The sequence below is a fragment of the Streptomyces sp. RFCAC02 genome, assembly GCF_004193175.1.
Classification (GTDB): domain Bacteria; phylum Actinomycetota; class Actinomycetes; order Streptomycetales; family Streptomycetaceae; genus Streptomyces.
Genome location: NZ_SAUH01000001.1, coordinates 3,660,527 through 3,716,264, shown reverse-complemented (window position 1 = coordinate 3,716,264; position 55,738 = coordinate 3,660,527). Strand labels below are relative to the sequence as shown.

The following is a 55,738-nucleotide window of genomic DNA, read 5'->3' as shown; positions in this document are numbered from 1 at the left end:
CCGTATCTCCGCGACCGCCGACCGGAACTCGTCCATGTCGCGCACGCCGAACGCCAGCTCCGACGAATACCCCGTGACCGGTTTCAGCCACATCGGGAACCGCACGCCCTCCGGCGGCCGGGGATCGTCCGCCGCCAGGTCCACCAGGCCGAACGCCGGGACCGCGTCCGTCACCGCCGCCTGTTCGAGCCGGCTCCAGTATTTGTGCTCGCACTTGAGGACGGACTCCAGGCTGGTGCTGCGCAGCCCGTAGCGGCCGCACAGGATCGGCACCAGCGTGGAGACCGGGAAGTCCCAGTAGCCGACGATCGCGTCGACCGTGCCGTCGAAGGCGTCGAGACGCCGCTCGGCCTTGCGCACGAGCGCCGCGAAGTCCACCTCGCCGTGCTGCAGCTCGTCGATGCCGAGCAGCGGGTGCAGCCGGTAGTCGGCGGCGTGCGGGACCTGGCCGAGCATGTCCTCGTTCGCCTCGTCCATGCCGATCACGAACACGTCCGCCACCTGACCCACCGGGACCTCCTCCGCCGCCCGGCCCTCCTCGGTGCCGGGCTCTCCGGCGGGCCGGACTGTCCGGGGTACCCGTGCGCGGCCCGTTCATGCCCGGGGCGGGCCGTTCAGGCGCGCTGGTCGGGGACGGCGGTCACGCGGCGGGAGGCGACGACCCCGGTCGGTGACACCGGGCAGGGGCCGTCGAAGGGCCAGCTGAGCTGCAGTATCGCGATGTCGTCGGTGTGCCGGCCGCCGTCCATCCGCCGCACGGTCGCCAGCAGCTCGTCGAGGCGCGCGTCGGGGTCGGCACCGGCGGTGGCGTCGATGAGGCCGATCAGGCCGTCCGTGCCGAGCCGCTCGCCGCCAGGCCCCCGGTGCCCCTCGATGAGCCCGTCGGTGTACAGCATCAGCGTCCCGGCCGGCGGCAGGTCGAACGTCGTGGCGTACCAGCGGCGCATGCCCGGCACGATGCCGAGGGCCAGACCGTGGCGCGCCTCGATCTCGGTGGTGCCGGCGTCCGAGGTGAGCAGCGGCTCGTGGTGTCCGGCCAGGTGCAGCGTCGCCGTGCGGGCGGCCGGGTCGATGCTGAGGAGCGAGCAGGTCGCGAAGAGGTCGCCGCCGGTGCGCTCGGCGACGAGGATGCGCTCCAGCAGGTCGAGCAGCTCGGCGCCGCCGTGGCCGGCGAGCGTGAGGGCGCGCCAGGTGATGCGCAGGCACACGCCGAGGGCCGCCTGGTCGGGGCCGTGGCCGCTCACGTCGCCGATGACGGCGTGGATCATGCCGTCGGCGGTCTGGACGACGTCGAGGAAGTCGCCGCTCAGCAGGGCGCGCTCGCGGCCCGGCACGTAGCGGCTGAGGACGCCGACGGACGGCGACTCCAGGAGCGGCGTGGGCAGCAGGCTGTGTTCGAGGCGGGCGTTCTCGGCGGCGCGCAGGCGGTTCTCGCGCAGTTCGGCGTTGGCGGCCTCGGCCTGCTTGCGGTGGATGGCGTACCGCAGGGCACGGCGCAGCAGCTCCGCCTCGACCTTGCCCTTGACCAGGTAGTCCTGGGCGCCGGCGGCGACGGCCTCGGCGCCCGCGTCGGACTCGGCCAGGCCGGTCAGCACGATGACGGCGGTCTCCGGGCTGGTGCGGCGCAGCTCGATGACGCCGCCCACGCCCGACGCGTCGGGCAGGTGCAGGTCGAGCAGGACGCAGTCGGGGCCGCCGCGGGCCTTGCCCAGCTCGGCCAGGGCCTCGGCGAGGGTCTGGCGGCGCTGCAGCTCGTAGTGCAGGCCCGTGTCGTACAGCATCTCCTCGACGAGGAGCGCGTCGCCGTCGTCGTCCTCGACGAGGAGGAGACGCAGCGGCGTGGAGTCGGCGGTGCCCGAGGGGCCGCTGACGGCGGTCCGCTCAGCGCTCACAGGGCCGCCGCCCCGTCGGTGACGGACGTGTCCGCCGCTTCCTCGCCCGTGTCCTCCGCGGCGTCCTTCTCGTCGGGCAGCGCGGGCAGGGTGAACTCGACGCGCGTCCCACCGGTGTGCCCGGGATCCACGCGGATCGTGCCGCCCAGGTACTCGACGATCTTCTTGCACATGGCCAGTCCGATGCCGCTGCCCGGGTAGGCGTCGCGGGTGTGCAGACGCTGGAAGATCACGAAGACGCGCTCGGCGTACTCCGCGTCGATCCCTATGCCGTTGTCGGTGACGGCGAGGCGCCACACGCCGCCGTCGCGCTCGGCCCCGACGTGGATGCGGGGCGCGCGGTCGGGCGCGCGGAACTTCACCGCGTTCGATACGAGGTTCTGGAAGAGCATGCCGAGCTGGGTCGGGTCGCCCGTGACGCGCGGCAGCGGGTCGTGCGTGATCTCCGCCCCGGTCTCCTCGATGCTGACGCTCAGCGCGTCGAGGGTGCCGGTGAGGACCTCCTCCAGGTCGATCACGCGGGATTCCGTGTTCATGCGGCCGACGCGGGAGAACAGGAGCAGGTCGTTGATGAGGACCTGCATGCGGTTCGCGCCGTCCACGGCGAACCCGATGTACTGGTCGGCCCGTTCGTCGAGCTGCCCGCCGTAGCGCCGCTGGAGGAGCTGGCAGAAGCTCGCCACCTTGCGCAGCGGCTCCTGGAGGTCGTGCGAGGCGACGTAGGCGAACTGCTCCAGCTCGTCGTTGGAGCGGCGCAGTTCCATGGCCTGCTCGTCCAGGCGCCGCCTGGCGTCCTCGGCGAGGAGCAGCTCCTCCGCGAGGCGGCGGCGCATGTCGTCCACGTCACGCCCGAGCTGGCGCAGGTCGGCGGGTCCTGTGGGGACGATGGGGTGGTCGAAATCACCCTGCGCGACCCGCCGGGCGTCGGCGGAGAGCTGTCCGAGGGGCTGGGTGACGCCGCGGCGCAGCCCTTCGAAGATGAGGATGATCACGACGACGACCAGCGCGGCGCCGGCGCCGAACACGCCGTTGCGCAGCGTCTCGGCGTCGTGGAGTTCGGTGCGGGCTTCGTTCCGCACGTCGGTGAGGTGGGCCTGCTGCTGCGCCGTGGCGTCGCGGACGGCGTCGAAGGCGGACTTGCCGCTGCGCGAGTACTCGGCGGCCAGACCCGCGCGGTCCGCCTCGGCGGCCTCGGCGATGGGGTCGGCGAGCTGTTCACGCCATTCCTCCGCCCGGGCGAGGACGGCCGCGAGGTCGTCCTCGGCCTCGGTGTCGCCGGCGACCAGCTCGCGCACCCGCTCCGCGGCGGTCTCGGCGTCGGAGCGGCCCTGCTCGTAGGGGTCGAGGAAGTCGGGCTCCCCGGAGAGGGCGTAGCCGCGGATGCCGGTCTCCTGGTCGATGAGGGCGCGTTCCAGGCGGACGGCGTTGATGAGGGCCGGCGACGACACCTCGGCGAGCTTGTGCGTGGAGTCGCTGGTGCGGGTGAGCGCCCAGGCGCCGAGGGAGCCGAGGAGCGCCAGGACCACGCAGGTCACGCTCACTCCGATGATCAGCCCACGGCGCGTGGTCAAACGCGTCCGCCGGGCCTCGACTGCGGCCGGCATCGTGTCCTCCTGTCCGCCCCCCACCGCACGGGCGTCGACCGGGCCTGGTCGGCCCTTCCCTTCCGACGTGCCCGGCCACGATACAGGGCGAACGATGGACAGTAGTTGTCAGCGCGTGACCGTCAACCGTACGCTCGTACCCATGTCCGGCGTCCGTAATACCTCATCCACCGGCCGGTTCGGCGGGTTCGCGGGCGGGGCCCGCTCCCGTACGGGCGGCGCTGGTGCGATGATGGACGGACCGGCCCGCCCTACGCAGCCCCCGCGCTCGGTGGTGCGGACGGGATCCCGGGCGGGCGCGCACGCCGCCCGGTCCGCAGTTCACCACCACGAGCCGGTGCGTGCGACCCCGGCCGCCGGTGTGCTCACCGCCGCCGGTCCGCACCACTTCGCCCCGTGAGCGTTCGGAGTTGATTCGGATGACCGTGTCAATGACCACACCCGCCCCGCCGTACGACATCCTCCTGGTCGAGGACGACCCGGCAGACGCCATGCTCATCGAGGACGCGCTGCGCGAGCGGGGGCCGGAGCGCGCGCTGATGCAGGTGGACGACGGTGTGGCCGCGCTCGACTACCTCCAGAACCCGGACAATCCGCGCCCCGACCTGATCGTTCTCGATCTCAACATGCCCCGGATGAACGGGCGCGAGCTGCTGAACGTCCTCAAGCAGGAGGACCGCCTGAAGATGATCCCGGTCGTGGTCCTCACCACGTCCGCGGCGCCGGACGACGTGTCCGCCGCGTACGCGCGCCACGCCAACGCGTACGTCACCAAGCCGGTCAACCTCGACGACTTCACGCACGCGGTGCGCAGCATCGACGCGTTCTACCTCGACATGGCGGCCAAGATCCCGCGCGACTGACGCGCGGGCGGGCCGGTAGCGTCCGGCCCCATGACGAGCACAGCCGCCGAGCGCGGCCACGAAGCGCTGCCCCGGGAGGGCGCACCCGTGATCGACGCGCGGGCCGTGGCCCGCGCGTTCGGGCTGGGTGAACCGGACGGCCCGCCCGTACCGGTCCCGGGCGGACGGTCGCACCCGCTGTGGCGGCTGCGCACGGACTCGGGCACGTGGGCCGTGAAGCGCCTGAACCGCTCCCGCGAAGCATGGTGGATGGCCGGCCACGTGGTGGCCGCCGCGGTGGAGGAGCAGGCGTTCCGGCACGGTGTGGCCATGCCCCGGCCGGTGGCGCCGCTGCGGCCCGCCGCTCCCCTGCTGGCCGACCTGCCCGGCGCGGAGGGCGCTCCCGAGAGTTTCCTGGTGCACGCGTGGTGCGACGGGACCGCCGTGCCCCGGCACGGCGAGGCCGCCCGAGCCGTACGGGAGTGGGCGGGCCGGACCCTGGCCCTGCTGCACGCGCTGCCGCTCCCGCCCGGCATCCCCGCCGTCCCCGCGCTGCACCGCCCGCACACGCCCGCCGAGTGGCGGGAGGGACTGGACAGTGCGCCGGCCGACGTGCCCGACGGCTTCGTCGAGCGGGTGCGCGCGTACCTCCCGGACGTCGAGCGGGCCGTCGGCCTGGTGGGGCGCTGCATCGACGGGCCGTCCGTGCCCCTCACACCGGTCCTCACCCACGGCGACGTGAAGCCGGACAACGTACTGGTGTGCCCGGACGGGCCGGTGCTGCTCGACTGGGACGGCGCGGGACCCGACCGGGCGGAGTGGGAGGTCGTCCGGGCGGGCCTGGCGTTCGGGGGGACGCGGGAGACGTTCCGGGAGGTGCTCCTGGCGTACCGGGCGGCGGGCGGGGCGGCCGTCCCGCCGGTGGCCGAGGTGTTCGCGGGCGAGGTGGACCGGCGGGTCGGGGGCGCGGCCTGGCTGCTGTGGCGCGCGCTGGGCCACCGCCCGGTGTCACCGCCCGAGCGGGCGGCGGCTTTCGGTCATGTCCTGGAGTACCTGGCGGCGCTGCGCACCGTGCTGCGGCAGGCGGACACCTGGACGGCATGGCTGTCCGACGCCTGAGCGCGGCCCCGTCCCTTTCCGGTGAACTTCCCGCCCCCATGGGAGAATCGCGCACATGAGCGAACTGGTGGGGCGTGATCTGCGGGCATCCGACGCGGAGCGCGAGCGCGCGGTCGAGCGGATCAGGGAGGCCGTCGCCCAGGGCTGCCTGCAACTGTCCGAGCTGGAGGAGCGCCTGGACGCCGCCTACCGGGCGACCACGCGCGGCGACCTGGAACGCGTCACCCGCGACCTGCCCGAACCGGACGGCAGGGGCGCCCTCGTGGTGGACGAGAAACCCACCTCGCGCAGCGCGATCGCCGTGTTCGGCGGCTTCGACCGGGCCGGCGAGTGGGTGGTGCCCGAACGCTTCGTCACCGTCTCGGTGTTCGGCGGCGGCCGGGTGGACCTGAGCAGGGCGCGCTTCACCGCGCGCGAGACCCGCGTGTACGCCTGCGCGCTGTGGGGCGGCGGCGAGATCGTCGTCCCGGAGGACGTCGAGGTGGAGGTGCGGGGCTTCGGCTTCTTCGGCATGTTCGGCAAGGGCGCACGCCGCCGCGCCGCACCGGGCGCCCCCCGCATCGTCATCCGGGGCTTCGCGATCTTCGGCGGCATCGACACCCGCGTCCGCAGACCGAAGAAGAAGCCGCGAGAGCGCTGACCGGACCGCGGCGTCCTCCTTCTCCACGGGGCCGCGACGGATTCATGCCGACTTCTTCGGCAGGCCACACACGCAGCGCACCTCCCGGGCTTGAATGCCCGCCGCTCAACCGTCACCACTGCCACGTCCCCCTGTTGTTCCGGACCCAGGCGCGAGGAGCGCGGACAGCGAGAACCCGGGGAAGGACACATGCACACCCGAGCACGGAACCGCGCAGCAGAGGAACCGGAACCGCCGCAGGAATCGGGGTCACGCGAGCAGGCCCGCCGCCGTGATCGGGTGCCGACGTCCCAGCCCGCGCAGCGGCCGCGTGCGGCAGACGCCCATGCTCTCGACCCTGTCGATGCACAGGAACAGCAAAGGCGGAGAGGCCGGGGCAATGGCGTTCGAGGTGCGGCTCCCCCGCTGCCGTGGGGGCTCCGGCTGCGCCGGCGGACGTCCGTGGGGCGTGTGGTCAGTGGCGTGTGAGGCGGTCCGGTGTCGTCGGGACGTCGAGTGTCCAGGTCGGTGCCGGTCTGGTGGTCGGAGCCCCGCGGTCGACGCCGACCAGGCGGAGGCGGTCGGGGCCGGCCTCGACGATCTGGACGGTCACCGGCTCGGCGCGGCCCGGCAGGGTGAGCAGCCAGCTCTCGGTGAGATACGCGAGCCCGCCGCGGTCGAGGCACGCCCGCGCACCCTCCTCGTCCGCCGGATCGCCGAGCGGGCTGCCGAACACGGTGACCGGCTGGAAGCGGCCCGGCGCGTCCCGGGTCGGACGCAGGTACCCGATGAGGTCACCGTCCGCGCGGTGATGGCGTATCCAGTCGGCGGGTATCACGACGCACACTCCAGTCGATCGCCATACGGTCGGAAAAGCTCAACGGTAGGCGCGGGGAACGCATGTCGGGGCGGCTTCGGCGGAACGGGACGGGCGCGGACGACGTGAGCCCCGCACGCGCGGGACCGTCGCGTACGGGGCGGGGTGGACCGGGGTGGGGACGTGGTGGTGCGGGGAGGGGTACGGCGAGCGGGGGGCGGGGGTCAGGTCCAGACGGTGGCGATGAAGATGTTCACGACGGTCAGGCCGCCGATCGCGCCGAGGATGCCGGGCGAGACCTTCTCGTCGTCCCGCTTCACGTAGACGAGCGCGAGGATCACCACGAGGACGGCCAGCTTGATGCCGATCTTCAGGTTGTTGACCGAGCGGTCGTCCGCCTCACTGAGGCCGACCAGGGCGATACCCGTGACGAGCATGGTGAGCGCGCCGTGCAGCATGGCGGGGACCACACGGCCCCGCCCGTCGCCCATCGCCTTCATCTGCGTGAGGAATCCGCCGAGCAGCGCGGCGATGCCGATGATGTGGAGGGCGACGACGATGTTGATGACCACGTCCATGGCGCCGAGTTTAGTGTTGCGCGGTTTTGGCCTTATCTCTGGGGCGCCGCCCACTTGACGGGTCCCTGCCACGCCCACAGGATGCTTTGGGAGCGCTCCCACAACCCCCCAGACCATTCCGTCGAAGGATCGAGCCGTGACCCTACGTCCTTCCCACCCCCCTCACAGACGCCTGTTGGGAGCCGCGCTCGCCGCCGGGCTCGCCGCCGGGGCGCTCGCCGCGTCGGCCGCCGTCACCCCGGCCACCGCCGCGGGACCCGAGCTGATCGACAACGGCGGCTTCAGCAGCGGCACCACCCCCTGGTGGTGGACCGAGAACATCCCCTCGACCGTCGTGGACGGACGGCTGTGCGCGGATGTCCCGGCCGGCACCACCAACCCGTGGGACGCGATCATCGGCCAGGACGGCATTCCCCTGGCCGCTGGCGAGAGCTACGCCCTGTCGTTCACCGCCTCCGCCACCACGCCCATCACCATCCGCACGAACGTCCAGCTCGCCGTCGATCCGTGGACCACGGAGCTGGCCTCCCCCGACGCGATCGGCGCGACGCCCACCACGGTCAGCCACGTGTTCACGGCCGGGGCCGACAACGACGCGGCGCAGCTCGCGTTCCAGATCGGCGGCAGCGACGCGGCGTACACGTTCTGCCTCGACGACGTGTCGCTGACCGGCGGCGCCGAACCGCCCGTCTACGAGCCCGACACCGGCTCCCCCGTCCGCGTCAACCAGGTCGGCTACCTCACCGAGGGGCCGAAGAGCGGCACCGTCGTCACCGACGCGACGACCGCCAGGACCTGGACCCTGCACGACGCGGACGGCACCGAGGTCGCCACCGGCAGCACCGTGCCGCAGGGCGTGGACCCCACGTCCGAACAGAACGTGCACACCTTCGACTTCTCGTCCGTGACGGAGCCGGGTGACGGCTACACGGTCACCGTCGACGGCGAGACGAGCGAGCCGTTCACCATCGGCGACGGCATCTACGACGGCCTGCGCGACGACGCCCTGGCGTTCTTCTACCACCAGCGCAGCGGCATCGAGATCGACGCCGACCTCGTGGGCGAGGAGTACGCCCGCCCCGCCGGCCACGCGAACGCCGCACCGAACCAGGGTGACGACAACGTGCCGTGCTGGCAGGACCGCTGCGACTACACGCTCGACGCCGCCGGCGGCTGGTACGACGCGGGCGACCACGGCAAGTACGTCGTGAACGGCGGCATCTCCGTGGCGCAGCTCCTGTCCGCCTACGAGCGCGACTCCGCCGAGCTGGGCGACAGCACCCTCGCCGTGCCGGAGCGCGGCAACGGCGTGCCCGACCTCCTCGACGAGGCCAGGTGGGAGCTGGACTTCCTCACCTCGATGCAGGTCCCGGCCGGCGAGGAGCTGGCGGGCATGGCGCACCACAAGCTGCACGACGCGCAGTGGACGGGCCTGCCGACGATGCCCTGGGAGGACCCGCAGCCGCGTGAGCTGCACCCGCCGTCGACGGCGGCCACGCTGAACCTGGCGGCGGCGGCCGCGCAGGGCGCCCGGCTGTTCGAGGAGTACGACGCGGCCTACGCGGCCGAGCTGCTCACGGCGGCCGAGACGGCGTGGGACGCGGCCATCGCGCACCCGGCGGTCCTCGCCGACCCGACCGACGGCACGGGCGGCGGCGCGTACAGCGACGGCAACGTGTCCGACGAGTTCTTCTGGGCGGCGTCCGAGCTGTTCATCACGACCGGGGCCGCGGAGTACCGGCAGGCCGTGACGGGCTCGGAGCTGTGGAACGACACGGCGGCGCTGTTCCCGAACGGCGGCTTCTCGTGGGGTTCGACGGCCGCCCTCGGCGCCCTCGACCTCGCCACCGTGGACAACGGCCTGACCGCCGGCGAGCTGGCGACGGTCCGGGCGAACGTCACGGACGCGGCCGACGGCTTCGCCGCGCAGGCGGAGCAGCAGGCGTACGGGCTGCCGTACCTGCCGGACGACTACGCGTACGTGTGGGGCTCGAACAGCCAGGTGCTGAACAACATGGTCGTCCTGGCGGCCGCGCACGACCTGACCGGGGACACGGAGTACCGCGACGCGGTGCTCACCGGCCTCGACTACATCCTCGGCCGGAACCCGCTGAACCTCAGCTACGTCACGGGCTACGGCGAGCGCGACGTCGAGAACCAGCACCACCGCTTCTGGGCGAACCAGCTCGACGCGAGCCTGCCGCACCCGCCCGCCGGCTCGCTGGCCGGCGGTCCGGACAGCTCGCTGGAGGACCCGGTCGCCCAGGACACGCTGGGCGGCTGCGCGCCGGCGATGTGCTACATGGACCACATCGAGTCGTACTCGACCAACGAGGTGACGATCAACTGGAACGCGCCGCTGGCCTGGATCGCCGCCTACGCGGACGGTCTCGGCGGTGACGACGGCGGCGAGGACCCGGACGACCCGGATGACCCCGACGACCCGGACGACCCGGACGACCCGGACGACCCGGCGGCCTGTGAGGTGTCGTACGTCTCCAACCGCTGGTCCGGCGGCTTCAGCACCCAGGTCACCGTCCGCAACACCGGTGACACCGCGATCAGCGCGTGGGAGCTGGCCTGGTCGTTCGACGACGCCCAGCGCATCACCAACCACTGGAACTCGGTGATCACCCAGAGCGGGCGTGACGTCACGGCGCGCCCGGCGGCCTGGAACGGCACGATCCAGCCGGGAAGTTCGGTGAACTTCGGGTTCAACGGGACGGTGAGCGGCGCCGCCGCCGATCCCGACGCGTTCACGCTGAACGGCGGGGCGTGCGACACGGCCTGACGCACTCCGCCGCGTGACGCGGCACACCCCCACCGCGCGCCCCGCGCGTCCGGTCCCGGCACCGCCGGTCCGGATGCGCGGGGCGCCGCTTAGGGTTGCGGCATGCCTGTCTCGCGCACCAGGAAGACGAAGAAGAGCGGCCGCCCGGCGCGCCCGCCGGCGCGGGGGCGCGCGGGCGGCGGCGTGCCGCGGCCGCTGGCCGTCGGGCTGGTGATCATCCTCGTGTGCGCGCTCGGCCTCGGGGTGCTGGCCACGCTGAGCGGCATCGGCGGGGACGGCGACACGGCGGGCGGTACGGACGCGGCGGGGCAGGCGACGCCCACGGAGGAGGCGACCGTTCCGCCGGTGAATTCCGAGCGGCGCATCGCCGACGACCCGCTGGCGGTCGGCGACGCGGAAGCGCCGGTCGTGCTGGTGGAGTACATGGACTTCCAGTCCCCTGCCTGCGGCACGCATGTGAGGGACATGTATCCCCTCCTGCTGGAGCAGTACGTGGACACCGGTGCGCTGCGCATCGAGTTCCGCAACTTCCCGATCTTCGGCCCCGAGTCGGACGCGGCGGCGCGCGCGGCGTGGGCGGCGGGGCAGCAGGGGCGGTTCTGGGAGTTCTACGAGGTGGCGTACGGGGAGCAGTTCGAGATGGACAGCGGACGGTTCGCCGACGAGGAGCTGCCGGGGCTGGCGGAGCAGGCCGGGGTGCCGGACCTCGACCGGTTCGCCGAGGACCTGGAGTCCGAGGCGGCGGGCGAGGCGGTCGGCACCGACTCCGACGAGGCGCTGATGATCGGCATCCCGGGCACACCGGCGTTCTTCGTGAACGGGACCTTCGTGGCGGACCCGCAGGACGCGGACGCGTTCACCGCGCTCATCGACCAGGAGTACGAAGCCGCCACGGCCTGACCGAACCGTCAGCAACGCGTCACAAACCGAGCACAAGGCGTCACCGGTCCGATCAGTTCATCGACCGTCGCGGAGGATTGCCGTCAATCCCCGTCGGACGGCGGGGTCCCGGCCCCGGCACGGTCTAGCGTTCCGGGCCATGGCTCAACATCGCAGGAGACGGTGGGGCGTCACCGGGCGCGGCGGGAAGCCGCTGTGCACGGCGGCGGCCACCCTCACACTCGCCGGGGCGCCCTTCGGCGCGGCGGGCACCGCCGCGGCCGCCCCGGAGCCGACCGCGGCCGAGGTCCGTGAGCAGGTCGGCGACCTGCACCACGAGGCGGAGCTGGCCACCGAGGCGTACAACGAGGCGACCGAGCGCGCCGGGGCGGCCGAGGCGGAGCTCGACCGGCTGCGCGACCAGGCCGCCCGCCGCACCGAGGCGCTCAACGACGCGCGCGACGAGCTGGGGTCCCAGGCCAGGGCCGACTACCGGGCCGCCGGGCTGCCCGCCTCGGTGCAGCTCGCGCTCGCCTCCGACCCCGACGAGTACCTGGCGCGCGCCGCCGCCGTCGACCGTGCCGGCACCCGCCGCGCCGACCGGGTCGCCGCGCTCAACAACGAGGTCATCGCCCTCGACCGGCTGCGTGCCCGGGCCGAGGAGCAGGCCGGCGCCCTCGCCGACGCGCAGGCCGACGCCGACGAGCAGCGCGCCGTCATCGAGGACCGGCTCGCCGAGGCCGAGGACCTCCTGGCGACGCTCACCGAGGAGGAGCGCGCCCGCGCGCTCGGCACGGCCGGTGACGACGGCCGGAGCGCGCGGGCCGACGGCCGGACGACGCTCGCCGGCCCGGCCGGGTCCGAGGCGGCGCCCGGCACCCGCGCGGCGGCGGCCGTCGCGTTCGCCCACGCGCAGCTCGGCAAGCCGTACGGCTGGGGCGCGACCGGCCCCGACGCGTTCGACTGCTCGGGGCTCACCCAGGCCGCGTGGCGGGCGGCCGGTGTCTCGCTGCCGCGCACCAGCTACAGCCAGGCCGGCGCGGGCACCCGGGTCGGCCGTGACCAGCTCGCCCCCGGTGACCTGGTGTTCTACTACTCCGGGCTCAGCCACGTCGGCATCTACGTCGGCGGCGGCCAGATCATCCACGCGGCGCGCACCGGCACCCCCGTGCAGTACGCGCCGGTGGACTCGATGCCCTTCGCCGCCGCGGTCCGCCCGGCCTGATCCCGGCCCAGCCCCCCGAGCCGGTGCCGTGGGGCCGGCGCACGTCCGGTGCGGATGTGGCCGGGAGGGGTCGGTGCGGCGTCCGGGTGCGGCAGAATCCACGCAAGGACACGGCCCGGTGGGCGGGCCGGCGGGGTGAAGGGCCGGGGAGTGCGGTGAGCGGGGAGGCGTCGGACGAGACGTTCCGGCGGTTGCGGGACGATCTGGCCGCGGGGCGCGGCATACCCGAGGCACTGGCGCACTCGCCGGGCGCCTCGCGCCAGTGGGTCTCGGACGAGCTGACCGCCGCGGCCCGCGACCTGGCCGACCGCTCCCGCGCCGGGGAGGTGGCCCGCCTCGGCCGTCTCGCCGACGGCTGCCTGTACGCGGTCGGCGCCGCGCTCGCGCTGCTGGCGCTGGTCCAGGGCGTCACCGCGCTGACCGGCGGGCACGGCTGGACCGTCTCCCGCACGGCCGCGCTGACGGCGGCGGCCGTCCTGGCCGTGCCGCTGGCGCTGGCGGCCCGCCGCCACCGCGCGGGCGGCGGACCGCTCGGGCCGCTCGTCGGCGAGGACAACCGGTTCTCCACCTCCCGGGCGGTCGCCGCCGCCTGGCTCCTGTTCACCTGCCACGCCGTCCTGACGCTCGCGGTCACCCTCCTGCTGACGGGGGACGACACCCGCCGGGACGCGCTGCGCGACGGACTCGGCCTCGCCGACGGCGGCGGACTGCTGACGGCTGCCGCCGTCGCGCTGGCCGTGACGGTGTGGGTGCGGCACACGGTGGCGACCCGCGTGCGGGGCTTCCGCATGCAGAAGGTCCGCGCCGCGCGCCCCCGGGCGGCCGACCTGGTGGCGGACGACGCGGGGCGCGGCAGCTTCGGCGACCTCCAGTACGTCCTGGTGAACGCGGCGGGTCTCGTCTGGTCGGCCGCCGCCCTGGCCCGCGACCCGCGGGAGCTGCCGGTGCTGCCCTGGCCGGTGGCCCTGCTGGCGGTCGTCTCGGCGCTGGCGTACCTGCTGGCCAAGTACACCGAGGGCGGCCGGCCCGTGATCCAGTCGATCGTGCGGGTGCGGGAGCCGGGCGACCTCCACGCGCCCGTCCGGCACGGCGACGAACTGGAGATCCGGGGGTCGGGATTCGTCCCCGCCGGGGCGGAGGCGGCGGACCGGCTGGCGGAGACGGTGGTGCGGATCGGCGGCGTCGAGGTGCCCGTCCCCCTCGTACCGGTCGCCGGGGGATTCAGCAATCCGAGTGATACGCGGCTGCGCGTCCCGGTACCGGTCGAGGTGGACGCCGGGCGCGTGGACGTAACGGTGATCACGGCGGCCGGAACGGAGTCCGGGCGCTGCCCGATCACCGTGGCAGACTGACCCTTCCGGCAAACCGTTCCGAAGGGGAATTCCGGTCATGTCTGTCACATCCCGTATCGGTGGCCCGCCGCCGTCCCCGCTGGTGCCCGGTCTCGGCGCGGGCGGCCGGGGGGCCGGACGGCGGGAGGCGGCGGCGCGCTGGGCGCCGCTGCCGCTGCGCCTGTTCCTCGGTGGAACGTTCCTGTACGCGGGGATCGACAAGTTCACCGACGTGCGGCCGTTCAGCGGGGCGATGGACACCGGCGCGGTGGAGCGCATGGTGTCCCTGGCCAGGGACGGCGCGGCCGCGCCCGGCCTGTCCGATCTGCTGCTGAAGGAACCCGGTCTGCTGGGGACCGGCGCGGGGCTCGCGGAGATCCTGGTCGGCGCGGCCCTGCTGCTCGGCCTGCTGACCCGCTGGGCGGCCGGTGCCGGGGCGCTGCTGACCCTCGGCATGTGGCTGACCGTGAGCTGGTCGTCCGACCCGTACTACATGGGCCAGGACCTGCCGTACCTCGTCGGCTTCGTGACGCTCGCCCTCATCGGTCCGGGCACGCCCGCGCTCGGGGCCGTCCTCAGCCGCCGTCAGGATCGCCGGTCGCAGCGTCTGTTCGCCCGCCCCACCTGACCCGCGCGCCCCGCGCCATCCGCCGCGCGGCGAAGGTGACGGCCGCGACCGCGCCGCTGACCAGCAGCGCGAGCGGCACCATCACGAACACGGCGATCAGCGGTATCCCGGGCTCGCCGGCGCCGTCCCCCTCGGTGAGCCGGACGACATGCACGGCGACCAGCACGAGCAGGGCGAGGCCGAAGACGAGCCGCCACGGCTCGAACGGGTGCCTGCGGTCGGTGTTTCCCCTCATGGCGTGCTCCCGACGATCCGCTCCAGCGACACGTGCCCTATCCCGAGGTCTATCGACACGTCCACGGTGCCGCCCGGCTCCTCGGTGCCCTGCGCGGGGTAGGTGACGGTCCGGTCCTCGCTGACGCCGCCGAACGACCGGACGGGGCCGGCGTCGTCGGTGCCGCGCAGCGGCTCGTAGGTGAAGGCGCCCACGTCGAGCCGCACATGGACCCGGACGGTGACCTCCGGCGGCACGAAGACCGTGACCTGTCCCGCGCCCGCCTCGACGGAGGTGGTGACCCGTTCACCCGCCGGTATCTCGAGATCGGTGAGGTAGAGCCGCGCGTCGCCGCTGCCGACGGTGTAGGTGTCGGCGAGGTCGTCGGCGGAGGACACGCGCCAGACCGGCTCGGACCAGTCGGTCGTGATGTTCTCCGGGAGGGCGGACGCGCCGGCGAGGAGGACGGCGGTGATGACCGCGTTGACGACGGTGCCGCCGCCGAGTCGTCCGAAGAACGCGCTGACCACGAAGCCGACGCCGTACACCGCGAGGGCGGAGACGAGGGCGACGACCAGGGTGGTGCGCAGCGGCTCGTGGTCCCAGGCGAGGACGCCGCCGATGAGCGCGGCGAACGACGCGAGGAGCGACACGAGCGCGCCGAGCCGTGCCTCCCGGCGCCGCCCCGGGGCCGCCTCGGCGCCGCCGCCGGGGGGCGCCGGCGCGTCCCCGGGCGGCACAGTGCCGCCGCCCGCGGCCCGCGCGCCGGTGTCCGGCCCCCACAGGTATCCGGTGGACACGGGACCGGGCTGCCCGCGCCACCACGACGGCGCGTCCGACGGCGGGGCCGTCGCCTCGGGCGGCGCCTCGGCGGCGGCCTGCGCCGCGACCCGGTCGACGGGCGCGCCGGCGGCACCCGCGTCCGCGCTCGCGGCACGCAGCCGCGACCAGTACGCCGCCCCGGCCATCGCCCCGAACGTGAGCACGGAGAACCACACGACCTCGGAGGTGTCGGCCAGCGACGCCAGCAGCAGGCCGCACCCGGCGAGGACGAACAGGAGCGCCGTCAGCCCGGGGCCGTCCACCCGGCCGGACAGGAGGCGGCGCCCCTCGTTCTCCTGCTCGCCGTCGAACGGGATGAGCAGCCACGCCAGTCCGTAGGCGACGAGGCCGAGGCCGCCGACGACCGCGAGGACCGCGAGCGGCACGCGGAACACGACCGGGTCCAGGTCGTACTTGCGGGCGAGGCCGCCGCACACGCCGCCGACCACCTTGTGCCGGCGGCTGCGCGTCAGGCCCGCCCAGTCCTCGGGGCGGGGCCAGCGCCACCCGCCGTGCGCGCCGTCGGCGCCGCCGGCCGCCCCGGGCGGCGCGGCGGTCTCCGTCCGGCGAGCGCCGGTGGATTCCTCGTTCATGGTGTCCATGGTGTCCGGCCCGCCGCCCCCGCGGTATCCGGGGCGTCCCCCACCGTCCCCTGACACGATCACGGGGACCTCCCTGATGACCGGGCTCGGCCGTTCGTGTGACGATCGGTGCATGACCACCCCTACCGCGCCGGCCGCCGCCGGCACCGGCACGGCCGCCGACGACGACCCGGGCCTGCGGAAGCTGTACCGCAGTGTCGAGGGCCGGTGGCTCGGCGGTGTCGCCCAGGGCCTGGCCGGGCACCTCGGGGTGCCGGTGACCTGGGTGCGGCTGACGTTCGCCGCGCTCATCACGGCCAACGGCCTCGGGGTGCCGCTGTACGGCGTCTTCTGGTTCTTCGTGCCCCTCGGCGCCCCGTCGGGCCCGGTGCGCCGCCCGGTGGCCGGGGGGCCGCTCCGGCCGCTGCGGCACGCCGACAAGCGGCAGCTCGCGGCGGTGGCGGTCGCGGTGGCCGCGCTGGCCGTGCTCGGCATCAACGTGAAGCTGCCGATGAGCGCCGCGTACCTGTGGCCGCTCCTCGTCGTCGGGGTCGGCGCCGCGGTCGTCTGGCGCCAGGCGGACAACGCGCGCCGCGCCCAGTGGGCCGCCGCCACGCGCGACAGCCGGTGGCTGCCGCTCGTGCGCAGCGCCGCGGGCGCGGTGCTGGTGTGCGTGGGCGTCGCGGCGTTCGTGCTGGGGCAGGGCGCGCCGGCCGAGGCGCTGAGCGTCGTGCTCAGGGCGTCGCTCGCGGTGGTCGTGGGCATCGCGCTGCTCGTCGGCCCCTGGCTCGTGCGGATGATGCAGGACCTGTCGGCCGAGCGGACCCTGCGCATACGCGCCCAGGAGCGGGCCGAGGTCGCCGCCCACATCCACGACTCCGTGCTGCACACGCTCACCCTGATCCAGCGCAACGCGGGCAATCAGCGCGAGGTCGCCCGGCTCGCCCGCGCCCAGGAACGCGACCTGCGGGCCTGGCTGTACAAGTCGGCCGAGCGCCCCGACGCGCAGGCCGACGCCGCCGAGGAGACGCCCCGTACGTTCGCCGAGGCGGTCCGCGCCACGACCGCCGAGGTCGAGGACCACCACGGCGTGCCGATCGAGGTGGTGTGCGTCGGCGACTGCCCGGTGGACGAGGGGCTCACCGCGCTGCTCCAGGCCGGGCGCGAGGCCATGGTGAACGCCGCCAAGTACGGGGGTGACGGGGGTCCGGTGCGGGTCTTCGCCGAGGTGGAGGGGCGTACTGTCTTCCTGTCGGTGCGGGACCGGGGTCCCGGTTTCGACCAGGAGGCCATCCCGGCGGACCGGATGGGTGTGCGCGAGTCCATCATCGGACGGATGCAGCGCAACGGCGGGTCCGCCCGCGTGCGTTCAGCGCCCGGCGAGGGCACCGAGGTCGAACTCACGATGGAACGGACGATGGAGCGAGCCGCATGACAGAGGAACACAGGACGGCCCGTGTGGTCCTGGTCGACGACCACCGGATGTTCCGGGCGGGCGTGCGGGCCGAGATCGGCGAGACGGAGCGGACGCGGGTCGAGGTCGTCGGCGAGGCGGGCGACGTCGACCAGGCCGTCACCGTCATCAAGGCGGCCAGGCCGGACGTGGTGCTGCTGGACGTGCACCTGCCGGGGGGCGGCGGTGTCGAGGTGCTGCGGCGCAGCGCGGAGCTGATCTCGGCGGCGGAGCGGCCGGTGCGGTTCCTCGCGCTGTCGGTGTCGGACGCGGCCGAGGACGTGATCGGCGTGATCCGGGGCGGGGCGCGCGGCTATGTGACGAAGACGATCACCGGACCCGAGCTGGTCGCGGCGATCTTCCAGGTCGCGGACGGCGACGCGGTGTTCTCGCCGCGGCTCGCGGGCTTCGTGCTGGACGCGTTCGCCTCGTCGGACGCGGCGCCCGTCGACGAGGACCTGGACCGCCTGACCCAGCGGGAGCGCGAGGTCCTGCGGCTGATCGCGCGCGGCTACGCGTACAAGGAGGTCGGCCGGGAGCTGTTCATCTCGGTCAAGACCGTCGAGAGCCACGTCTCGGCGGTGCTGCGCAAGCTCCAGCTCTCGAACCGCCACGAGCTGACCCGCTGGGCCACGGCACGCCGCCTGGTCTGACGGGGCGCCCGCGCGTCACGCCAGCCGGGTGTCGGGCGCGTCATCGCCGGGGAGGTGGATGTCGTTGACCGCGACATTGACCTCGACGACCTCCAGACCGGTCATGCGCTCCAGGGCGGCGATGACGTTCTCCCTGATGTCGGCCGCCACCTCGGGGATCGGGACGCCGTACTCGACGACGACGTCGAGGTCGATGGCCGTCTGCCGCTGGCCGACCTCGGCGTGCACACCGCGCGCGACGTTCGTCCGGCCGCCGGGCACCCGGTCCCGCGCGGCGGCGAGCGCGCGGGCCAGTCCACCGCCGCCGAGGGCGTGCACGCCGGGGACCTCGGCCGCGGCGACGCCCGCGATCTTCTCCACCACGCCGTCGGCGATGGACGTCTGGCCGCGCGTGGCCGCGGGCTCCTCGGGGCCGCTGCGGCCGTCGGTGACCATGGTGGCGCCCTCGGCCTCCGGCGGCAGCGCGTCGGCGGCGTCCTCCGGGTGGCTCTCGGCGCGGCCGTGCGGCACCTGTCCTGCCGTGCCGGCGGCGTCGTCGAACGGGAACGGCGTCCTCGTCGTCATGTCCATCTCTCCCTCGCACCCCTGGGGCGTCACGCGGTCACAGGGATTTTCGCGCACCCCCGCCCCGCTGCCCCCGCGCGTCGCCGGGAAACCGCGCCCGGGGGATGGCCGGAAGTGGGTGTTCCGGCCGCTGCGGGGGAGTCCGGCCGGGACGACGGGCACCGCCCGCGGCACCCGCCCCGCGGGGCCGGGCCGTGCCCGGGCGGTGGCATCACCCCAAAGGGGGATGCTCCGTACGGGACCCGACCCGGCGCGAACCGGCCGACCCCACCGGTCCGGAAGCACCCCGCGCGCACCGGCGCGCCCGCGCCCCGGACCCCCGGGGGATCACTCCCACTCGATGGTGCCCGGGGGCTTGCTCGTGATGTCGAGGGTGACGCGGTTGATCTCGTTCACCTCGTTGGTGATGCGGTTGGAGATGTGCGCCAGCAGGTCGTACGGCAGGCGCGACCAGTCCGCGGTCATGGCGTCCTCGGAGGACACGGGACGCAGGACGACGGGGTGCCCGTACGTCCGCCCGTCGCCCTGGACACCGACGCTGCGCACGTCGGCGAGCAGCACGACCGGGCACTGCCAGATGTCCTTGTCGAGGCCGGCCGCCGTCAGCTCGGCGCGGACGATCGCGTCGGCCCTGCGGAGGATCGCGAGCCGCTCCGGGGTGACCTCGCCGACGATCCTGATGCCGAGGCCGGGGCCGGGGAACGGCTGCCGGTGGACGATCGCGTCGGGCAGGCCGAGCTCCTGCCCGACCATGCGCACCTCGTCCTTGAAGAGCTTGCGCAGCGGCTCGACCAGCTCGAACTCCAGGTCCTCGGGGAGGCCGCCGACGTTGTGGTGCGACTTGATGTTGGCCGCGCCGGTGCCGCCGCCGGACTCCACGACGTCCGGGTAGAGCGTGCCCTGGACGAGGAACGCCACGTCCTCGCCGACGGCGCCGGCCTCGGCCACCAGCTCGGCCTGGGCCTGCTCGAAGACCCGGATGAACTCCCGGCCGATGATCTTCCGCTTCTGCTCCGGATCGGAAACTCCGGCGAGCGCCGACAGGAACCGCTCGGAGGCGTCGACGACGCGCAGCCGCACGCCGGTGGACGCCACGAAGTCCTTCTCGACCTGCTCGGTCTCGCCCTCGCGCATCAGCCCGTGGTCGACGTACACGCAGGTGAGCTGGTCGCCGATGGCGCGCTGCACCAGGGCGGCGGCCACGGCCGAGTCCACGCCGCCGGAGAGCGCGCAGATCGCGCGCTTGGTCCCGACCTGGGCGCGGATCGCCGCGATCTGCTCCTCGACGATCGACCCGGCCGTCCAGGTCGGGGCGATGCCGGCGCCGCGGTAGAGGAAGTGCTCGAGGATCTGCTGCCCGTGGGTCGAGTGCATGACCTCCGGGTGGTGCTGGACGCCGTACAGACGCCGCTCGTCGTTCTCGAAGGCCGCGACCGGCACGGTGTCCGTCGACGCGGTCACGGTGAACCCGTCGGGGGCGGCCGAGCAGGCGTCGCCGTGCGACATCCACACCTGCTGCTCGGCGGGCGTGCCCTCGAAGAGGGTCGAGGCGGCGCGCCCGACGCGGAGCTGCGTGCGGCCGTACTCGCGGGCACCGGTGTTGTCCACGGTGCCGCCGAGCGTCTGCGCCATGAGCTGGAAGCCGTAGCACAGGCCGAGGACCGGCACCCCGGCGTCGAACAGCGCCCGGTCGATCCCGGGGGCGTCCTCGGCGTAGACGGAGGAGGGGCCGCCGGAGAGGATCACGGCCGCGGGCCTCCGCGCGAGGATCTCCGCCACCGGCGTGGTGGAGGGGACGACCTCGCTGTAGACGCGCGCCTCGCGGACCCGGCGTGCGATGAGCTGCGCGTACTGGGCGCCGAAGTCGACGACGAGCACCGTGCCGCTGTCGGTGTCTGCCACGGAGAGCCTTTCCTGCCCGTCCGGCCGTGCCGGTCCGGCGGTGCGTTCGCTGGGGGGTGTCCTGCGACCGAGTCTAAATGGCATACTCGGCGTCATGCTTCCGTGCGAACGCTTCCGCTCCTTTACCTATGGCACCGGCCAGTCCGGCTGCCACGAGGAGCGCTGCGCACAGCACTGACCAGCAGCGACCTTCGCGCCCCGGGCCGGCCCACCAGCGGCGGCCCGGGGCGCTTCTCTTTTCCACCGGCCGCCTCCGGCAGTGAACACACCGAGGAGACCGAGATGAGCGGTACGACGGACACCACCGAGACGATCGTCACACCGACGGCAGTCGGGCAGACCGGACAGACAGCGCGGACGGGACAGGCCGTGCCCGACGATCCCGGGGCGCGGATCGCCGCCGCCCGCGAGCGCATCGACGACCTGGACGCCCGCATCCTCGGCCTCATCAGGGAGCGGATGGACGTCTCCGCCGAGGTCCAGCGCACCCGGCTCGCCGCCGGCGGGCGGCGCGTGCACCTGGCCCGGGAGAACGAGATCCTGCGCCGGTACCGCGACGGGCTCGGCCGGCCCGGCACCCGGGTCGCCATGACGCTGCTCGACCTGTGCCGCGGCAGCCTGTGACCGGCGGTAAAACCGGTACCTTCCACGTCACCCGTACGGAGCGTGACCGGTGGGCGGCGGGCTTCGTTGAAGGGTTGTCCCCGGGGCGATGAGACGGGCGGCCCTTCGCGGTGTGGCGAGGGCGGCGCGTCGTGGGACCTCGCCCCGGTGCGGTGGCCGGGCAGCAGGGGACAGCAGGCCGGTCACGACCTCGGGCGGTCGGCTTCCGGGACGCCGGAAGCCGACCGCCGTTGAGTCACCGCCCCTCCTCCGCGGGCGGGGCGGCGGACAGCCGCAGCTCCCCGAACGCACCCCCCGGCACGGCCGGGCGCCCCGGCGGCACCGGCCGCAGCGGCGCGTACGGCTCGCCCTGCGCGGGCCGCGGGTCGGGGTCGCCCCGGTTCGGCCACAGCGCCATCGCCCGCTCCGCCTGCGCGGTGATGGTGAGCGCGGGGTTGACGCCCAGGTTCGCCGAGACCGCCGAGCCGTCCACGACCGAGATGCCCGGGTGCCCCCACAGCCGGTGGTACGGGTCGACGACGCCGCGCGACGGATCGGCGCCGATGGGGCAGCCGCCGAGGAAGTGCGCGGTCAGCGGCGTGCCGATGAGTTCGCCGACGTTCGTGCCGGGGAAGCCGCCGATGTCCTCGGCGATGCGGCGGGCCGCCTCGGCGCCCTCCGGGATGTGGCCGGGGTTGGGCGCGCCGTGGCCCTGGCGGGCGGTGAGGCGGCCGCGTCCGGGGCCGCGGCGCTTGCGGAAGGTCGTCAGGGAGTTGTCGTGCGTCTGCATGACGAGGCCGATGATCGTGCGTTCCGACCAGCGGCGGTTCGACTGGGAGACGAGGAACAGCAGCGGGTGCCGCAGGGAGGTCGCCGCGTAGCTGAGGAGCCGTGGCAGGCGGGGCGTGTGGCGGAACTGCTGGATGGACAGGAAGCCCATCGCGTTCGAGCCCCTGCCGTAGCGCACGGGTTCGATGTGGGTGTGCGGGTCCGGGTGGATGGAGGAGGTGATGGCCACGCCGCGCGTGAAGTCGGGGTGCGCGCCGGGGCCGTGCAGGGCGCGGTAGCGGCGCGGGCTCGTGCGGGCGCCGACGAGGGCCTCGGAATTGGTGCGGGTGAGGGTGCCGAGCCGGTCGGAGACGCGCGGCAGGGCGCCGGTGTCCCGCATGCGGTGCAGCAGTTGCTGGGTGCCGTACGTCCCGGCGGCGAGGACGACGTGGCGTGCCAGGAGCGTGCGGGCGCGCCGGCGGCGGGCGCGGCGTCCCGCGTCGGTCGGGACGGTGGTGACGGCGTACCCGGGGCGCGTGCCGGGGAGTTCCGCGACGGCGGTGACCGTGGTGAGGGGGTGGATCTCGGCGCCGGCGCGGCGGGCGAGGTGGAGGTAGTTCTCGTTCAGGGTGTTCTTGGCGCCGTGGCGGCAGCCGGTCATGCACTCGCCGCACTCGACGCAGGCGCGGCGCGCGGGTCCCGTGCCGCCGAAGTACGGGTCGGGCACCTCGCCGCCGGGCGGCGCGGTCGCGGTGCCGTCGCCGTCCCGGCCGTCGCCGAAGAAGACGCCGACCGGCGCGAGGTGGAACGTGTCACCGACGCCCATCCGCTCCGCCGCCGCCCGCAGGTGCCGGTCGGACGGGGTGAGCGTCGGGTTGACGCGGACGCCGAGCATGCGCCGGGCCTGCGCGTAGTAGGGCGTCAGCTCGCGCCGCCAGTCGGTGATGTCCGCCCACTGGCGGTCCTTGAAGAAGGCGTCGGGCGGGACGTACAGGGTGTTGGCGTAGTTGAGGGAGCCGCCGCCCACGCCGGCGCCCGCGAGGATCATGACGTTGCGCAGGAGGTGGATCCGCTGGATGCCGTAGAGGCGGAGCCGGGGCGCCCACAGGTAGGCGCGCAGATCCCAGGATGTACGGGGCAGTTCGTGGCGGGCGAACCGGCGGCCGGCTTCCAGGACGGCGACGCGGTAGCCCTTCTCGGACAGCCGCAGGGCGGTGACCGAGCCGCCGAAGCCGGATCCGACGACGACCACGTCGTAGTCGTAGCCGTCCGGACCGTCGGGGGTGCCGGGGGCGTCCGGAGTGGGGGCCGCGGGGGCGCTGCTGTCACTCATTCAGCGGAACCTCAGTGTCTTGAGGGCCTTCAGGGAGCGGGTCAGCAGCGCCGCGTACCGGCGGTCGTCGAGTCCGAACGCGGGCGCGAGCGGCACCAGGCGCTGCTGGGCGACGGTCTGTGACTCGGTGTACTTGAGAAGGCCCTCCGCGCCGTGCCGGCGGCCGAGCCCGGAGTCGCCCATGCCGCCCATAGGGGCACGGACGGAGCCGTACGCGGCGGCGTAGCCCTCGTTGATGTTGACGGTGCCGGTGCGCAGCCGGGCCGCGACACGGCGGGCGCGGCGGGCGTCGCGGGACCAGACGGAGGCGTTGAGGCCGTACGGGCCGCTGTTCGCGCGCTCGATCGCGTCGTCCTCGTCGGTGAAGCGGTGGACGGACACGACGGGGCCGAACGTCTCCTCCTCGCACACGAGCATCGGTGGCCGCACGTCCGCCAGGATGGTCGGCTCGTGGAAGTACGGGCCGAGGTCGGGGCGCGGCCGGCCACCCGCCACGACCGTGGCGCCGTGCGCGAGCGCGTCGTCGATGTGCCGGCGCACGGCGTCGAACTGCGCGCGGGAGGCGAGCGATCCGAGGTCCGTGCCGTAGGCGAGCGCCGGGCCGATGCGCAGGGCGCGGGTGCGGGCGGCGAGGCGGTCGGTGAAGGCGTCGGCGACGTCCCGGTGGACGTGGATCCGCTCGGCGGAGACGCAGAGCTGGCCGGCCGAGGAGAAGCACGCCCGGACCGCGCCCTCCGCGGCCCGGTCGATGTCGGCGTCGGCGAGGACGAGCAGCGCGTTCTTGCCGCCCAGCTCCAGGCTCGCCCCGATCAGGCGGCCGGCGGCGGCGCGCGCGACCTCCCGTCCGGTGCGGGTCGAGCCGGTGAACGTCACGTAGTCGGCCCGCGCGACGAGCCAGGGGCCGACGACCGGCCCGTCGCCCAGCACGATCTGCCAGACGGCGGACGGCAGCCCCGCCTCGACGGCGAGGCGCCGCGCCCACAGCGCGGTGAGGGCCGTCTCGGTGTCGGGCTTCATGACGACCGCGTTGCCGGCGGCGAGGGCGGGCAGGGCGTCCCCCGCCGACAGCTCCAGCGGATAGTTCCACGGCGAGATGTGGCCGATGACGCCCTTCGGGTGGCGCAGTTCGCGGACCCGGGTCAGCAGCGGGACGACCCCTGGGTGCCGGCGCGGCCGGAGGTGCGCGGGGGCGGTGCGGCCGTAGTGGCGGGCCGCCTGGCAGACGGCCTGCACCTCCTCGTGGGCGTGCAGGCGGGCCTTGCCGGTCTCCAGTTGCACGAGGTCGAGCACCTCGTCCTGCCTGCGCAGGAGCAGGTCGTGGAAGCGCAGCAGGACGGCGGCCCGTGCGCGGGGCGAGCGGGCCGCCCATGTGCGCTGTGCGGCCCGTGCGCGGTCGAACACCGCGTCGGTCTCCGCCTCGGTGACGGCGGGCAGCTCGGCGAGCCGGGCGCCGGTCAGCGGACTGTGGCACGCGGTCCGCCCGCTGCCCGGCACGTCACGGGTCAGCGAGGCGACGAGCTCCGGGGTGACCACGCGGGCGGCGTGGGCGCTGACATCGGACGGCGCTGTCGTCATGCCGGGAGGGTACGACCGCCGGGACAGCCCTGCCTACCCGTCGGTAACGTCTTTTTGTCAGCTTTCCCGGGGCAACGGCCGGGACTCGGCCGTGGCGGACGAAACCAGCGCTCGCGGCGACAGGCACGCGTCGCCACCGGCCCCGGCAGTCGTGCGGGTCAGTGCTCGTCGTGGTCGCCGCCGCCGTGCGTGAGGACGGACTCCCGCTTGGCGCGGACCTGGCGGTAGCTCCACACCAGCAGCACCGCCAGCACGATGCCCGACAGGATCAGCCCCGAGCCGACGCTCCAGCCCTCGAACGGCAGGCCGGGCACCACGCCCCACACGATCCCGGCACCGATCAGGCACAGCGCGGCCAGCACGGACCCGGCGATCCGCCAGGGCGACGACACGCTCTCCTCCGACGCCCACACGGCCCGCACCCGGACCGGCTCGATGTGACGGTCGACGCTGGGGAACTCGCGCGCCAGCACGACGAGCCCCGCCAGCACCAGCAGCATCCCCGGCCCCGGCAGGACGAGCAGCGCCACGCCGATCAGCAGCAGGACACCACCGACCGTCAGCGCGAACGCGCGTCTGATGTGCCGTGCCATGCCGCCACCTCCACGGTGCCCGTCGTCCCCCGGCCACCGTAGCCCGCCCGCGCGGGAAAGCGCGTGCCGGAACGGTGACTCCTCCGCCGACTGGGACGCGGCCGGGCGGGGGCGGGGTTGCGCACGGGGGCCGGTGGGGTGGCGCGGATCACTCCGCCGGACGGTAGCTGTCGGCCGTCACCCCGTACACCTCGGCGAGGCGCTCCTCCTCCGCCTCCGGGCCGCGCACGAGGACGACGTGGTAGGCGCCGTCGATGAGCACGACGCGGTTGAACGCCACGACGTCGGAGCCGTCCTCGCGCCAGCGGAAGACGCCCTCGGCCATCTCGGCGTTCCCCACGCGCGTCTCGAAGAGGCCGGACGAGCTGCCGTACTGGTAGTCGCGGAACGCGTCGAGCTCCGGCTGGACGTCGAGCTGGTAGTCCATCGGGTCGGCGCCGGCCGCGTCCGAGCCGTCCCGGCCGGGCACGACGAGGATCGTGAGGGAGCCGTCCGCGTAGGTGACACGGCCCTCCCCGTCCTCGCCCTGCCGCTGCCAGCCGTCCGGCACCGTCAGGGTGAAACCGGCCGGGTCGTCCTGCGCCGAGAACCCCGACGGGGGCGGCGCCGGCTCCTGGTCGCCCTCGGCGGGCGACGGCTGGGTGGCGTCACCCTCGGTCGGCTCGGTCGTCGGGTCGGCCGGCTCCTCGCCGCCGGAGCCACCGGTGTCGTCGGTCGGGTCGGCGGTGGGCGTCGACCCGGCCGTGGTGTCCCCGGCCGAACGCCCCCCGCCGGTGCCGCCCGTCTCCGACATGAACGCCAGCACGTACGCGATCCCGCCCGCGAGTCCGAGCAGCACGAGGACGAGCAGGATCCGGCCCAGGCGCCGCGGGCTGCGCGGCCCGCCGCCCGTGCGGCGGCGCGGACGGCGCCGGGGGCCGACCAGTTCGCCGCGGCGGCGGACGATGGGCAGCCGGCGCGGGTCGGCCGGCCGGCCGGGTTCGAGGGCGGGCGGGGCGGTCACCGTGCGGCGGCCGACCTCCGGCTCGGGCGCCGAGCGCAGCAGCGACCGCAGCCACCCCCGCAGCTCCTCGGCCCTCGGCCGCTCGGTGGGGTCCTGGCGCAGCAGCGACTCGATGACCGGCCGCAGCGCCCCGCAGTCCTCGGCGAACGCCGGCTGCTCCGCGCACACCGCCTCGACCAGCTCGGCCGCGCTGTCCTCCGGGTAGGGCGGGTGGCCCTGCACGGCACGGAACAGCAGGGCGCCGAGCGCCCAGAAGTCGGCGGCCGGGCCGACCGGCGGCGCGAGCTGCCAGTGCTCGTGGACGGGGCCTGCCTGCTCGGGCGCCCACCGCTCGGTGACGGCGCCCACGACCATGATGCGGGCCTGGCGCGCCCGCTCGGCGGCCAGCGCGCCCTCGGGGCCGCGGTACCGCCCGCCGGAGCCGCCGGTACGGGCGAGAGCCGTGTCCGCGCGCTGCGCCGGGAGCGCCGGCCGTCCGGTCGGCTGCTCGCCCGGGGGGACGTGCCGCCCCTGCGGCGCCTGGTCCCTGGCCGGCGGTTCCCAGCCGCTCCTGGACGCCCGGCCGGGGGCATGTTCGGCGGGCGGCACGCCGCCGCGCCGTGCGGCGCCCGCCCGGGTGCCGGCCCGGTAGGCCGCGATCGCGCCGCTGCGGGCGGCCCGGTCACCGCCGGCCGGCGGCTGCCCGTGGACGTCGGGCCGGTCGCCGGGCGCGGCCGGTCCTGGACGGTCCCCGCGCGCCGGGTCCGCTTCGCCGGCGCCGCCCTCGAAGTCCCAGGTGGCGGGGAGGGCGTGCTCGCCCGTCCCCTCGCCCGACGACGGGTCCGACCAGCGGTCGTACCGGGCGGTGACCGAGGCGCCGGGGCCGGGGCCGTGCGCGGCGCTCGCGCCGGGCGGCGGCTCCTCCTCGCCCGGCCGCCGGTGCGGCAGCGAGGTGGCGCCGGAGCCCGGGTCGGCGGCGTCGGTGCGCCGCTCCCAGCCCTCGGGGGCCGGCGGCAGGCCCGACGCGTCGTCGGCCCAGGGGTCGCCCCAGGCCGCGTCCCGGGCGGCCGGGTCGGCGGGGGGTTCGTCGGCCCACGGGTCGGGCCGTCCCGGCTCCCGGTGGGCGGCGGCGCCGGGCTGCCCCCACGGCTCCCCGGGGCGCGGCCCGCCCGGGGCCGGGCGTGGGGTGGCGGGGTCGTCGGCGAACGGTCCTGGGTGCTCGGGGCCGCGCTCCCCCGCGCCGCCACCGGTACGGTCCCACCGCTCCCCCGGGCTCGGCTGCCGCGCCCCGGGGACCGGGCGCGGGCCGGCGGTGTCGTCGGCCCAGCGGCCGGACGGACGCGGCGCCTCCCGGTCCGCGCGCCCGCCGGGCGTCGGGCGCGCGGTGCCCGGGTCGTCGGCCCAGCGGCCCGAAGGACGCGGCGCCTCCCGGCCCTCGCGCCCGCCGCCGGCAGCCGGGTCGTACGGCTCGAAGCTCTCCGGTGCCCAGGCGCCCGAGCCGGGTCCCGGCCGGGCCGGTGGCTCGGGCCGGGGAGCGGGCTGCCGTGCGGCGGGCGGCTCGTCCCGCTGCCCCGGGGCGGGCGGCAGCGGGTCGTACCCGCACAGGACTTCCTCGACCGCCCCCGCGACCAGGCCGGTCAGCAGGGCGCGGCCGTCGTCCAGGATGAGGACGGTGCGTGCCGTGACGTTGCGGTGGGTCCAGCCGTGGGCGTGGACGATGCGCAGGGCCGCCAGGAGGTCGGCGGCCACCTCGGCGGCCCGGTAGGGGCCGAGGCGCCGCTCCGCCAGGACGGCGGCCAGCGGGCGTGCCGCGACCGCCTCGCTGACGATCCACAGCCCGTCGCCCTGCACGAAGACGTCGAAGACCTGGTCGAGGCGCGGGTGGTCGGGCAGCCGGGACGCGGCGAGCGCCGCCTCGACGGCGCGGCGCACCACCGGGTCGTCGGGCGTACGGGTGGCGCGGTCGGGGTCGCGCGGGCGGCGGGCGCCGGGGCCGCCGGCCGGGCGGGCACCGCCGTCGAGCACCTCGGCGTCCACGACCTCGGGCAGCGGCACCTGCCGGACGAGGACCTCCTGGCCGCTCGCGGTGTCGAAGGCCAGGGACTCGACGAGCTCGAACTCGTCGGACGGCGTTCTCGGCAGACGGTACCGGTCGGCGAGCAGTCGTCCCGCGTACTGATCCACGATGCCTCCCCACCCCGTGCACGCCGCTCAGGCAGTCCGGTGACTCACGATACGTGCCACCGGCGTACCACGGCCACGGTCCGTCAACTCTCGTGACAACTATTGGCCGAGTGGCTCGAACGTGTCGAAGGCCGTCTCCCGCAGCGTCGTGCACCGGGTGTCGTCCCAGGCGTCGTCGGGGCAGGTGATCATGATCGCGTAGCCGTGGTCGCCGTCCACGACGAAACCGCGGTCGAGCACGCGGACCCTGGTGCCGCTCTCGGTGCGCTGGAACTGCCAGTCGGCGACGGACGGGTAGTCGCGCCACTCGACGGACTGGATGCCGAGGAGCTGGTAGTCGGTGCTGTTGCCGCTGACCGCGCCCTCCAGGTCCCGCCACGCCTGCTCGGCGTCGTCGCCGGGTGAACCGTTGAAGTCCACCTGGAGCTTGTACGCGCTGTCGTCGGGCGAACCGTAGATCATCCCGGAGTTCTGCCCGGCGCCGCGCAGCGCCTCCCAGTCCTCCGGCATGGCGATGCTGAAGTGGAAGTCCTCGTTGGTGACGACCTCGTAGCCGGACGGGGCGTCGGACGACCCGGTGCCCTCGTCGTCCCCGGGCTCGGTGGCGGGCGGGTCCTCGCCCTCCCCGTTCTCGTCGGGCTCGTCCTCGTTCTCGTCGGCCTCGTCCTCGTCGGGCTCGTCCTCGCCGCCGTCCGTCGCCTCGCCGGCGGGGGACTCGTCCTCGGCCGTCGGGTCGTCACCCGGCTCGGGGGACGTGCCGTTCGTGGCGCCGCCGCCCTGACCGTCCGCGTCGTCCGCGCTGTCGCCGCCACCGCCGCGCATCGTGGCGATGGCCGTGCCGATGACGGCGAGGAGCACGGCCGCCACCACGGCCGCGATGATCAGTGTGCGCCGCCGCGCGGCCGGCCCGCCGGCCGCGGCGGCGGGCAGCGGGACACCGGGGGCCGGGGGCGTGGCGCGGTCGGCCGGGCGCCGGGGGCGCGGCGCCGCCGGGCCGATGCCCTCGGCCGGGGACCCGGCCCCGGGCTCCGTCAGGGGCACGACGAGCGTCGGGTCGGCCGCGTCGCCCGGCTCGGCCGTCAGTGCCTCCCGCAGCAGGACACGGGCCTGCGGCTCCGTCAGACGGGTCGCCGGGTCCTTCACGAGCAGGCCCGTCACGACCTCGGCGAGCGCGCCGGCGCGGCGCGGGGGCCGTATCGGGTTGTGCATGACGGCGGCCAGCGTGGCGAGCGCGCCGCCCTCGTCGTACGGCGGGCGGCCCTCGACGCAGCAGTAGAGCAGCGCGCCCAGGGACCACATGTCGGCGGGCGGCCCCGGCTGCTCGCCCTTGGCGCGCTCGGGCGAGATGTACGAGGGCGCGCCGACGAGCATGCCGGTGGAGGTGACGGACGGGTCGCCCTCGACCTTGGCGATGCCGAAGTCGGTCAGGACGACGCGCCCGTTCTCCTCGGCGACCAGGACGTTGGACGGCTTGACGTCGCGGTGGACGATGCCGGCGGCGTGCGCGGCGCGCAGGACGTCGAGGATGGCCAGGCCGATCCTGGCGGCGTCGCGCGGGTCCATCGGGCCGTCGCGGCGGATGATGTCGGCCAGCGAGCGGCCCTCGACCAGCTCCATGACGATCCACGGCCGGTCGCCCTCGTCGACCATGTCGTAGATGGTGACGACGCTCTGGCTGCGGATCGCGGCGATGGCCTTCGCCTCGCGCAGGGTGCGGGTGATCATGTGGCGGCGCTCCGCGTCGTCCACACCGGCCGCTATGCGCAGCTCCTTCACCGCGACCGTGCGCCCGAGCACCTCGTCGGTGGCGCGCCAGACCGTGCCCATGCCGCCGCGGCCGACGACCGAGCCCAGGCGGTAACGGCCGCTCAGCAGGCGGCCGCCGCCGGTGCCGTCACCGGCGTCGCCGCCGGACGCGCCGGTCCGCGCGTCCACCGGGGTGTCGTCGACCGTGTCGCCGCTCTTCCCCTTGGCCGCGTCGCCCCCGGCGCCGCCGTCCGGCGCCGAGTCCCGTGCCTCGTTGTCCCCGCTGCGTTGGCCCATGCGTTCGTGTCCCCTCCGGCTGCCCCGGTTATTGTCACCCATCCGGCCGACAGCCGGACCGCCGGGCGCGGCACAGCGCGTGAACCCGTGTCAGGGGCTGCCACCGGCCCGTCACCGCCGCCGCACCGGTCACAGGGGTGCCGTGTCCGGAGCGCCGAGCCGCGCGGCGTCCGCCGTCCTGTCGTCGGGCTGGAGCTGGGACTCGCGCTCCGCCTCGACCCGCTTCTCGTAGTGCTCGACCTCGCGCTCCACCTGCTGCGGCGTCCAGCCGAGGACGCCCGCCATCAGCTCGGCGCACAGCCGCGCGCTGCGCGTGCCGCGGTCGAACGTCTCGATGCTGATGCGCGTCCGCCGGGTCAGGACGTCCTCGACGTGCCGTGCGCCCTCGTGCGTGCAGGCGTAGACGATCTCCGCCTTCAGGTAGTCGTCGGCCGCCGGCAGCGGCTCGCCGAGCACCGGGTCGGCGGCGACGAGGTCGAGGACCTCCTCGGCCATCGAGCCGTACCGGTGGAGCAGGTGTTCCACGCGCGCCACGTGCAGGCCGGCGCGCGACGCGAGGGCGGCCCGCGCGTTCCACAGGGCGTGGTAGCCCTCGGCCCCCGCGAGGCGCACCTCCTCGGTGCAGCAGGCGGCGACCCGCCGGTCGAGCCCGTGGACGGCGGCGTCCACCGCGTCCTTCGCCATCACCCGGTACGTCGTGTACTTGCCGCCGGCGACGACCACGAGCCCGGGGACGGGGTGGGCGACCGTGTGCTCCCTGGACAGCTTGCTCGTGGCGTCCGACTCGCCGGCGAGCAGCGGCCGCAGCCCCGCGTAGACGCCCTCGACGTCGTCGCGCGTCAGCGGCACGGCGAGCACGCGGTTGACGTGCTCCAGCAGGTAGTCGATGTCCGCGCTGGAGGCCGCCGGGTGCGCCTTGTCGAGGTCCCAGGCGGTGTCGGTCGTGCCGACGATCCAGTGCCTGCCCCACGGGATCACGAACAGGACGCTCGTCTCGGTCCGCAGGATCAGGCCGGTCGTGGAGTGGATGCGGTCCTTCGGCACGACGAGGTGGATGCCCTTGGACGCCCGCACGTGGAACTGGCCGCGCTCGGCGATCATGCCCTGCGTGTCGTCGGTCCAGACGCCGGTCGCGTTGACGACCTGCCGGGCGCGCACCTCGTACGTGCCGTCCAGCTCGATGTCCTTGATCCGCACGCCGACGACGCGCTCACCCTCGCGCAGGAACTCCGTGACACGGGCGCGGTTCGCGACGTGCGCGCCGTACCCGGCGGCCGTGCGGACCAGCGTCGCGACGAACCGGGCGTCGTCCACCTGCGCGTCGTAGTACTGGAGGGCACCGACCAGCGTGTCCTTCTTCAGGCACGGCGCGACGCGCAGCGCCTGGCTCCTGCTCAGGTGCCGGTGCGTCGGGAGCCCGCGCCCGTGCCCCGACGAGACGGACATCGCGTCGTACAGCGCCACGCCCGAGCCCGCGTACAGCCGCTCCCACCCGCGGTGCTTCAGCGGGTACAGGAACGGGACGGGGCGCACGAGGTGCGGCGCGATGCGGCTCAGCAGCAGGCCGCGTTCCTTCAGCGCCTCGCGGACCAGGCCGAAGTCCAGCATCTCCAGGTAGCGCAGCCCGCCGTGGATCAGCTTGCTGGAGCGGCTCGACGTGCCCGACGCCCAGTCGCGCGCCTCCACGAGGCCCGTGCTGAGACCGCGCGTCACGGCGTCCAGCGCCGTGCCGGCGCCGACCACACCGCCGCCCACGACCAGCACGTCCAGTTCGCTCTCGGCCATCCGGGCGAGCGCCCCGGCCCGCTGGTCGGGTCCCAGTGCGGCAGTCCTCACACGTACCTCCCTGTCCGCCTCGCCCCGCGCGGGGCGAGGAGCAATCCGTCCGGCCACGTGCGGCCCATTCCCCGATGCTCCCCCAGTTCCCCCGGATCGGCGCGCCACAGCCCGCCGCCCGGGGTCAATCAACCCCAACTGTCATATATGCCCCTAAGCTGACTTGAAGTGCATATGGGCAGAAGGGAGCCCGACCGATATGCCCGCCGACCTCGCCGTTCTCTGCCCGGGGCACCTCGGACTGCCCGCCGCCCAGGCCGCCACCGCCGCCGGCATCGGCACCGTGGGCTTCACCTCCGATCCCCGCGCCGCCGCACGCCTCAACGCCGGCCGTCCGCCGTCGGACGGTTCCCTCTCCACCGGGGACCTGCGCCGCATGCTCGCCGCCGGCTTCCGCGCCACGAGCGACCCCGCCGTCCTCGGCCGGGTCCGCACCGCTCTGATCTGTGCCCCTACCCCGCCGGGCCACGATCACGCGCCCGACCTCACCGCCCTGCGCGCCGCCGCGTCCGACCTGGCCCCGCGCCTCCGCCCCCGCACGCTCGTCGTCCTCGAATCCGCCGTCACGCCCGGCACCACGGAGAACGTCCTGCGCCCCCTCCTCGAAGCGGGATCCGGGCTGCGTGCCGGCCGCGACTTCCACCTCGCGCACGCGCCCGCCCGCACCGACCCCGACCCCGCGCCCGCCCCCCGCGGCACCCACCACGGCGCGGGACCGCGCGTCATCGGCGGCCTGACCTCCGCCTGCACCGAGGCCGCCGCCGCGTTCTACGGACGGCTCACCGACAAGGTCGTACGCGCCCGGGGCCTCGCCGAGGCCGAGGCCGTGAAGGTCCTGGAGACGAACGCCCGCCACGTCGGCATCGCGCTCGCCAACGAGATGGCCGTGCTCTGCCACGACCTCGGCATCGACCTGTGGGACGTGGTCCGCTGCGCCGAGACCCGGCCGCCCGGCCTCCAGCACCTGCGCCCGGGACCGGGCGTCGGCGGACACACCATGCCGCTGCTCCCCCCGGGCCGCCGGCTCCCCCTCGCCGACCTGGCCCGCCAGACGAACGCCCGCATGCCCGCCTACGTCACCCGCCGCGCCGCCGCCCTCCTCAACGAGCACGGCAAGTCGGCGCGCGGCGCCCGCGTCCTGCTCCTCGGCGTGACCGCACGGCCCGACCGCCCGGACGAACAGGGCGCTCCCGCGCACGAGATCGCACGCCGCCTGCTGGACCTCGGGGCGCACCTCACGTACCACGACCCGTTCGTCACCGACTGGCGCGTGCGCGGCACCCCGGTGCCCCGGGCCGACACCTTCTACGAGGCGGCGGCGAACGCCGACCTGACGGTGCTGCTGCAGCACCACAGCACCTTCGACCTGCAGGGCCTCGCCGCCAAGGCGCCACTGCTCCTCGACACGCAGGGCGCCACACCCGCCGGCGCCGCGCACCGGCTCTGAGACGGCACCGGGTCAGCGCGAGCGCGCGACCGTCACCTCGACGCGCTGGAACTCCTTCAGCTCGGAGTAGCCCGTCGTCGCCATCGCGCGGCGCAGGGCGCCGAAGAAGTTCATCGACCCGTCGGGCGTGTGCGAGGGACCCGTCAGGATCTCCTTCGTGGTGCCGACGGTCCCGAGGTGCACCTTCTTGCCGCGCGGCACGTCCTCGTGGACGGCCTCCATGCCCCAGTGGTGGCCGCGCCCGGGCGCGTCGGTCGCGCGGGCCAGCGGCGACCCGATCATCACGGCGTCGGCGCCGCACGCGACGGCCTTCGGCAGGTCGCCCGACCAGCCCACGCCGCCGTCCGCGATGACGTGGACGTACCGGCCGCCGGACTCGTCCAGGTAGTCGCGCCTGGCGGCGGCCACATCGGCCACCGCCGTCGCCATCGGCACCTGGATGCCGAGGACGTTGCGCGTGGTGTGGGCCGCGCCGCCGCCGAAGCCGACGAGCACGCCGGCGGCGCCCGTCCGCATCAGGTGGAGCGCCGCCGTGTACGTGGCGCAGCCGCCGACGATCACGGGGACGTCCAGCTCGTAGATGAACTGCTTCAGGTTCAGCGGCTCGGCGGCGCCGGACACGTGCTCCGCCGACACCGTGGTGCCGCGGATCACGAAGATGTCCACGCCCGCGTCCAGCACGGCCTTCGAGAACTGCGCCGTCCGCTGCGGCGACAGCGCGGCGGCCGTGACGACGCCCGACTCGCGCACCTCGCGGATGCGCCGGAAGATCAGCTCCTCCTGGATCGGCGCCGCGTAGATCTCCTGCATGCGCCGCCCGGCGCTCTCCTCGGGCAGCTCGGCGATCTCGGCCAGCAGCGGGGCCGGGTCCTCGTAGCGCGTCCAGAGCCCTTCGAGGTTCAGCACCCCGAGGCCGCCCAGTTCGCCGATGGCGATCGCGGTCGCCGGCGAGACGACGGAGTCCATCGGGGCGGCCAGGAACGGCAGCTCGAACCGGTAGGCGTCGATCTGCCAGGCGATCGAGACCTCCTTCGGGTCGCGCGTCCGCCGGCTGGGCACCACGGCGATGTCGTCGAAGGCGTAGGCCCGCCGCCCGCGCTTCCCGCGTCCGATCTCGATCTCAGTCACGTCCAGAGCCTTTCTCGCCGGTCCACGGCATGTCCTCACACCGGCCGGACGGGCCGGCCGGTGTCCAGTATCCCCGCCTCACCGACCGGCGTAGTTGGGGGCCTCGGCCGTCATCTGGATGTCGTGCGGGTGGCTCTCCTTCAGCCCGGCCGACGTGATGCGGACGAACCGGCCGTTCTCCTGGACCTCGGGAACCGTGCGGCAGCCGAGGTAGTACATCGACTGGTGCAGGCCGCCGACCAGTTGGTGCACGACGGAGGCGAGCGGGCCGCGGTAGGGCACCTGGCCCTCGATGCCCTCGGGGATCAGCTTGTCGTCCTCGCCGATCTCGTCCTGGAAGTAGCGGTCCTTCGAGTACGAGCGCCGGTCGCCGCGCGTCTGCATGGCGCCGAGCGACCCCATGCCGCGGTACGACTTCCACTGCTTGCCGTTGATGAACTTCAGCTCGCCCGGCGACTCCTCGCAGCCCGCGAGGAGGCTGCCCAGCATCACCGTGTCGGCGCCGGCCGCGAGGGCCTTCGCGATGTCGCCGCTGTACTGGAGACCGCCGTCGCCGATCACCGGGACACCGGCCGCGCGGGCGGCGAGGGACGCCTCGTGGATGGCCGTCACCTGCGGCACGCCGACGCCCGCGACCACCCGGGTGGTGCAGATCGAGCCGGGGCCGACACCGACCTTGATGCCGTCGACACCGGCGTCCACGAGGCTCTGGGCGCCATCGCGCGTCGCGACGTTGCCGGCGATGACGTCGACCCGGTCGTGGTTCGACTTGATCTTGGCGGCCATCTCCGGGACGAGCCGCGAGTGCCCGTGCGCCGTGTCCACGACGAGGAAGTCCACACCGGCCTCGATGAGCGCCTGCGCGCGCTCGTACGCGTCACCGGCGACGCCGACCGCGGCGCCGACGATGAGCCGGCCCTCGGCGTCCTTCGCGGCGTTCGGGTACTTCTCGGCCTTGACGAAGTCCTTGACGGTGATCAGGCCCCGCAGCCGGTTCTCCTCGTCGACCAGCGGCAGCTTCTCGATCTTGTGGCGGCGCAGCAGCTCCACCGCGTCCTCGGCGGAGATCCCGACCCGGCCGGTGACCAGCGGCATCGGCGTCATGACCTCGCGCACGGCGCGGGCGCGGTCCGACTCGAAGGCCATGTCGCGGTTGGTCACGATGCCCAGCAGGCGGCCCGCCGCGTCCGTCACCGGGACGCCGCTGATGCGGTAGCGGCCGCACAGCTCGTCGGCCTCGCGCAGCGTCGCGTCGGGACGGATCGTGATCGGGTCGGTGACCATGCCGGACTCGGAGCGCTTCACCCGGTCCACCTGCGCCGCCTGCTCGGCGATCGACAGGTTGCGGTGGAGGACGCCGGCGCCGCCCTGCCGGGCCATGGCGATGGCCATCCGCGCCTCCGTGACCCGGTCCATGGCGGCCGAGAGGAGCGGCACGTTCACCCGGACGTTGCGCGAGAGCCGCGTGGAGGTGTCGATGTCCTGGGGGGCGAGATCGGCGGCGCCCGGCAGCAGCAGCACATCGTCGAACGTCAGCCCGAGCGTCGCGAACTTCTCCGGTACCTCACCCGCGTAACCAGTCATGACTGCCTTTCCCGCACCCGAGATCCACTCCCTCCGGGCCTGTACGGGCCCGGTTCTCCATGCTACGGCCCCGCCGAAGGTGCGGACCGCCCGGAAGCGGGGCCTGTGACGCGGCCCTCAGTGGCACCCGTCACGGGCGGGCGCCACGGGCCGGGTCAGCGGCCGGCGAGCGCGCGCAGCCGCGTCAGGGCACGGTGCTGCGCGACCCGGACCGCGCCCGGCGACATGCCGAGCTTCTCCCCGGTCTCCTCCGCGGTGAGCCCGATCGCGACCCGCAGCAGCACCAGCTCGCGCAGGTGCTCCGGGAGGTTCGCGAGGAGGCGGCGCGCCCACTCCGCGTCGCTGCTCTGGAGGGCGCGCTCCTCGGGACCGAGGGAGTCGTCGGGCCGCTCGGGCATCTCGTCGGAGGGGACGGCGGTGCTGCCGGGACGCCGCAGGGCCGCGCGCTGGAGATCCGCGATCTTGTGGTGGGCGATGGCCACGACGAACGCGTCGAACGGCCGCCCGGTGTCGCGGTAGCGCGGCAGGGCGCACAGGACCGCGAGGCACACCTCCTGCGCGAGGTCGTCCACGAAGTGGCGGGCCTCTCCGGGCAGGCGGGCGAGCCGCGTCCTGCAGTAGCGGAGGGCAAGCGGATGCACATGGGCCAGCAGGTCGTGGGTGGCCTGGGCGTCGCCGCCGGCCGCACGATGCACGAGGGTCCCTATCCCCGTGGCCTCGTCGTCGCGCATCGGTCCATGGTGCACCCTCGCCGCGCGGTCCGTGTCACCGCGGGCGGAGTTGTGCGTCGAAGCGTTATGTGCGGGGGCGCTCAGAGTCATGCTCCGGGCTGCCCTCCCCTCACGCCTGGCCGGCTCGTCCCCAAGGAGCGTCATGCCTTCAAGGATGCGTCAACGCCGGACGTTTTGAGTCCGCTCCCGCCGGACGGGGGGTGACGGCGCGCGCCGCGCTCCCCGTCCGGCCCCTCCCCGGGGCGCGTCAGCGGACCAGACCCCAGCGGAAGCCCAGGGCCACCGCGTGTGCGCGGTCGGAGGCGCCGAGCTTCTTGAACAGCCGGCGCGCGTGCGTCTTGACCGTGTCCTCGGACAGGAAGAGCTCCCGGCCGATCTCCGCGTTGGACCGGCCGTGGCTCATGCCCTCGAGCACCTGGATCTCGCGCGCGGTGAGCGTCGGGGCGGCCCCCATGTCCGAGGAGCGCAGACGGCGCGGGGCGAGCCGCCAGGTCGGGTCGGCCAGGGCCTGGGTGACCGTGGCGCGCAGCTCGGCGCGGGAGGCGTCCTTGTGGAGGTAGCCGCGCGCGCCCGCCGCGACGGCGAGCGCCACGCCGTCGAGGTCCTCCGCGACGGTGAGCATGATGATGCGCGCCCCCGGATCGGCGGACAGCAGCCGGCGGACGGTCTCAACACCGCCGAGGCCGGGCATACGGACGTCCATGAGGATCAGGTCGGAACGGTCGGCACCCCAGCGGCGGAGCACTTCCTCGCCGTTGGCCGCCGTCGTGACCCGCTCGACGCCGGGCACGGTCGCGACCGCGCGGCGCAGCGCCTCCCGGGCCAGGGGGGAGTCGTCGCAGACGAGGACGGAAGTCATGGCCGCCCTCCGCAGCTGATGGGCATCACCTTGTGCCTCCAGGCAGTTGTGTGTCGTCACCTGTGCGGCCGGCGAGCCGCGATGGCCGCCGTCAAACCGCTTCCGCCCTCTCAACGACGGTCACCCGAAAGAGTTACGGTCGCCAACCACAGAGTGAGAGCACTCTACGTGAGGGCTCTGTCACGGGGCAGCCGCGGTTGACCTGACGCGCCGAACATTCATTTTTGCCCTTTTTAGACCTTGCTGCCCATCTTTGGGTGTCTATGGATATATTCAGCGGGTAGTCATATTTACATCTACTCCGGCTGCGGTACCGAAGACGACCGATGATGATGGGACACCTGTCATGGCAGATTTCTCCCGCCTTCCCGGCCCGAACGCCGACCTGTGGGACTGGCAGCTCCTCGCTGCCTGCCGGGGCGTGGACAGCTCGCTGTTCTTCCATCCCGAGGGGGAGCGCGGCGCCGCGCGCACGTCCCGGGAGGAGGCGGCGAAGGAGGTCTGCATGCGCTGCCCCGTCCGGTCCGAGTGCGCCGCGCACGCCCTGTCCGTCCGCGAGCCGTACGGCGTGTGGGGCGGGCTGACCGAGGACGAGCGCGAGGAGCTGCTCGGCCGCGCGCGCCGTGATCTCGTGCGCTCCCCCGCGCGCACGGCGGCCCGCGAGGAGGCGTACGCCGACGCGGGCGGCGGCCCGTACGGGGACGGCGACGGGACCGTCTGACCCGCGCCCCTGGGAACGACGCCCGCGGGACCACTACCGTCCCCGGTATGACAACTGCTTTGGTGACGGGCGCCACCGCCGGGATCGGCGCCGCCTTCGCCCACCGGCTGGCCCGCGACCGGCACGACCTGGTGCTCGTCGCGCGGGACAGGGACGCGCTGCGGCGCCGGGCCGCGGAACTGCACGACCGGCACGGCGTCGAGGTGGACGTCCTGCGCGCCGACCTCGCCACCGACGACGGCATCGCGGCGGTCGAGGAACGGCTCGCCGACCACGCGCGGCCCGTCGGCCTCCTCGTCAACAACGCGGGGTTCGGGCTGCGCGGACGCTACCTCAAGGCGCCGGTCGCCGACGAGCTGCGGATGCTGAAGGTGCACTGCGAGGCCGTGCTGCGGCTCACCTCGGCCGCCGCCGTGCCGATGCAGGAGCGCGGGCGCGGCGGCGTGGTGAACGTGGCGTCGGTCGCGGCGTTCCTGCCGCGCGGGACGTACGGCGCGTCGAAGGCGTGGGTGGTGCAGTTCACGGAGGGCGCCGCCCGTGACCTCGCGGGCAGCGGGGTGCGGCTGATGGCGCTGTGTCCGGGGTTCGTGCGGACGGAGTTCCACGGCCGGGCGGGCATGCGGACCGACAGCATCCCGGGCTGGATGTGGCTCGACGCCGACCGCGTGGTGGACGCGGCGCTGCGGGACCTGGGGCGCGGCCGGACGGTCAGCATCCCCGACCTGCGCTACCGGGCGCTGATGGGTGCGGCCCGGCTCGTCCCGCGGAGCGCGCTCGGCGGCATCTCGTCACGGGCCGGCCGGAAGTACGGGCCGAAGCGGGGCGGGACACCGGACGGCGCGTGACAGGCCGGTGGGGCCGCCCGTTCCCCCTCGGGGGAGCGGGCGGCCCCACGGGACGCCGGGGCCGCGGTCGGCGGCCGGCGGTTCAGTGCGAGTGGCCGTGGCCGTGGCCGGCGGCCTGCTCCGGCTCCTCTTCCTTCTTCTCCACCACGAGGGTCTCGGTGGTGAGGAGGAGGGAGGCGATGGAGGCCGCGTTCTGCAGGGCGGAGCGGGTGACCTTCACCGGGTCGATGACGCCGTCCTTGACCAGGTCGCCGTAGACACCGGTGGCGGCGTTGTAGCCCTGCCCCTTGTCCAGGTCGGCGACCTTGGAGGTGATGACGTAGCCCTCAAGGCCGGCGTTCTCCGCGATCCAGCGCAGCGGCTCGACGGCGGCGCGGCGGACGATCGCGACACCGGTCGCCTCGTCGCCGGTGCGGCCGAGGTCGCCCTCCAGGACCTTCGCCGAGTGCACGAGGGAGGCGCCGCCGCCGGGGACGATGCCCTCCTCGACCGCCGCGCGGGTGGCCGAGATGGCGTCCTCCAGACGGTGCTTCTTCTCCTTCAGCTCCACCTCGGTGGCGGCGCCGACACGGATGACGCACACGCCGCCGGCGAGCTTCGCGAGGCGCTCCTGGAGCTTCTCGCGGTCCCAGTCGGAGTCGGTGTTCTCGATCTCGGCGCGGATCTGGGCGACCCGGGCCTCGATGTCGGCGGACTGGCCGGCGCCGTCGACGATGGTGGTGTCGTCCTTCGTCACGGTGACGCGGCGCGCGCTGCCGAGGACGTCGAGCCCGACCTGGTCGAGCTTGAGGCCGACCTCCTCGGAGATGACCTGGCCGCCGGTGAGGGTGGCCATGTCGCCCAGCATCGCCTTGCGGCGGTCGCCGAAGCCCGGGGCCTTGACGGCGACCGAGTTGAACGTGCCGCGGATCTTGTTGACGACCAGGGTGGACAGCGCCTCGCCGTCCACGTCCTCGGCGATGATCAGCAGCGGCCGGGAGGAACCGGCCTGCATGATCTTCTCCAGCAGCGGCAGGAGGTCCTGGATGGAGGAGATCTTGCCCTGGTGGATCAGGATGTAGGGGTCGTCGAGGACGGCCTCCATGCGCTCCTGGTCGGTGACCATGTAGTGCGACAGGTAGCCCTTGTCGAACGCCATGCCCTCGGTGAATTCCAGGTCGAGCCCGAAGGTCTGGGACTCCTCGACGGTGATGACACCGTCCTTGCCGACCTTGTCCATCGCCTCGGCGATCAGCTCGCCGACCTTCTTGTCCTGGGCGGACAGGGCGGCGACCGCGGCGATGTCCTCCTTGGAGTCGATCGGGCGGGCGCTGGCCTTCAGGTCCTCGGCGACCGCGGCGACGGCGGCGTCGATGCCGCGCTTGAGGCCGGAGGGGGACGCGCCGGCGGCGACGTTCCGCAGACCCTCGCGCACCAGCGCCTGCGCCAGGACGGTCGCGGTGGTGGTGCCGTCACCCGCGACGTCGTTGGTCTTGGTCGCGACCTCCTTGACGAGCTGCGCGCCGAGGTTCTCGTACGGGTCTTCGGTCTCGACCTCACGGGCGATGGTGACGCCGTCGTTCGTGATGGTCGGGGCGCCGAACTTCTTGTCGATGACGACATTGCGGCCCTTGGGGCCGATGGTCACCTTGACGGCGTCGGCGAGCTGGTTCACGCCGCGCTCGAGGGCGCGCCGGGCGTCCTCGTCGAACTTCAGGATCTTCGCCATGGCTGTGGGTGTCCCTTGTGCCTTTGACTCTGGGCCGGACGTGGGCGGTGCGCGCGCGTCGAGGCCGTGCCCCGGGACCCGGCCTGCCGGACGGGCCGGCTCGGGTACCGGGGCACGGTGGTGCGCCGCGTCTGCGTCGCCCTACTTCTCGATGATCGCGAGCACGTCGCGAGCGGAGAGGACGAGGTACTCCTCGTTGTTGTACTTGACCTCGGTGCCGCCGTACTTGCTGTACAGCACCACGTCGCCGACCTTCACGTCGAGCGGCAGGCGGTTGCCGTCCTCGAAGCGGCCGGGGCCGACGGCAAGGACGGTGCCCTCCTGGGGCTTCTCCTTGGCGGTGTCCGGGATGACCAGGCCCGAGGCCGTGGTCTGCTCGGCGTCGAGCGGCTGGACCACGATGCGGTCCTCGAGCGGCTTGATGGCAACCTTGCTGGCGGTCGTCACGATCCGACCTCCCCCTTCGGAGATCTCACGGGGCTTCTATGGCTGGATGGCGACCTGGTGGACCCGTCGTCGCGGGTGCCGAGTCCGCCCGTCGCGCGTAGCTGGCACTCTCGCATGAAGAGTGCCAGCGTCGAGACTATGCGTCCGTTAGCACTCAGTCAACTAGAGTGCCAACGCGCCGACGGCGCGCCCCGTGGACCGGCCCCGGGCGGCGCGCCGCAGGTCACGACGGGCGCGCCGGCGGCTCCGGCGCGCGGGGACGTCACACGTAGTCTTCCAAACGGGCGATGGCGAACCCCTGTTCGGTGACGGTGTCGAGGACGCGCCGGAGCAGGTCGGTCATGCTGCCGTCCCACTCCCCCTCGCCCCTGAAGTGGGTGAGGATGATGTCGCCCGGGTGCAGCCTGCCGTCGGGGCGGCCGTACTCCATCCGGTCGGGGAACGCCTCCTCCGCCCACAGCGGGACGACCTCGGCGCCGCACTCGGCGGCGGCGCGGAGGGTGTTCGCGTCGTAGGCGCCGTACGGCGGCCGGAAGAGGGTGGGGCGCTGCCCGAGTTCGCGTTCGAGCACGGCCTGCTGGCCGCAGATCTCGGCGAGCTGCTCGGCGTAGCTGAGGCGGGTCATCTCGCGGTGGTTGAGCGAGTGGTTCTGGCCGGTGTGGCCGTCGGCGAGGGCGTCGCGGAAATAGCCGTAGTCCTCGCGGGCGACCTCGTCGGCGAGGAAGCCGGTGTAGGGGATGCCGAGGTCGTCGAGCATGCGCAGCAGCGCGGGGTCCTTCTCGGCGCCGTCGTCGATGGTGAGGAAGACGATCTTCTCGTCGGTGGGAACGCCGACGATGACCGGGGGCAGACCGGGGCCGGTGATGTGCCCGGGCTCGGTGGTGAGTTCCGGCTTCTCCTCCGGCGGCTCCGGGGCGCGCAGGGGGACGGCGCGCAGCCCCCAGGCGCGGGCGGCGGTGACCCGCCGGGCGTGCTCGCGCTCCAGCGCCCGCGCGTACCCCTCGGTCACGCGGGCGGCCCGCTCGCTCGCCCGCCCCGGGACGGTGAGCAGCGGCACGGACGTGGCGGCGGACGCCTTGGGTGCGCCGTCGACGGTGGCGGACAGGCGGTGGTCCGGGCCGGCGTCCGTCTGCCGGAGGCCGAGCAGGTGGGCGGGGAGGCCGGGTCCCGCGCAGGTGAGCGCGAGTATCGCCGCGCCGCCGAGGGCGAGGCAGCGGCGGATCCGTCGTGGGCCCGGGCGTGCGGGCGGCCCGGCCGGCCCCCTGCTCTCCCCACCGGTTTCCATATGATCGTTTTGTCGTACTTGTCCGATCATCTTCATGGTTCGGGATGGTGCCACCGGCGCCCGCCCCGCCCCCGAACGCCGGTCCGGGCGACCGGGGAGAATGACCCGTGTGGCTGCACCGAACGACCCCGCCGACCCCGCCGCCGCGTTCCGCGCGCTGCTGACCGGAACGGGCCAGGACCTCCTGGCCGTCCTGCGCGACCTCCCGCCGGACGGGGAGCTCGCCGCGGTCACCCGGCTGCGCCGCACCCACCCGCCGGCCCTCGTCACGGCCGCGGTCGCGCAGGCCCGGCTGCGGCAGCGGGCGGCGGCCAAGTTCGGCGCCGACGCGGCACGCATGTACTTCACGCCCGGCGGCGTGGAGCAGGCGACGCGCGCCCCCGTCGCCGCCTGGCGCGCCGGCCGGTTCGCGGCCCTCGGCGTACGGCACCTGGCGGACCTCGGCTGCGGCATCGGCGGTGACGCCATCGCGCTGGCCCGCGCCGGGATCTCCGTCCTCGCCGTCGACCGCGACCCCCTGACCTGTGCCGTGGCCGAGGCGAACGCCGAGGCCCTCGGGCTCGGCGACCGCATCGAGGTGCGGCACGCCGACGTCACGGACATCGGGACGGCTGCGCGTCTCGCCGGGTTCGACGCGCTGTTCGCCGACCCGGCGCGGCGCGGCGGGCGCGGCCGGATCTTCGACCCCGAGGCGTACCTGCCGCCGCTGTCCTGGGCCGTCGCCGCGGCCCGCCACGTACCGTACGCCGCCCTGAAGACCGCCCCCGGCATCCCGCACGAGGCGGTGCCGGACGGCGCGGTCGCCGAGTGGGTGTCGCACCGGGGCGAGGTGAAGGAGGCCGTCCTGTGGTTCGGCACGGGCGCCGGCGCGCCACCGCGTTCCGCGACGCTGCTGCCGGGCGGCGCCGTCCTCACCGGCACCGGAGAGCGTCGGGCGCCCGCCGGGCCGCCGGGCCGCTGGCTGCACGAGCCGGACGGCGCCGTGATCCGCGCCCACCTCGTCGCGGAGGCGGCCGAGCGTCTCGGCGGCCGGCTGCTCGACCCGACGATCGCCTACATCACGACGGACGGCCCCCCGCCGCCCGCCGACCCGTTCACCACGGCCTACGCGCTGGACGACGTGCTGCCGTTCAACGTGAAACGGCTGCGCGCCCACCTGCGCGACCGCGGCGTCGGCACCGTGACGGTGAAGAAGCGCGGCGCGGCCCTCATGCCGGAGGAACTGATCCGCCGGCTGAAACTGCCGCCGGGACCGGCCTCGGCCACCGTGTTCCTGACACGGGTCGCGGGCACGGCGGCGATGCTGGTCGGCCACCCCGCACCGGCCACCGACGGAGACAGCCACCCCACCGGCTGAACCACCGCGGCCGTGCCCGAGCGTTTCCCACCCGCGTCGGAATCACGCCGGCTGCGTCCTGACCGACCGATCACCTGCAATCACTCAGCGGCGGCACGGGAAGCGCTGTCCACTCGCCGGCCGGGACAACTCGGGCGTGGCCGAGCGCAGGTGGGGGCCACCGGCACAAAGGCTCGTGACGTCCGCCACAAGTAGGCTTGTCGAACCCGCCTGGCGAGCCCCCGGAGACAGCATGCTGACCCGCCTCGAAGTCCACGGGTTCAAGAACCTGCTGAACCTGTCCATCGACTTCGGCCCCTTCACCTGCATCGCAGGAGAGAACGGCACCGGCAAGTCGAACGTTTTCGACGCCATCCAGTTCCTCTCCCTGCTCGCCGACCAGTCGATGATGGAGGCGGCGCAGGAAGTCCGCGGCGTGCACGGCGAGCGTCATGGCGACCCCCGTGACCTCTTCTGGAAGGGCTTCGCGCCCGGCCATCACCGGATGAAGTTCGCCGCCGAGATGATCGTCCCGCTGCACACGGAGGACGACTTCGGCCGGGCGGCGAAGGCCACGACCACGTTCCTGCGATATGAGCTCGAGGTGGGCTACCAGGAACCGTCCGGCCTGGACCGATTCGGTCGGCTCACCCTCCTGCACGAGACGCTGAGCCACATCACGAAGGGCAAGGCCCCCCAGCACCTCCTGTTCCGCCACAGCGCGAAACAGTTCCGCAACGTCGTGATCCAGGGTCACCGCAGCGGCGCCCCCTTCATCTCGACGACGAACGAAGCCGGTGAGTCGGTCGTCAGGATCCATCAGGACGGTGGCAGCCGGGGTCAGCCCAAGCCGGCCGCGGCGTCCCGGGCGCCCGCGACCGTCGTCTCCACCATCACCAGCAGTGACGACCCCACCATCCTGGCGGCTCGCCGCGAGATGCAGTCATGGCGACGGCTCGCTCTTGAGCCATCGGCTCTGCGCAGGTCCGACCGGTACGTCGACCCGCAGGTGATGGGCGCTGACGGCTCCCACTTGCCCGCGACGCTCTTCCGGGTGGCCCATGGCACCCCCGACGCGGACCCAGGCCAGGTGTACGCGAGAGTCGCGGGGCGCCTCTCGGACCTGACGGGTATCCATATCCGCGATCTGGACGTCGATCAGGACGAGGTCCGGGAGCTTCTCACAGTCAACGTGCGCGAGGTGGCCGGCATGACGCTGCCCGCACGCAGCCTGTCCGAGGGCACCCTGCGCTTCCTGGCTCTGTGCGTCCTGCTGGAAGACACGTCCGTGCGCGGTCTGATCTGCATGGAGGAGCCCGAGAACGGTATTCATCCCGCGAACCTCAACGCCATGGTCGACCTCGTCCAGGACCTTGCCGTCGACCCGACGGAGGAACCCGGGACGGACAACCCGTTCCGGCAGGTACTGATCAACACGCACTCCCCCGGCGTCGTGCAGCTCGTCAATCCCGAGGACCTCCTGTTCGCCGACACCGCGATTCACCAGTCCGAGAACGGCTCGCTGAACCGAGCGCTGCGTCTGCGTCCACTCGCCGAGACGTGGCGGACGACGAGGGGCGGCAGCGACTTCGTGACAAAGGCCGACGTCCTGCCGTACCTCACCACCCCCGTCGGAGCGCAGCTCACTCTCGACTGGGGGGTCGCGTGACCGCTCATGTCCTGTTCATCGGCGAGGGCAGCAGTGACAACGGCCTCGTGCCGCACATCGAATCCATTGCCGCGCGCAAGGGTCTCCATGTCTCGATCACTGTCCCCGACTTCGGCCTGCTGCGGCTGCCGATCGGCCATTCCGTCCGGGACAAACTGCGAGCGGCCCGTGATTTGAACGGCACGTATGACTTGGTGGTGGTGCAACGGGATGCCGACCGGGGTCCCGCCCGACACCGCCGGGTCGAGATCGAAGAAGCAGTGCGCGCGGAGTGGCCCGGCCTCCGGCACGTGGCCGTGGTACCTGTCCGCATGCTCGAAGCCTGGCTGCTTCTCGATGAGGCATGTCTGCGCCAGGTCGCCGAGAATCCACGCGGTCGTGTCACCCTCGATCTCCCCCAAGGCACTGCGGCGGAAAGGGTCACTGACCCCAAGCAACTGCTCAAGGACTCGCTCGCACGGGCAAGCGAGTACAAAGGGCGTCGCCTTGCCCAGTTCCAGAAGCGATTCCCGCAGCACCGGCTGCGCATGCTCGAACTGCTGGATCCCGAAGGGCCGGTGGCCTGTCTTCCGTCGTGGCGGGATTTCGTCAGTGACCTCGACGAGGCGTTCGAGCACCTGCGCGGATGACCAGCGCTCGTTCTCCGCACCGCGGCGGGGTGCCGTGGCGACGGGACGCCCCGCCGGGCAGGCCCTAACGCCGGGGCAGCAGGCAGAACGGGTGGCCCGCTGGGTCTGTCAGGACCCGCCAACGGTCCGGGGCGGGCTGGTGGGGCGGTTTGGCCGCCCCCAGGGTCAGCAGCCGTGCCTCCGCCTCGTCCAGGTCGTCGACCTCGAAGTCGAGGTGGATCTGCTGGGGCACGGTCTGGTCGGGCCAGTGCGGAGCGCGGTAGCCGTCGACCCGCTGGAAGCCGATGAACAGGCCGCCCTCACCGGCGAGTCCGATGAATTCGGCGGTGGACTCCGGGTGGGTCTCCCAACCGGTGGCCCGCTGGTAGAACGCCGCCAGCGCCGGCGGGTCGGGGCAGTCGAGCATGATCGCGCGCAGTGTCATCCGCAAAGTCATGGCACCTCCGGTCCGAGGTCCGGCGAGCGGATCACCATCATGCACGCCCCGGGGCCGCCGCGCCCGCTGCGGCCGTCAGCCGGGGACCGGCTCGAACCGCCAGCGGTGCACCGGGCGGTGCAGCAGCGACGCCGGCGGGTCGGGAAGCTCGGCCGGCTCCGCGCCGTCCGGCCACCAGGTGAGGACCAGCACCCGGTCCGGCGCCGCCCGGAACGTCTCCCGCCGCTCCGGGGCCGGCGTCAGCGACCGCTCCCGCGCCCAGGCCAGCAGCTCCGCGCCCCGGCCGGCCGCCGCGCGCGCCTCCCACATCAGCGTGACGGCCGCCATCAGTGGCCGCTCCCCGCCGGAACGTGCGGTTCGGTCACCGGCAGGGAGGAGTCGGCGGGCAGGTCGAGCGCCGAGGGCGTGCGCCCCCGGGCGACCATCTCGGCGCCGAGCGCCGCGACCATCGCGCCGTTGTCCGTGCACAGCCCGGGGCGCGGCACCCGCAGGACGATCCCGGCGTCGGCGCACCGTTCCTCCGCCATGGCGCGCAGCCGCGAGTTGGCCGCGACACCGCCGCCGATCATGAGGTGGTCGACGCCCTCGGCGCGGCACGCCTTGATCGCCTTGCGGGTCAGCACGTCCGTCACCGCCTCCTGGAACGACGCCGCCACGTCGGCGACCGGCACCGGCTCGCCCGCAGCACGCCGCGTCTCCACCCAGCGCGCCACGGCCGTCTTCAGCCCGGAGAACGAGAAGTCGAACGGCGCGTCCCGCGGCCCCGTCAGCCCGCGCGGGAACGCGATGGCGCGCGGATCGCCCTCCCGCGCCAGCCGGTCGATCACCGGGCCGCCGGGGAAGCCGAGCCCCAGCACCCGCGCCACCTTGTCGAACGCCTCGCCCGCCGCGTCGTCGATCGTCGCGCCGAGCGGCCGCACGTCGTGCGTGATGTCGGGGGCGAGGAGCAGCGACGAGTGCCCCCCGGAGACGAGGAGCGCCATCGTGGGCTGCGGCAGCGGGCCGTGTTCGAGCTGGTCGACGCAGATGTGCGACGCCAGGTGGTTCACGCCGTACAGGGGCTTGCCGAGGGCGTACGCGTACGCCTTGGCCGCCGTGACGCCGACCAGCAGGGCGCCGGCGAGCCCGGGTCCCGCGGTGACGGCGATCGCGTCCAGGTCGCTCGCGGCGACCTTCGCGTCGGCCAGGGCCCGCTCGATCGTGGGGACCATGGCCTCCAGGTGGGCGCGGCTCGCGATCTCCGGGACGACGCCGCCGTAGCGGGCGTGGTCGTCCACGCTGGAGGCGACCGCGTCGGCCAGCAGGGTCGTGCCCCGCACGATGCCGACGCCGGTCTCGTCGCAGGAGGTCTCGATGCCGAGGACCAGGGGTTCGTCAGCCATGCCGTGGGGTCGTCTCCTCGTTCCGGTCGTGGGCCAGGTCGCGGCGCATGACGAAGGCGTCGATGTTGCCCGGCTGGTAGTAGCCCCGGCGCACGCCGATCGTGCGGAAACCGAAGCGGGTGTACAGGGCCTGGGCGCGGGCGTTGTCGCGGCGGACCTCCAGGAGGACCTCGCGGCAGCCGAAGCCGCCCGCCGCCGACAGCAGCGCGGCCAGCAGGCGGGAGCCAAGGCCCGTCCCCTCGTGGGCGCCCGTGACGCCGATGGTGAGGACGTCGCCCGTGTCCCCGGCGACGCCGAGGCCGCCGTAGCCGGCGAGACGGCCGTCGGGGCGCTCGGCGACGAGGTAGCGGCGGGTCGGGGCGGTGCCCCGCGCGGCGGCCAGTTCGTTCCAGAACATGGCGGCCGACCAGGCGTCGTCGGGGAACAGCTCGGCCTCCAGGCCGAGCACGGCCCCGATGTCCCACCAGCGCATCTCCCGCAGCACGACATCGCCGCTCATGCGCGGGTGACCGCCTTGTAGCCCGCCGGCACCTTCGCGTCGGGGCGGCGGAGGTACTGGGGGCGCGGGGCGTCGAGGGGGTCGCCCGCCGCCAGCCGCTCGGCCGCGAGCGACGCGAGGGCGGCGGCCGACACGTGGGCGGGCAGGTCGTCCCGCACGGTGGCGAACGCGTCCCGGTACAGCGCGGCGCCGGCGCCCACGGCGGTCAGCGCCCGCGCGTCCGCCGGGAGGTCGGCGGCCCTGGCGACGGCCGGGCCGTCCAGGCGCGTACGGGCGTCGGCGAAGCGCGCCCAGTACACCTCCTTGCGGCGGGCGTCCGTGGCGACGGTGAACGGCCCTTCGAGCCCGGCGAGGCCCGCGCCGTACGCGAGGGCGTCGAGCGACCCCACGCCGTGCACCGGGATACCGAGCGCCGTGCCGAGCGCCGCGGCCGTCGCCAGCCCGACGCGCAGCCCGGTGTACGGGCCGGGGCCGGTGCCGACGGCGACGGCCGTCACCTTGCCCAGGGCGCGCCCCGCCTCCCGCAGCGCGCGGTCGACCGCCGGGAGCAGCAGCTCGCCGTGCCGGCGCGCGTCGGTCCCGCCGGCCTCGGCGAGGACGCGGCGGCCGTCGTGGAGGGCGGCGGTGACGGCGGGCGTGGCGGTGTCAAGGGCGAGCAGCAGCACGCTGCAAGGGTACGGCTCCCCGCCGGGGCCGCCGGTCCCTGGTAGCGTCGGCGGACGGTCAAGGACGGTCCGAGACGTCCCCCGGCGTCCCCGGGGACGCCGTCCCGAAAGGCAGGCAGGTCGATCGTGGCGCGCCACACCTCCGGTTCCGGCTCCGGCTTCTTCGTCACCGCGCTGACGGCCGCCGCGCTCGCCGTCGTGGCGTTCTTCGCGTACCAGGCGTCGGCCGCCGAGGACCGGCCGGCCGCCGCCGCGCCCCCGTCCGAGTCGCCGTCGGCGGACGCGGCCGGCGGGCAGGACGGGGGGCAGGGCAGCGGCGAGGACGCCGACGAGCCGTCCCCGACCGCGCTCCCCGAGGACTCCGGCGCGGGCCGCCGCGTCGTGTACGCGCTCGAACAGCGGCGCGTGTGGCTGGTGGACACCGACGAGGACGGCGGCGAGCAGGTCACCGGGACGTTCGAGGTGTTCCCCAGCTCGGTCAGCCCGGAGCCCGGCGAGTACGCCGTCACCTCGCGCAACCCGGCGGGCACCGGCTCGGACGGGGTGCCGATGGAGCATGCCGTGATCTTCCACCAGGACGCGGACGGCGTCGTCTTCGGCTTCTCCGCCGCCACGGACGGCTCGACGCCCGACCCCGACGGTGAGCAGCGCACGGGCGGCATCCGGCAGAGCCGGGCGGACGGGGCCGCGATGTGGCAGTTCGCCGAGGCGGGCACCACCGTCGTCGTCGTGCCCTGAGGCCGCCGGCGCCTCAGTCCGGCAGGCGCGTCCCGGCCCAGCGGTCGCCGACGCCCGTGAGGGTGACCCGGCGCACGTCGTCGCCGCCCGTGCCGCTGCGGTCGATCACGACGTGCAGCCGGTCGTCCGACAGCTCCTCGACCCGGCCCTCGCCCCACTCGACCACGACGACCGACTCCGGCAGCGCCACGTCCAGGTCGAGGTCCTCCATCTCCTCCAGGCCGCCGTCCAGCCGGTACGCGTCCACGTGCACGAGGGCGGGGCCGCCGGTGAGCGACGGGTGGACCCGCGCGATGACGAACGTCGGCGACGTGACCGCGCCCCGCACGCCGAGCCCTTCGCCGATGCCCCGGGTGAGCGTCGTCTTGCCGGCGCCCAGTTCACCCGTCAGGAGGACCAGGTCGCCCGCCCGCAGCAGCCCGGCGATCCCGCGCCCCAGATCCCGCATCGCGTCGGGTCCTTGGAGGGTGCGGGAGACGGTCTCAGACAGCAGGTTCATGGGACGGGATGCTACGCGCCAGCAGCGCGCCGAGACGCTCGTTGACCTGGTCGGGGGCTTCGAGCAGCAGCAGGTGCCCGGCGTCCGGGAGGCGGGCGAACTCGGCGTGCGGCAGTCCGGCGGCGATCCGCTCGCTGTGCGCGGGCGGTGTCACCTCGTCGCGCTCGCCGACCATCACGAGCACCGGCAGGTCCGCCGCGAGACCGGCGAGGACCGGCAGCGCGCGGGTCGTGTCGTGCTCCGCGAAGGCCGGGTAGAACTCGGCCACGACCTCGACGGGGACGGATTCGAGCAGCCGCTCGGCGAACCGCGCCACCCCCGGGTCCACGTCGTCCGGCCTGCCGAACGCGTACCGCCGCACCACGCCGCTGTACAGCTCGCCCGCCGCGCGGCGCCCCCGGTCCACGAGGCCCTGGCGCGCGCCGAGCGTCCGCAGCAGTCCCGGCAGCACGACGCGCACCGCGCGCGCGGCGGACGCCGGGAGGCCGTAGGTGACCTCGGCGAGCCGGCCGGCCGACGTGCCGATGAGCGCGATGCCGGCGACGCGTTCCGCCACGTAGTCGGGGAACTGCTCCGCGAGCGCCATCACCGTCATGCCGCCCATCGAGTGCCCCACCAGCACCACGGGTCCCTCCGGCACCGTCGCGTCGAGGACGGCCTTCAGGTCGCGGCCCAGCAGCCCGGTCGCGACCGGCCCGCCCACGGGGCCGCGCCCGGACCGGCCGTGCCCGCGCTGGTCCCAGTACACGGCCCGCGCGGCGCCGCGCAGCGCCGCCCGCTGGAAGTGCCACACGTCCTGCCCGAGGCAGTAGCCGTGGCAGAAGACGACGGTCGGCCGGCGGCGCGCGGCCCGGCGCCGCGGCCGGGCGGACCCCGCGGCCCTGGGCGCTGGGACGGTCAGCGGCGCGGCGACCGGCCCGCCCGCGCCGTCGCCCGCCGGCCGGGGCGCGGGTCCGGGCTCGTCGATCTCGTAGTACAGCTCGGTGCCGTCGTCCGCCGTGACGGTGCCCGGGGTGCCGCGCAGCGTGCCGTAGGGACCCGCGGCGTCCAGCGCGGCCAGCGCCTCACGGCGTACCGAACGGCTCGCGGTCAGCCGGTGCGCGGCCACCGTGGTGGCGACCGCGCCGAGCGCCGCTCCGGCCATGCCCACGCCCCGTGCCCACCTCACGTTCCCGTCGCTCCGGACACGCCGTGGTGGACGCGGGGGACGCGGGACCCGATGCGGGTGACGATCTCGTACCCGATGGTCCCGGCGGCCCGTGCCCAGTCCTCGGCGGTCGGCTCGCCCCGGTCGCCCGGGCCGAAGAGGATCGCCTCGTCGCCGGCCTCAGCGGTGTCCCCGCCGAGGTCCACGACGAACTGGTCCATGGCGACCCGCCCGGTGACGGTCCGCCACTTCCCGGCCACGAGCACCGGGCCGCTGCCCGACGCGTGCCGGGGGATGCCGTCCGCGTACCCGGCGGGGACCAGCGCGAGCGTGGTCTCACCGGGCGTCAGGTACTCGTGTCCGTAACTCACCCCGTGCCCGCCCGGGACGCGTTTCACGCCGGCGAGCGCCGCGCGCAGCGTCATGACGGGCCGCAGTCCGAGGTCCGCGGCGCTGCCCACGTCGGGCGACGGCGACAGGCCGTAGACCGAGATGCCGGTGCGCACCAGGTCGTAGTGCGCCTCCGGCAGGGTGAGGGTGGCCGGGGAGTTGGCGAAGTGCCGCACCTCGGGGTCGAGCCCGGCGCGGGCGGCGACGGCCAGCGCGTCCTCGAACACGGCCCGCTGCGCGGCGATCGAGGGGTGGCCCGGCTCGTCGGCGCAGGCGAAGTGCGACCACAGGCCGGTGACGGTGATCGCGCCGGACGTCTCGGCGGCCCGTGCGGCGGCGACCAGGCCGGGCCACTCGCGCGGCGGGCAGCCGCTGCGGCCGAGACCGGTGTCGATCTTCAGGTGCACCCGGGCGGTGCGCCCGGCCTCGCGTGCCGCCGCGACGGCGGCGGCCAGGTCCCACGGGGCGCTGACGGACACGTCCACGTCCGCCTCGATCGCCCGCAGCCAGGGGGCGTCCGGCGTCCACAGCCAGCACAGGAGCCGGCCGCGGTCGCCGGCGGCACGCAGCGCGAGGGCCTCACCGGGGGTGGCGACACCGAGCCAGTCGGCCCCCGCCTCGCGGGCGGCGCGAGCGCACGGCACGAGCCCGTGCCCGTACGCGTCGGCCTTCACGACGGCCATCAGACCGGCGCCGCCGGTGAGCCGTCCGCGCAGGGACCGGACGTTGGCGCGCAGCGCGGTCAGATCGATATCCGCCCGCAACCGCCCGCTTCCTTCTGGTGAGTGCTCGTTCACGTCCACCAGTGTCGCAGGAGATACCGTTCCGCGAACGTCAGACTGGGACCCATGAGGACTGCGTACCGGGTGGAGACCGTACGGGCGGCGGAGCGCGCGCTGATGGCCGCGTTGCCCGGGGGAACACTGATGGCGCGGGCGGCCGCCGGGCTCGCCGCCGTCGTCGCGCGGCGGCTCGGGCGCCGGCGGTACGGCGCGCGGGTGGTGCTGCTCGTCGGCGGCGGCGACAACGGGGGCGACGCGCTGTACGCGGGCGCCCGCCTCGCCCGGCGCGGCACGGCCGTCACCGCCGTCCTCCTGCGGCCCGACCGCGCGCACGCGGGAGGGCTCGCGGCGCTCCGGGCGGCGGGCGGCCGTACCACCGGCGCGGACGCGCCCGGCACGGGACCGCTGCTCGCGCGGGCCGACCTCGTCGTGGACGGCATCACCGGCATCGGCGGACGCGGCGGGCTGCGCCCCGACGCCGCCGCGCTAGTCGCACGGGTGGCGGCGGCGGGCGTGCCCGTGGTGGCGGTCGACCTGCCGAGCGGGGTGGACGCGGACAGCGGCGAGGTGCGGGGCGAGGCCGTACGGGCCGCGGTGACCGTGACGTTCGGCGCGTACAAGCCGGGGCTGCTGATCGACCCGGGCAGCGCGTACGCCGGTGAGGTGCTGCTCGTGGACATCGGGCTCGGGCCGCACCTGCCGCCGGAGGCGGACGCGGTGGCGCTGTCCGACGCGGACGTGGCGGCGCTGCTGCCGCGGCCCTCGGGGGAGAGCGACAAGTACCGGCGGGGGGTGGTCGGCGTGGTCGCCGGCTCGGAGCGCTACCCGGGCGCGGCCGTCCTCGCGGTGGCCGGGGCGCTGCGCGGCGGCGCGGGCGCGGTGCGGTACGCGGGGCCCGCGGCGCACGCGGTGGTCGGCCGCCATCCGGAGACGCTCGTCTCGGACGGGCCGCCGCACCGCGCGGGGCGGGTGCAGGCGTGGGTCGTCGGCCCGGGCGTCGGCGAGGACCCGGACGCGGCGGAGCGGGTCGGCGAGGTCCTGGCGTCGGACGTGCCGGTGCTGATCGACGCGGACGGCCTGCGCGGCCTCGACCCGGACCGGCTGCGCGCCAGGACCGCGCCGACCCTGATCACCCCGCACGCGGGCGAGGCGGCACGCCTGCTCGGCGCGGACCGGGCGGACGTGGAGGCGTCCCGCCTGGCCTCGGCACGGGAACTCGCGGCGCGCTACGGAGTGACGGCACTGCTCAAGGGCTCCACCACGGTCGTCGCGGACCCGGCGGGCCGCGTCCGCGTCAACACGACGGGCACGCCGTGGCTGGCGACGGCGGGCACGGGCGACGTGCTGTCGGGCCTGACGGGCGCTCTGCTGGCGACGGGCCTGTCACCCCTGGACGCGGCGTCGACGGGCGCGCACCTGCACGGCCTCGCGGGCTCGCTCGCCCCGGTGCCGCCGACGGCGTCGACGGTGGCCGAGGCACTCCCCGCCGCGTGGCGGCGGGTCGGGGCTCACGACACGGGGAAGGCGGACGTGTCGAGGACCGGGTAGGGCGCGGGCAGGGGCAGCGGCTCGCCGAGCTTCACCTCGACGGACACCTCGTACCGCTTCTCCTCCGGCACGGGCTCCGAGAAGGCATACGCGAACCCACGCGCCCGATGGACGAGCAGATACACCGGCACACCCGCCGCCGCGTACGTCCGGTATTTCGGCCCCGTGTCCGTCTCATGATTGCTGGACGTGACCTCCCCCGCCAGAGCCAGGAGATCCGCCGCGTACCAGCCACCGTGTGCCCGGCGGTAGGCGCGATCGAGATCCGTCGGCTCGCGGTGGAGCACGTGGAGATCCGGGATGACCAGCGCCCGTGTCCTGGCTTCCGGAGCCCCGACACGGAACCCGGTCCCGAATCCCGCGCGCCCCCGGCCGGCCGCCCTGAACTGCATGTAGACAGCGCCGATGATCTGATTGTGCTCCCAGTCCGCCGGCGGCGTCACGATCGGGACGCCGCCGAGGAACTCGGACCGCACCGGCTCCGGAGAGGCCCTTTCGATCGCCGCCAGCGCGTCGATCGGGTCGCGCGACTCGCTCATAACGCCCTGGTCCGGTGGATCAACGCGCCAGGAACACGGACGTGTCGAGGACCGGGTAGGGCGCGGGCAGGGGCAGCGGCTCGCCGAGCTTCACCTCGACGGACACCTCGTACCGCTTCTCCTCCGGCACGGGCTCCGAGAAGGCATACGCGAACCCACGCGCCCGATGGACGAGCAGATACACCGGCACACCCGCCGCCGCGTACGTCCGGTATTTCGGCCCCGTGTCCGTCTCATGATTGCTGGACGTGACCTCCCCCGCCAGAGCCAGCGTCCCGATCGGGAGCCATCCG

Annotated in this window: 51 protein-coding genes (2 of these 51 cut by a window edge); 19 read left to right on the top strand and 32 right to left on the bottom strand. The window is 74.6% G+C overall.

Translation table 11 applies throughout. The annotated features are described in order from the left end of the window. The 3 genes from EMA09_RS17200 to EMA09_RS17190 form a co-directional block, all read right to left on the bottom strand. A protein-coding gene (locus EMA09_RS17200; protein WP_129844094.1) for an ATP-grasp domain-containing protein crosses the window boundary here: on the bottom strand, positions 1 to 477 show its 5' end (the start). 786 nt of this gene lie to the left of the window's left edge; only the first 477 of its 1,263 coding nucleotides appear in the window; it begins with the start codon at positions 475 to 477; the stop codon falls past the left edge of the window. 137 nt (positions 478 to 614) lie between these two features. Next, on the bottom strand, positions 615 to 1,892 hold the full coding sequence (locus EMA09_RS17195) for a SpoIIE family protein phosphatase (RefSeq protein WP_240796440.1): 1,278 nt from the start codon (positions 1,890 to 1,892) through the stop codon (positions 615 to 617). Continuing rightward, complete coding sequence (locus EMA09_RS17190) at positions 1,889 to 3,496, bottom strand: sensor histidine kinase (protein ID WP_129841905.1); 1,608 nt, start codon at positions 3,494 to 3,496, stop codon at positions 1,889 to 1,891. The genes EMA09_RS17195 and EMA09_RS17190 overlap by 4 nt, the downstream gene beginning before the upstream one ends. A 431-nt stretch (positions 3,497 to 3,927) precedes the next feature. Between EMA09_RS17190 and EMA09_RS17185 the strand changes: the two genes are divergently transcribed. The 3 genes from EMA09_RS17185 to EMA09_RS17175 are packed head-to-tail and all read left to right on the top strand — an operon-like array spanning position 3,928 to position 6,097. Continuing rightward, positions 3,928 to 4,359 (top strand): response regulator, encoded by a 432-nt coding sequence (locus EMA09_RS17185; RefSeq protein WP_129841904.1) that lies wholly within the window; start codon positions 3,928 to 3,930, stop codon positions 4,357 to 4,359. 30 nt (positions 4,360 to 4,389) lie between these two features. After that, positions 4,390 to 5,457: a phosphotransferase gene (locus EMA09_RS17180; protein WP_129841903.1), complete on the top strand. Its 1,068-nt coding sequence runs from the start codon at positions 4,390 to 4,392 to the stop codon at positions 5,455 to 5,457. A 55-nt stretch (positions 5,458 to 5,512) separates the two neighbouring features. After that, positions 5,513 to 6,097, top strand: a complete 585-nt coding sequence (locus tag EMA09_RS17175; RefSeq protein WP_129841902.1) for a DUF1707 domain-containing protein — start codon at positions 5,513 to 5,515, stop codon at positions 6,095 to 6,097. Between the two features lie 454 nt (positions 6,098 to 6,551). Here the strand turns inward: EMA09_RS17175 and EMA09_RS17170 are convergent, their stop codons facing one another. Further along, on the bottom strand, positions 6,552 to 6,914 hold the full coding sequence (locus tag EMA09_RS17170) for a hypothetical protein (protein ID WP_129841901.1): 363 nt from the start codon (positions 6,912 to 6,914) through the stop codon (positions 6,552 to 6,554). Between the two features lie 203 nt (positions 6,915 to 7,117). Next, positions 7,118 to 7,471, bottom strand: coding sequence for a hypothetical protein (locus EMA09_RS17165; protein WP_129841900.1), 354 nt, complete (start codon positions 7,469 to 7,471; stop codon positions 7,118 to 7,120). A 172-nt stretch (positions 7,472 to 7,643) separates the two neighbouring features. On the opposite strand from EMA09_RS17165, the gene EMA09_RS17160 reads away from it, so the two are divergent. The 5 genes from EMA09_RS17160 to EMA09_RS17140 all read left to right on the top strand — a co-directional run bounded on the left by EMA09_RS17160 (position 7,644) and on the right by EMA09_RS17140 (position 14,325). Continuing rightward, complete coding sequence (locus tag EMA09_RS17160; RefSeq protein WP_129844092.1) at positions 7,644 to 10,262, top strand: glycoside hydrolase family 9 protein; 2,619 nt, start codon at positions 7,644 to 7,646, stop codon at positions 10,260 to 10,262. Positions 10,263 to 10,364: 102 nt separating this feature from the next. Continuing rightward, a complete protein-coding gene (locus EMA09_RS17155) occupies positions 10,365 to 11,162 on the top strand; it encodes a thioredoxin domain-containing protein (protein ID WP_129841899.1) in 798 nt (265 codons plus the stop codon). Between the two features lie 139 nt (positions 11,163 to 11,301). Beyond that, positions 11,302 to 12,366 (top strand): C40 family peptidase, encoded by a 1,065-nt coding sequence (locus tag EMA09_RS17150; RefSeq protein WP_129841898.1) that lies wholly within the window; start codon positions 11,302 to 11,304, stop codon positions 12,364 to 12,366. 155 nt (positions 12,367 to 12,521) lie between these two features. Then, a complete protein-coding gene (locus tag EMA09_RS17145; protein WP_129841897.1) occupies positions 12,522 to 13,718 on the top strand; it encodes a hypothetical protein in 1,197 nt (398 codons plus the stop codon). Positions 13,719 to 13,755: 37 nt separating this feature from the next. After that, positions 13,756 to 14,325: a DoxX family membrane protein gene (locus tag EMA09_RS17140; RefSeq protein WP_129841896.1), complete on the top strand. Its 570-nt coding sequence runs from the start codon at positions 13,756 to 13,758 to the stop codon at positions 14,323 to 14,325. Here the strand turns inward: EMA09_RS17140 and EMA09_RS17135 are convergent. Together EMA09_RS17135 and EMA09_RS17130 are read right to left on the bottom strand one after the other, a co-directional pair. Further along, on the bottom strand, positions 14,273 to 14,560 hold the full coding sequence (locus EMA09_RS17135; RefSeq protein ID WP_129841895.1) for a hypothetical protein: 288 nt from the start codon (positions 14,558 to 14,560) through the stop codon (positions 14,273 to 14,275). The genes EMA09_RS17140 and EMA09_RS17135 overlap by 53 nt on opposite strands. Next, positions 14,557 to 15,954 (bottom strand): PspC domain-containing protein, encoded by a 1,398-nt coding sequence (locus EMA09_RS17130; RefSeq protein ID WP_168220748.1) that lies wholly within the window; start codon positions 15,952 to 15,954, stop codon positions 14,557 to 14,559. Before EMA09_RS17130 ends, EMA09_RS17135 begins: the two co-directional genes overlap by 4 nt. Before the next feature lie 121 nt (positions 15,955 to 16,075). Here EMA09_RS17130 and EMA09_RS17125 point away from each other — a divergent pair, with 121 nt between their 5' ends. Then, the gene (locus EMA09_RS17125; RefSeq protein WP_129841893.1) at positions 16,076 to 17,377 is read left to right on the top strand and encodes an ATP-binding protein; all 1,302 of its coding nucleotides are present in this window, start codon (positions 16,076 to 16,078) and stop codon (positions 17,375 to 17,377) included. After that, positions 17,374 to 18,048: a response regulator transcription factor gene (locus EMA09_RS17120; protein ID WP_129841892.1), complete on the top strand. Its 675-nt coding sequence runs from the start codon at positions 17,374 to 17,376 to the stop codon at positions 18,046 to 18,048. The genes EMA09_RS17125 and EMA09_RS17120 overlap by 4 nt, the downstream gene beginning before the upstream one ends. Before the next feature lie 15 nt (positions 18,049 to 18,063). On the opposite strand, the gene EMA09_RS17115 is transcribed toward EMA09_RS17120, so the two are convergent. Together EMA09_RS17115 and guaA are read right to left on the bottom strand one after the other, a co-directional pair. Further along, positions 18,064 to 18,483, bottom strand: coding sequence for an Asp23/Gls24 family envelope stress response protein (locus EMA09_RS17115; RefSeq protein WP_129844091.1), 420 nt, complete (start codon positions 18,481 to 18,483; stop codon positions 18,064 to 18,066). Between the two features lie 456 nt (positions 18,484 to 18,939). Beyond that, on the bottom strand, positions 18,940 to 20,610 hold the full coding sequence (gene guaA / locus EMA09_RS17110; protein ID WP_240796439.1) for a glutamine-hydrolyzing GMP synthase: 1,671 nt from the start codon (positions 20,608 to 20,610) through the stop codon (positions 18,940 to 18,942). Positions 20,611 to 20,796: 186 nt separating this feature from the next. Between guaA and EMA09_RS17105 the strand changes: the two genes are divergently transcribed. Then, positions 20,797 to 21,138, top strand: a complete 342-nt coding sequence (locus EMA09_RS17105) for a chorismate mutase (RefSeq protein ID WP_129841891.1) — start codon at positions 20,797 to 20,799, stop codon at positions 21,136 to 21,138. Between the two features lie 235 nt (positions 21,139 to 21,373). Here the strand turns inward: EMA09_RS17105 and EMA09_RS17100 are convergent, their stop codons facing one another. From EMA09_RS17100 to EMA09_RS17075, 6 genes are all read right to left on the bottom strand, one after another. Continuing rightward, positions 21,374 to 23,218, bottom strand: a complete 1,845-nt coding sequence (locus EMA09_RS17100) for a GMC family oxidoreductase (RefSeq protein ID WP_129841890.1) — start codon at positions 23,216 to 23,218, stop codon at positions 21,374 to 21,376. Further along, the gene (locus EMA09_RS17095; protein ID WP_129841889.1) at positions 23,219 to 24,793 is read right to left on the bottom strand and encodes a succinic semialdehyde dehydrogenase; all 1,575 of its coding nucleotides are present in this window, start codon (positions 24,791 to 24,793) and stop codon (positions 23,219 to 23,221) included. A gap of 158 nt (positions 24,794 to 24,951) precedes the next feature. Beyond that, positions 24,952 to 25,386 (bottom strand): PGPGW domain-containing protein, encoded by a 435-nt coding sequence (locus tag EMA09_RS17090; RefSeq protein WP_129841888.1) that lies wholly within the window; start codon positions 25,384 to 25,386, stop codon positions 24,952 to 24,954. Between the two features lie 148 nt (positions 25,387 to 25,534). Beyond that, positions 25,535 to 28,552, bottom strand: coding sequence for a hypothetical protein (locus tag EMA09_RS17085; protein WP_129841887.1), 3,018 nt, complete (start codon positions 28,550 to 28,552; stop codon positions 25,535 to 25,537). A 99-nt stretch (positions 28,553 to 28,651) separates the two neighbouring features. Continuing rightward, positions 28,652 to 30,595, bottom strand: a complete 1,944-nt coding sequence (locus tag EMA09_RS17080) for a serine/threonine-protein kinase (protein ID WP_206305957.1) — start codon at positions 30,593 to 30,595, stop codon at positions 28,652 to 28,654. A gap of 129 nt (positions 30,596 to 30,724) precedes the next feature. Continuing rightward, entirely contained in the window at positions 30,725 to 32,431 is a 1,707-nt protein-coding gene (locus tag EMA09_RS17075; protein WP_129841886.1) for a glycerol-3-phosphate dehydrogenase/oxidase, read from the bottom strand. Between the two features lie 199 nt (positions 32,432 to 32,630). Here EMA09_RS17075 and EMA09_RS17070 point away from each other — a divergent pair, with 199 nt between their 5' ends. Next, positions 32,631 to 33,878, top strand: a complete 1,248-nt coding sequence (locus EMA09_RS17070; RefSeq protein WP_129841885.1) for a nucleotide sugar dehydrogenase — start codon at positions 32,631 to 32,633, stop codon at positions 33,876 to 33,878. A gap of 12 nt (positions 33,879 to 33,890) precedes the next feature. Here the strand turns inward: EMA09_RS17070 and EMA09_RS17065 are convergent, their stop codons facing one another. The 4 genes from EMA09_RS17065 to EMA09_RS17050 all read right to left on the bottom strand — a co-directional run bounded on the left by EMA09_RS17065 (position 33,891) and on the right by EMA09_RS17050 (position 38,180). Beyond that, the gene (locus EMA09_RS17065; RefSeq protein WP_129841884.1) at positions 33,891 to 35,006 is read right to left on the bottom strand and encodes a GuaB3 family IMP dehydrogenase-related protein; all 1,116 of its coding nucleotides are present in this window, start codon (positions 35,004 to 35,006) and stop codon (positions 33,891 to 33,893) included. A gap of 78 nt (positions 35,007 to 35,084) precedes the next feature. Continuing rightward, positions 35,085 to 36,590, bottom strand: coding sequence for an IMP dehydrogenase (gene guaB / locus EMA09_RS17060; protein ID WP_129841883.1), 1,506 nt, complete (start codon positions 36,588 to 36,590; stop codon positions 35,085 to 35,087). A gap of 155 nt (positions 36,591 to 36,745) precedes the next feature. Then, positions 36,746 to 37,321, bottom strand: coding sequence for an RNA polymerase sigma factor ShbA (shbA, locus tag EMA09_RS17055; RefSeq protein ID WP_276324186.1), 576 nt, complete (start codon positions 37,319 to 37,321; stop codon positions 36,746 to 36,748). A gap of 247 nt (positions 37,322 to 37,568) precedes the next feature. Continuing rightward, positions 37,569 to 38,180 (bottom strand): response regulator transcription factor, encoded by a 612-nt coding sequence (locus EMA09_RS17050; RefSeq protein ID WP_019431595.1) that lies wholly within the window; start codon positions 38,178 to 38,180, stop codon positions 37,569 to 37,571. Positions 38,181 to 38,526: 346 nt separating this feature from the next. On the opposite strand from EMA09_RS17050, the gene EMA09_RS28655 reads away from it, so the two are divergent. After that, complete coding sequence (locus EMA09_RS28655) at positions 38,527 to 38,901, top strand: WhiB family transcriptional regulator (RefSeq protein ID WP_129841881.1); 375 nt, start codon at positions 38,527 to 38,529, stop codon at positions 38,899 to 38,901. Between the two features lie 47 nt (positions 38,902 to 38,948). Further along, positions 38,949 to 39,746: an SDR family oxidoreductase gene (locus tag EMA09_RS17040; protein WP_129841880.1), complete on the top strand. Its 798-nt coding sequence runs from the start codon at positions 38,949 to 38,951 to the stop codon at positions 39,744 to 39,746. Between the two features lie 82 nt (positions 39,747 to 39,828). On the opposite strand, the gene groL is transcribed toward EMA09_RS17040, so the two are convergent. The 3 genes from groL to EMA09_RS17025 form a co-directional block, all read right to left on the bottom strand. Beyond that, positions 39,829 to 41,454, bottom strand: coding sequence for a chaperonin GroEL (gene groL / locus EMA09_RS17035; RefSeq protein WP_129841879.1), 1,626 nt, complete (start codon positions 41,452 to 41,454; stop codon positions 39,829 to 39,831). A 141-nt stretch (positions 41,455 to 41,595) separates the two neighbouring features. Beyond that, the gene (groES, locus tag EMA09_RS17030) at positions 41,596 to 41,904 is read right to left on the bottom strand and encodes a co-chaperone GroES (protein ID WP_052848653.1); all 309 of its coding nucleotides are present in this window, start codon (positions 41,902 to 41,904) and stop codon (positions 41,596 to 41,598) included. 259 nt (positions 41,905 to 42,163) lie between these two features. Continuing rightward, the gene (locus EMA09_RS17025) at positions 42,164 to 43,186 is read right to left on the bottom strand and encodes a polysaccharide deacetylase family protein (RefSeq protein ID WP_129841878.1); all 1,023 of its coding nucleotides are present in this window, start codon (positions 43,184 to 43,186) and stop codon (positions 42,164 to 42,166) included. A gap of 100 nt (positions 43,187 to 43,286) precedes the next feature. On the opposite strand from EMA09_RS17025, the gene EMA09_RS17020 reads away from it, so the two are divergent. From EMA09_RS17020 to EMA09_RS17010, 3 genes are all read left to right on the top strand, one after another. Beyond that, positions 43,287 to 44,543: a methyltransferase domain-containing protein gene (locus EMA09_RS17020; RefSeq protein WP_129841877.1), complete on the top strand. Its 1,257-nt coding sequence runs from the start codon at positions 43,287 to 43,289 to the stop codon at positions 44,541 to 44,543. A 232-nt stretch (positions 44,544 to 44,775) separates the two neighbouring features. Further along, the gene (locus EMA09_RS17015; RefSeq protein ID WP_129841876.1) at positions 44,776 to 46,191 is read left to right on the top strand and encodes an AAA family ATPase; all 1,416 of its coding nucleotides are present in this window, start codon (positions 44,776 to 44,778) and stop codon (positions 46,189 to 46,191) included. After that, on the top strand, positions 46,188 to 46,820 hold the full coding sequence (locus EMA09_RS17010; protein WP_129841875.1) for a DUF4276 family protein: 633 nt from the start codon (positions 46,188 to 46,190) through the stop codon (positions 46,818 to 46,820). Before EMA09_RS17015 ends, EMA09_RS17010 begins: the two co-directional genes overlap by 4 nt. Positions 46,821 to 46,884: 64 nt before the next feature. Here EMA09_RS17010 and EMA09_RS17005 read toward each other — a convergent pair whose 3' ends face one another. The 5 genes from EMA09_RS17005 to tsaB form a co-directional block, all read right to left on the bottom strand. Beyond that, a complete protein-coding gene (locus EMA09_RS17005) occupies positions 46,885 to 47,256 on the bottom strand; it encodes a VOC family protein (RefSeq protein ID WP_129841874.1) in 372 nt (123 codons plus the stop codon). A 75-nt stretch (positions 47,257 to 47,331) separates the two neighbouring features. Beyond that, a complete protein-coding gene (locus EMA09_RS17000; RefSeq protein WP_129841873.1) occupies positions 47,332 to 47,583 on the bottom strand; it encodes a hypothetical protein in 252 nt (83 codons plus the stop codon). Next, positions 47,583 to 48,638 carry a tRNA (adenosine(37)-N6)-threonylcarbamoyltransferase complex transferase subunit TsaD gene (tsaD, locus tag EMA09_RS16995; RefSeq protein ID WP_129841872.1) on the bottom strand — a complete coding sequence of 352 codons (1,056 nt, stop codon included), beginning with the start codon at positions 48,636 to 48,638 and terminating at the stop codon, positions 47,583 to 47,585. The genes EMA09_RS17000 and tsaD overlap by 1 nt, the downstream gene beginning before the upstream one ends. After that, entirely contained in the window at positions 48,631 to 49,137 is a 507-nt protein-coding gene (gene rimI, locus EMA09_RS16990; protein WP_129841871.1) for a ribosomal protein S18-alanine N-acetyltransferase, read from the bottom strand. The genes tsaD and rimI overlap by 8 nt, the downstream gene beginning before the upstream one ends. Continuing rightward, on the bottom strand, positions 49,134 to 49,802 hold the full coding sequence (gene tsaB / locus EMA09_RS16985) for a tRNA (adenosine(37)-N6)-threonylcarbamoyltransferase complex dimerization subunit type 1 TsaB (RefSeq protein ID WP_129841870.1): 669 nt from the start codon (positions 49,800 to 49,802) through the stop codon (positions 49,134 to 49,136). Before tsaB ends, rimI begins: the two co-directional genes overlap by 4 nt. A 126-nt stretch (positions 49,803 to 49,928) precedes the next feature. Here tsaB and EMA09_RS16980 point away from each other — a divergent pair, with 126 nt between their 5' ends. Continuing rightward, complete coding sequence (locus EMA09_RS16980; RefSeq protein WP_129841869.1) at positions 49,929 to 50,540, top strand: hypothetical protein; 612 nt, start codon at positions 49,929 to 49,931, stop codon at positions 50,538 to 50,540. Positions 50,541 to 50,553: 13 nt separating this feature from the next. On the opposite strand, the gene tsaE is transcribed toward EMA09_RS16980, so the two are convergent. From tsaE to alr, 3 genes are read right to left on the bottom strand one after another with little or no spacing between them, the layout of a single operon-like run. Beyond that, entirely contained in the window at positions 50,554 to 51,039 is a 486-nt protein-coding gene (gene tsaE, locus EMA09_RS16975) for a tRNA (adenosine(37)-N6)-threonylcarbamoyltransferase complex ATPase subunit type 1 TsaE (RefSeq protein ID WP_129841868.1), read from the bottom strand. Next, on the bottom strand, positions 51,023 to 52,183 hold the full coding sequence (locus EMA09_RS16970) for an alpha/beta hydrolase (protein WP_129844088.1): 1,161 nt from the start codon (positions 52,181 to 52,183) through the stop codon (positions 51,023 to 51,025). The genes tsaE and EMA09_RS16970 overlap by 17 nt, the downstream gene beginning before the upstream one ends. Before the next feature lie 20 nt (positions 52,184 to 52,203). Then, the gene (gene alr, locus EMA09_RS16965) at positions 52,204 to 53,373 is read right to left on the bottom strand and encodes an alanine racemase (protein ID WP_129841867.1); all 1,170 of its coding nucleotides are present in this window, start codon (positions 53,371 to 53,373) and stop codon (positions 52,204 to 52,206) included. A gap of 51 nt (positions 53,374 to 53,424) precedes the next feature. On the opposite strand from alr, the gene EMA09_RS16960 reads away from it, so the two are divergent. Beyond that, complete coding sequence (locus tag EMA09_RS16960; protein WP_129841866.1) at positions 53,425 to 54,906, top strand: NAD(P)H-hydrate dehydratase; 1,482 nt, start codon at positions 53,425 to 53,427, stop codon at positions 54,904 to 54,906. Here the strand turns inward: EMA09_RS16960 and EMA09_RS16955 are convergent. Together EMA09_RS16955 and EMA09_RS16950 are read right to left on the bottom strand one after the other, a co-directional pair. After that, the gene (locus EMA09_RS16955) at positions 54,867 to 55,445 is read right to left on the bottom strand and encodes a Uma2 family endonuclease (protein WP_129841865.1); all 579 of its coding nucleotides are present in this window, start codon (positions 55,443 to 55,445) and stop codon (positions 54,867 to 54,869) included. The two genes, EMA09_RS16960 and EMA09_RS16955, sit on opposite strands and share 40 nt — an antisense overlap. Positions 55,446 to 55,464: 19 nt before the next feature. Beyond that, positions 55,465 to 55,738: the 3' end of a Uma2 family endonuclease gene (locus tag EMA09_RS16950; RefSeq protein WP_240796438.1), read on the bottom strand. The gene runs 308 nt beyond the window's last position; the window shows 274 of its 582 coding nt (coding positions 309-582); its start codon lies off the right edge, out of view — the gene reads right to left on this strand; it ends in the stop codon at positions 55,465 to 55,467.

What these genes read in the sequence shown, in the direction of transcription:
- EMA09_RS17095 (WP_129841889.1), bottom strand. Translation starts at nt 24,793, where the DNA reads ATGACGACAGCGCCGTCCGATGTCAGCGCCCACGCCGCCCGCGTGGTC.
- EMA09_RS17150 (WP_129841898.1), top strand. Translation starts at nt 11,302, where the DNA reads ATGGCTCAACATCGCAGGAGACGGTGGGGCGTCACCGGGCGCGGCGGG.
- tsaD (WP_129841872.1), bottom strand. Translation starts at nt 48,638, where the DNA reads ATGGCTGACGAACCCCTGGTCCTCGGCATCGAGACCTCCTGCGACGAG.
- guaB (WP_129841883.1), bottom strand. Translation starts at nt 36,590, where the DNA reads ATGACTGGTTACGCGGGTGAGGTACCGGAGAAGTTCGCGACGCTCGGG.
- EMA09_RS17140 (WP_129841896.1), top strand. Translation starts at nt 13,756, where the DNA reads ATGTCTGTCACATCCCGTATCGGTGGCCCGCCGCCGTCCCCGCTGGTG.
- guaA (WP_240796439.1), bottom strand. Translation starts at nt 20,610, where the DNA reads ATGACGCCGAGTATGCCATTTAGACTCGGTCGCAGGACACCCCCCAGC.
- EMA09_RS17155 (WP_129841899.1), top strand. Translation starts at nt 10,365, where the DNA reads ATGCCTGTCTCGCGCACCAGGAAGACGAAGAAGAGCGGCCGCCCGGCG.
- EMA09_RS17135 (WP_129841895.1), bottom strand. Translation starts at nt 14,560, where the DNA reads ATGAGGGGAAACACCGACCGCAGGCACCCGTTCGAGCCGTGGCGGCTC.
- EMA09_RS17040 (WP_129841880.1), top strand. Translation starts at nt 38,949, where the DNA reads ATGACAACTGCTTTGGTGACGGGCGCCACCGCCGGGATCGGCGCCGCC.
- EMA09_RS16955 (WP_129841865.1), bottom strand. Translation starts at nt 55,445, where the DNA reads ATGAGCGAGTCGCGCGACCCGATCGACGCGCTGGCGGCGATCGAAAGG.
- EMA09_RS17165 (WP_129841900.1), bottom strand. Translation starts at nt 7,471, where the DNA reads ATGGACGTGGTCATCAACATCGTCGTCGCCCTCCACATCATCGGCATC.
- EMA09_RS17000 (WP_129841873.1), bottom strand. Translation starts at nt 47,583, where the DNA reads ATGGCGGCCGTCACGCTGATGTGGGAGGCGCGCGCGGCGGCCGGCCGG.
- EMA09_RS17185 (WP_129841904.1), top strand. Translation starts at nt 3,928, where the DNA reads ATGACCACACCCGCCCCGCCGTACGACATCCTCCTGGTCGAGGACGAC.
- EMA09_RS17100 (WP_129841890.1), bottom strand. Translation starts at nt 23,218, where the DNA reads ATGAGTGACAGCAGCGCCCCCGCGGCCCCCACTCCGGACGCCCCCGGC.
- EMA09_RS17125 (WP_129841893.1), top strand. Translation starts at nt 16,076, where the DNA reads ATGACCACCCCTACCGCGCCGGCCGCCGCCGGCACCGGCACGGCCGCC.
- EMA09_RS17120 (WP_129841892.1), top strand. Translation starts at nt 17,374, where the DNA reads ATGACAGAGGAACACAGGACGGCCCGTGTGGTCCTGGTCGACGACCAC.
- EMA09_RS17025 (WP_129841878.1), bottom strand. Translation starts at nt 43,186, where the DNA reads ATGGAAACCGGTGGGGAGAGCAGGGGGCCGGCCGGGCCGCCCGCACGC.
- EMA09_RS16960 (WP_129841866.1), top strand. Translation starts at nt 53,425, where the DNA reads ATGAGGACTGCGTACCGGGTGGAGACCGTACGGGCGGCGGAGCGCGCG.
- EMA09_RS16970 (WP_129844088.1), bottom strand. Translation starts at nt 52,183, where the DNA reads ATGGCCGGAGCGGCGCTCGGCGCGGTCGCCACCACGGTGGCCGCGCAC.
- EMA09_RS17015 (WP_129841876.1), top strand. Translation starts at nt 44,776, where the DNA reads ATGCTGACCCGCCTCGAAGTCCACGGGTTCAAGAACCTGCTGAACCTG.
- EMA09_RS17070 (WP_129841885.1), top strand. Translation starts at nt 32,631, where the DNA reads ATGCCCGCCGACCTCGCCGTTCTCTGCCCGGGGCACCTCGGACTGCCC.
- EMA09_RS17050 (WP_019431595.1), bottom strand. Translation starts at nt 38,180, where the DNA reads ATGACTTCCGTCCTCGTCTGCGACGACTCCCCCCTGGCCCGGGAGGCG.
- EMA09_RS17190 (WP_129841905.1), bottom strand. Translation starts at nt 3,496, where the DNA reads ATGCCGGCCGCAGTCGAGGCCCGGCGGACGCGTTTGACCACGCGCCGT.
- EMA09_RS17180 (WP_129841903.1), top strand. Translation starts at nt 4,390, where the DNA reads ATGACGAGCACAGCCGCCGAGCGCGGCCACGAAGCGCTGCCCCGGGAG.
- EMA09_RS17130 (WP_168220748.1), bottom strand. Translation starts at nt 15,954, where the DNA reads ATGAACGAGGAATCCACCGGCGCTCGCCGGACGGAGACCGCCGCGCCG.
- EMA09_RS17080 (WP_206305957.1), bottom strand. Translation starts at nt 30,595, where the DNA reads ATGGGCCAACGCAGCGGGGACAACGAGGCACGGGACTCGGCGCCGGAC.
- EMA09_RS17115 (WP_129844091.1), bottom strand. Translation starts at nt 18,483, where the DNA reads ATGGTCACCGACGGCCGCAGCGGCCCCGAGGAGCCCGCGGCCACGCGC.
- rimI (WP_129841871.1), bottom strand. Translation starts at nt 49,137, where the DNA reads ATGAGCGGCGATGTCGTGCTGCGGGAGATGCGCTGGTGGGACATCGGG.
- EMA09_RS17005 (WP_129841874.1), bottom strand. Translation starts at nt 47,256, where the DNA reads ATGACTTTGCGGATGACACTGCGCGCGATCATGCTCGACTGCCCCGAC.
- EMA09_RS17090 (WP_129841888.1), bottom strand. Translation starts at nt 25,386, where the DNA reads ATGGCACGGCACATCAGACGCGCGTTCGCGCTGACGGTCGGTGGTGTC.
- EMA09_RS17105 (WP_129841891.1), top strand. Translation starts at nt 20,797, where the DNA reads ATGAGCGGTACGACGGACACCACCGAGACGATCGTCACACCGACGGCA.
- EMA09_RS17020 (WP_129841877.1), top strand. Translation starts at nt 43,287, where the DNA reads ATGACCCGTGTGGCTGCACCGAACGACCCCGCCGACCCCGCCGCCGCG.
- groL (WP_129841879.1), bottom strand. Translation starts at nt 41,454, where the DNA reads ATGGCGAAGATCCTGAAGTTCGACGAGGACGCCCGGCGCGCCCTCGAG.
- tsaE (WP_129841868.1), bottom strand. Translation starts at nt 51,039, where the DNA reads ATGAACCTGCTGTCTGAGACCGTCTCCCGCACCCTCCAAGGACCCGAC.
- EMA09_RS28655 (WP_129841881.1), top strand. Translation starts at nt 38,527, where the DNA reads ATGGCAGATTTCTCCCGCCTTCCCGGCCCGAACGCCGACCTGTGGGAC.
- EMA09_RS17175 (WP_129841902.1), top strand. Translation starts at nt 5,513, where the DNA reads ATGAGCGAACTGGTGGGGCGTGATCTGCGGGCATCCGACGCGGAGCGC.
- shbA (WP_276324186.1), bottom strand. Translation starts at nt 37,321, where the DNA reads ATGCGCGACGACGAGGCCACGGGGATAGGGACCCTCGTGCATCGTGCG.